At 52.7% G+C, this 57,671-nt stretch carries 55 protein-coding genes (1 of these 55 running past the window's edge); 24 read left to right on the top strand and 31 right to left on the bottom strand.

What is annotated here, in order from left to right; translation table 11 throughout:
* On the bottom strand, nt 1–609 hold the start of the coding sequence (locus tag NMC31_RS08675) for an ABC transporter substrate-binding protein (protein ID WP_253897752.1). 666 nt of this gene lie to the left of the window's left edge; the window shows 609 of its 1,275 coding nt (coding positions 1–609); the start codon lies at nt 607–609; its stop codon lies off the left edge, out of view.
* 219 nt (nt 610–828) lie between these two features.
* Between NMC31_RS08675 and NMC31_RS08670 the strand changes: the two genes are divergently transcribed.
* From NMC31_RS08670 to hslJ, 4 genes are all read left to right on the top strand, one after another.
* Nucleotides 829–1,884, top strand: coding sequence for a LacI family DNA-binding transcriptional regulator (locus NMC31_RS08670; protein ID WP_253897639.1), 1,056 nt, complete (start codon nt 829–831; stop codon nt 1,882–1,884).
* Between the two features lie 26 nt (nt 1,885–1,910).
* Complete coding sequence (locus NMC31_RS08665; RefSeq protein ID WP_253897638.1) at nt 1,911–3,299, top strand: phosphohexomutase domain-containing protein; 1,389 nt, start codon at nt 1,911–1,913, stop codon at nt 3,297–3,299.
* Nucleotides 3,296–4,366, top strand: a complete 1,071-nt coding sequence (locus NMC31_RS08660) for an ABC transporter ATP-binding protein (RefSeq protein WP_149464639.1) — start codon at nt 3,296–3,298, stop codon at nt 4,364–4,366. The genes NMC31_RS08665 and NMC31_RS08660 overlap by 4 nt, the downstream gene beginning before the upstream one ends.
* A 144-nt stretch (nt 4,367–4,510) precedes the next feature.
* Complete coding sequence (gene hslJ / locus NMC31_RS08655) at nt 4,511–4,951, top strand: heat shock protein HslJ (RefSeq protein ID WP_253897637.1); 441 nt, start codon at nt 4,511–4,513, stop codon at nt 4,949–4,951.
* Between the two features lie 5 nt (nt 4,952–4,956).
* Here hslJ and NMC31_RS08650 read toward each other — a convergent pair whose 3' ends face one another.
* On the bottom strand, nt 4,957–5,223 hold the full coding sequence (locus tag NMC31_RS08650) for a putative hemolysin (RefSeq protein WP_015964583.1): 267 nt from the start codon (nt 5,221–5,223) through the stop codon (nt 4,957–4,959).
* A 326-nt stretch (nt 5,224–5,549) separates the two neighbouring features.
* Here NMC31_RS08650 and nifJ point away from each other — a divergent pair, with 326 nt between their 5' ends.
* From nifJ to NMC31_RS08635, 3 genes are all read left to right on the top strand, one after another.
* Entirely contained in the window at nt 5,550–9,077 is a 3,528-nt protein-coding gene (nifJ, locus tag NMC31_RS08645) for a pyruvate:ferredoxin (flavodoxin) oxidoreductase (RefSeq protein WP_253897636.1), read from the top strand.
* A 341-nt stretch (nt 9,078–9,418) separates the two neighbouring features.
* Nucleotides 9,419–10,585, top strand: coding sequence for a porin OmpC (gene ompC / locus NMC31_RS08640; RefSeq protein WP_253897635.1), 1,167 nt, complete (start codon nt 9,419–9,421; stop codon nt 10,583–10,585).
* A gap of 120 nt (nt 10,586–10,705) precedes the next feature.
* Complete coding sequence (locus tag NMC31_RS08635; RefSeq protein WP_253897634.1) at nt 10,706–10,876, top strand: hypothetical protein; 171 nt, start codon at nt 10,706–10,708, stop codon at nt 10,874–10,876.
* 49 nt (nt 10,877–10,925) lie between these two features.
* Here NMC31_RS08635 and NMC31_RS08630 read toward each other — a convergent pair whose 3' ends face one another.
* From NMC31_RS08630 to NMC31_RS08615, 4 genes are all read right to left on the bottom strand, one after another.
* A complete protein-coding gene (locus tag NMC31_RS08630; protein WP_253897633.1) occupies nt 10,926–11,210 on the bottom strand; it encodes a heavy-metal-associated domain-containing protein in 285 nt (94 codons plus the stop codon).
* Nucleotides 11,210–11,566 (bottom strand): hypothetical protein, encoded by a 357-nt coding sequence (locus NMC31_RS08625; protein ID WP_253897632.1) that lies wholly within the window; start codon nt 11,564–11,566, stop codon nt 11,210–11,212. The genes NMC31_RS08630 and NMC31_RS08625 overlap by 1 nt, the downstream gene beginning before the upstream one ends.
* Nucleotides 11,544–12,689, bottom strand: coding sequence for a transglutaminase-like domain-containing protein (locus tag NMC31_RS08620; protein WP_253897631.1), 1,146 nt, complete (start codon nt 12,687–12,689; stop codon nt 11,544–11,546). Before NMC31_RS08620 ends, NMC31_RS08625 begins: the two co-directional genes overlap by 23 nt.
* 182 nt (nt 12,690–12,871) lie before the next feature.
* Nucleotides 12,872–13,150: a YdgH/BhsA/McbA family protein gene (locus NMC31_RS08615; RefSeq protein WP_015964590.1), complete on the bottom strand. Its 279-nt coding sequence runs from the start codon at nt 13,148–13,150 to the stop codon at nt 12,872–12,874.
* A gap of 398 nt (nt 13,151–13,548) precedes the next feature.
* Here NMC31_RS08615 and NMC31_RS08610 point away from each other — a divergent pair, with 398 nt between their 5' ends.
* Nucleotides 13,549–13,965 carry a DUF1398 family protein gene (locus tag NMC31_RS08610; RefSeq protein ID WP_253897630.1) on the top strand — a complete coding sequence of 139 codons (417 nt, stop codon included), beginning with the start codon at nt 13,549–13,551 and terminating at the stop codon, nt 13,963–13,965.
* A gap of 237 nt (nt 13,966–14,202) precedes the next feature.
* Nucleotides 14,203–15,138, top strand: a complete 936-nt coding sequence (gene ttcA / locus NMC31_RS08600; RefSeq protein ID WP_149464631.1) for a tRNA 2-thiocytidine(32) synthetase TtcA — start codon at nt 14,203–14,205, stop codon at nt 15,136–15,138.
* Nucleotides 15,139–15,183: 45 nt separating this feature from the next.
* Here the strand turns inward: ttcA and dbpA are convergent, their stop codons facing one another.
* The 3 genes from dbpA to zntB form a co-directional block, all read right to left on the bottom strand.
* Complete coding sequence (gene dbpA, locus NMC31_RS08595; protein ID WP_253897629.1) at nt 15,184–16,557, bottom strand: ATP-dependent RNA helicase DbpA; 1,374 nt, start codon at nt 16,555–16,557, stop codon at nt 15,184–15,186.
* Between the two features lie 28 nt (nt 16,558–16,585).
* Nucleotides 16,586–16,777 (bottom strand): proline-rich small protein YnaL, encoded by a 192-nt coding sequence (ynaL, locus tag NMC31_RS08590; protein ID WP_149464655.1) that lies wholly within the window; start codon nt 16,775–16,777, stop codon nt 16,586–16,588.
* A gap of 278 nt (nt 16,778–17,055) precedes the next feature.
* On the bottom strand, nt 17,056–18,039 hold the full coding sequence (gene zntB / locus NMC31_RS08585) for a zinc transporter ZntB (protein WP_149464629.1): 984 nt from the start codon (nt 18,037–18,039) through the stop codon (nt 17,056–17,058).
* Between the two features lie 433 nt (nt 18,040–18,472).
* Here zntB and NMC31_RS08580 point away from each other — a divergent pair, with 433 nt between their 5' ends.
* The gene (locus tag NMC31_RS08580; protein WP_149464654.1) at nt 18,473–20,608 is read left to right on the top strand and encodes a bifunctional diguanylate cyclase/phosphodiesterase; all 2,136 of its coding nucleotides are present in this window, start codon (nt 18,473–18,475) and stop codon (nt 20,606–20,608) included.
* Nucleotides 20,609–20,652: 44 nt separating this feature from the next.
* On the opposite strand, the gene NMC31_RS08575 is transcribed toward NMC31_RS08580, so the two are convergent.
* Nucleotides 20,653–22,269, bottom strand: coding sequence for a peptide ABC transporter substrate-binding protein (locus NMC31_RS08575; protein ID WP_253897628.1), 1,617 nt, complete (start codon nt 22,267–22,269; stop codon nt 20,653–20,655).
* Between the two features lie 177 nt (nt 22,270–22,446).
* Here NMC31_RS08575 and mpaA point away from each other — a divergent pair, with 177 nt between their 5' ends.
* The gene (gene mpaA, locus NMC31_RS08570; protein WP_253897627.1) at nt 22,447–23,166 is read left to right on the top strand and encodes a murein tripeptide amidase MpaA; all 720 of its coding nucleotides are present in this window, start codon (nt 22,447–22,449) and stop codon (nt 23,164–23,166) included.
* Here mpaA and ycjG read toward each other — a convergent pair.
* Complete coding sequence (gene ycjG / locus NMC31_RS08565) at nt 23,157–24,122, bottom strand: L-Ala-D/L-Glu epimerase (protein ID WP_253897626.1); 966 nt, start codon at nt 24,120–24,122, stop codon at nt 23,157–23,159. The genes mpaA and ycjG overlap by 10 nt on opposite strands.
* 99 nt (nt 24,123–24,221) lie before the next feature.
* On the opposite strand from ycjG, the gene tpx reads away from it, so the two are divergent.
* Entirely contained in the window at nt 24,222–24,728 is a 507-nt protein-coding gene (gene tpx / locus NMC31_RS08560; RefSeq protein WP_015964609.1) for a thiol peroxidase, read from the top strand.
* 53 nt (nt 24,729–24,781) lie between these two features.
* On the opposite strand, the gene tyrR is transcribed toward tpx, so the two are convergent.
* From tyrR to NMC31_RS08545, 3 genes are all read right to left on the bottom strand, one after another.
* On the bottom strand, nt 24,782–26,323 hold the full coding sequence (tyrR, locus tag NMC31_RS08555; RefSeq protein WP_149464625.1) for a transcriptional regulator TyrR: 1,542 nt from the start codon (nt 26,321–26,323) through the stop codon (nt 24,782–24,784).
* 177 nt (nt 26,324–26,500) lie between these two features.
* Nucleotides 26,501–27,553 carry a YcjF family protein gene (locus NMC31_RS08550; RefSeq protein ID WP_253897625.1) on the bottom strand — a complete coding sequence of 351 codons (1,053 nt, stop codon included), beginning with the start codon at nt 27,551–27,553 and terminating at the stop codon, nt 26,501–26,503.
* Entirely contained in the window at nt 27,550–28,947 is a 1,398-nt protein-coding gene (locus NMC31_RS08545) for a YcjX family GTP-binding protein (RefSeq protein ID WP_253897624.1), read from the bottom strand. The genes NMC31_RS08550 and NMC31_RS08545 overlap by 4 nt, the downstream gene beginning before the upstream one ends.
* Nucleotides 28,948–29,099: 152 nt before the next feature.
* Between NMC31_RS08545 and NMC31_RS08540 the strand changes: the two genes are divergently transcribed.
* Nucleotides 29,100–30,098 carry a LacI family DNA-binding transcriptional regulator gene (locus NMC31_RS08540; protein WP_253897623.1) on the top strand — a complete coding sequence of 333 codons (999 nt, stop codon included), beginning with the start codon at nt 29,100–29,102 and terminating at the stop codon, nt 30,096–30,098.
* 55 nt (nt 30,099–30,153) lie between these two features.
* Here the strand turns inward: NMC31_RS08540 and ompG are convergent, their stop codons facing one another.
* The 15 genes from ompG to pspA form a co-directional block, all read right to left on the bottom strand.
* Nucleotides 30,154–31,059 carry a monomeric porin OmpG gene (gene ompG, locus NMC31_RS08535; RefSeq protein WP_000735245.1) on the bottom strand — a complete coding sequence of 302 codons (906 nt, stop codon included), beginning with the start codon at nt 31,057–31,059 and terminating at the stop codon, nt 30,154–30,156.
* A gap of 44 nt (nt 31,060–31,103) precedes the next feature.
* A complete protein-coding gene (locus NMC31_RS08530; protein ID WP_000057969.1) occupies nt 31,104–32,186 on the bottom strand; it encodes an ABC transporter ATP-binding protein in 1,083 nt (360 codons plus the stop codon).
* Nucleotides 32,187–32,199: 13 nt separating this feature from the next.
* The gene (pgmB, locus tag NMC31_RS08525; RefSeq protein ID WP_253897622.1) at nt 32,200–32,859 is read right to left on the bottom strand and encodes a beta-phosphoglucomutase; all 660 of its coding nucleotides are present in this window, start codon (nt 32,857–32,859) and stop codon (nt 32,200–32,202) included.
* Nucleotides 32,856–35,123 (bottom strand): glycoside hydrolase family 65 protein, encoded by a 2,268-nt coding sequence (locus NMC31_RS08520; RefSeq protein ID WP_253897621.1) that lies wholly within the window; start codon nt 35,121–35,123, stop codon nt 32,856–32,858. Before NMC31_RS08520 ends, pgmB begins: the two co-directional genes overlap by 4 nt.
* The gene (gene ycjS / locus NMC31_RS08515; protein ID WP_253897620.1) at nt 35,120–36,175 is read right to left on the bottom strand and encodes a D-glucoside 3-dehydrogenase; all 1,056 of its coding nucleotides are present in this window, start codon (nt 36,173–36,175) and stop codon (nt 35,120–35,122) included. The genes NMC31_RS08520 and ycjS overlap by 4 nt, the downstream gene beginning before the upstream one ends.
* Nucleotides 36,176–36,184: 9 nt before the next feature.
* Nucleotides 36,185–36,973 (bottom strand): 3-dehydro-D-guloside 4-epimerase, encoded by a 789-nt coding sequence (gene ycjR, locus NMC31_RS08510; RefSeq protein WP_253897619.1) that lies wholly within the window; start codon nt 36,971–36,973, stop codon nt 36,185–36,187.
* Nucleotides 36,974–36,989: 16 nt separating this feature from the next.
* Nucleotides 36,990–38,042 carry a D-guloside 3-dehydrogenase gene (ycjQ, locus tag NMC31_RS08505; RefSeq protein WP_181202506.1) on the bottom strand — a complete coding sequence of 351 codons (1,053 nt, stop codon included), beginning with the start codon at nt 38,040–38,042 and terminating at the stop codon, nt 36,990–36,992.
* Between the two features lie 30 nt (nt 38,043–38,072).
* A complete protein-coding gene (locus tag NMC31_RS08500) occupies nt 38,073–38,915 on the bottom strand; it encodes a carbohydrate ABC transporter permease (protein WP_000224670.1) in 843 nt (280 codons plus the stop codon).
* Nucleotides 38,902–39,783, bottom strand: coding sequence for a carbohydrate ABC transporter permease (locus tag NMC31_RS08495; protein WP_001080777.1), 882 nt, complete (start codon nt 39,781–39,783; stop codon nt 38,902–38,904). Before NMC31_RS08495 ends, NMC31_RS08500 begins: the two co-directional genes overlap by 14 nt.
* 20 nt (nt 39,784–39,803) lie before the next feature.
* On the bottom strand, nt 39,804–41,096 hold the full coding sequence (locus tag NMC31_RS08490) for an ABC transporter substrate-binding protein (protein ID WP_000597475.1): 1,293 nt from the start codon (nt 41,094–41,096) through the stop codon (nt 39,804–39,806).
* Nucleotides 41,097–41,109: 13 nt separating this feature from the next.
* On the bottom strand, nt 41,110–42,786 hold the full coding sequence (locus tag NMC31_RS08485) for a sugar phosphorylase (RefSeq protein ID WP_253897618.1): 1,677 nt from the start codon (nt 42,784–42,786) through the stop codon (nt 41,110–41,112).
* A gap of 188 nt (nt 42,787–42,974) precedes the next feature.
* Nucleotides 42,975–43,205 carry a phage shock protein PspD gene (gene pspD, locus NMC31_RS08480; RefSeq protein WP_253897617.1) on the bottom strand — a complete coding sequence of 77 codons (231 nt, stop codon included), beginning with the start codon at nt 43,203–43,205 and terminating at the stop codon, nt 42,975–42,977.
* Nucleotides 43,206–43,217: 12 nt separating this feature from the next.
* Nucleotides 43,218–43,577 (bottom strand): envelope stress response membrane protein PspC, encoded by a 360-nt coding sequence (gene pspC / locus NMC31_RS08475; protein WP_253897751.1) that lies wholly within the window; start codon nt 43,575–43,577, stop codon nt 43,218–43,220.
* A complete protein-coding gene (pspB, locus tag NMC31_RS08470; protein ID WP_253897616.1) occupies nt 43,574–43,798 on the bottom strand; it encodes an envelope stress response membrane protein PspB in 225 nt (74 codons plus the stop codon). Before pspB ends, pspC begins: the two co-directional genes overlap by 4 nt.
* 51 nt (nt 43,799–43,849) lie before the next feature.
* The gene (gene pspA / locus NMC31_RS08465; protein ID WP_015964616.1) at nt 43,850–44,518 is read right to left on the bottom strand and encodes a phage shock protein PspA; all 669 of its coding nucleotides are present in this window, start codon (nt 44,516–44,518) and stop codon (nt 43,850–43,852) included.
* Nucleotides 44,519–44,669: 151 nt separating this feature from the next.
* Between pspA and pspF the strand changes: the two genes are divergently transcribed.
* A complete protein-coding gene (pspF, locus tag NMC31_RS08460; protein ID WP_253897615.1) occupies nt 44,670–45,659 on the top strand; it encodes a phage shock protein operon transcriptional activator in 990 nt (329 codons plus the stop codon).
* Here pspF and NMC31_RS08455 read toward each other — a convergent pair.
* Nucleotides 45,613–46,317 carry a metallophosphoesterase gene (locus tag NMC31_RS08455; protein ID WP_253897614.1) on the bottom strand — a complete coding sequence of 235 codons (705 nt, stop codon included), beginning with the start codon at nt 46,315–46,317 and terminating at the stop codon, nt 45,613–45,615. The two genes, pspF and NMC31_RS08455, sit on opposite strands and share 47 nt — an antisense overlap.
* 517 nt (nt 46,318–46,834) lie before the next feature.
* On the opposite strand from NMC31_RS08455, the gene sapA reads away from it, so the two are divergent.
* The 8 genes from sapA (at nt 46,835) to NMC31_RS08415 (ending at nt 56,439) form a co-directional block, all read left to right on the top strand.
* Nucleotides 46,835–48,484 (top strand): ABC transporter substrate-binding protein SapA, encoded by a 1,650-nt coding sequence (gene sapA, locus NMC31_RS08450; RefSeq protein ID WP_253897613.1) that lies wholly within the window; start codon nt 46,835–46,837, stop codon nt 48,482–48,484.
* Entirely contained in the window at nt 48,481–49,446 is a 966-nt protein-coding gene (gene sapB, locus NMC31_RS08445; protein WP_253897612.1) for a putrescine export ABC transporter permease SapB, read from the top strand. The genes sapA and sapB overlap by 4 nt, the downstream gene beginning before the upstream one ends.
* Nucleotides 49,433–50,323, top strand: a complete 891-nt coding sequence (sapC, locus tag NMC31_RS08440; RefSeq protein WP_149464617.1) for a putrescine export ABC transporter permease SapC — start codon at nt 49,433–49,435, stop codon at nt 50,321–50,323. The genes sapB and sapC overlap by 14 nt, the downstream gene beginning before the upstream one ends.
* The gene (sapD, locus tag NMC31_RS08435) at nt 50,323–51,315 is read left to right on the top strand and encodes a putrescine export ABC transporter ATP-binding protein SapD (RefSeq protein ID WP_253897611.1); all 993 of its coding nucleotides are present in this window, start codon (nt 50,323–50,325) and stop codon (nt 51,313–51,315) included. Before sapC ends, sapD begins: the two co-directional genes overlap by 1 nt.
* A 1-nt stretch (nt 51,316) precedes the next feature.
* The gene (sapF, locus tag NMC31_RS08430) at nt 51,317–52,123 is read left to right on the top strand and encodes a putrescine export ABC transporter ATP-binding protein SapF (RefSeq protein WP_253897610.1); all 807 of its coding nucleotides are present in this window, start codon (nt 51,317–51,319) and stop codon (nt 52,121–52,123) included.
* A 159-nt stretch (nt 52,124–52,282) separates the two neighbouring features.
* Complete coding sequence (gene fabI / locus NMC31_RS08425) at nt 52,283–53,071, top strand: enoyl-ACP reductase FabI (RefSeq protein ID WP_149464616.1); 789 nt, start codon at nt 52,283–52,285, stop codon at nt 53,069–53,071.
* Nucleotides 53,072–53,265: 194 nt separating this feature from the next.
* Nucleotides 53,266–54,423, top strand: coding sequence for a CMD domain-containing protein (locus tag NMC31_RS08420; protein WP_253897609.1), 1,158 nt, complete (start codon nt 53,266–53,268; stop codon nt 54,421–54,423).
* Nucleotides 54,424–54,504: 81 nt separating this feature from the next.
* A complete protein-coding gene (locus NMC31_RS08415; RefSeq protein ID WP_253897608.1) occupies nt 54,505–56,439 on the top strand; it encodes an exoribonuclease II in 1,935 nt (644 codons plus the stop codon).
* Here NMC31_RS08415 and NMC31_RS08410 read toward each other — a convergent pair.
* On the bottom strand, nt 56,436–56,597 hold the full coding sequence (locus NMC31_RS08410) for a hypothetical protein (protein WP_188016898.1): 162 nt from the start codon (nt 56,595–56,597) through the stop codon (nt 56,436–56,438). The two genes, NMC31_RS08415 and NMC31_RS08410, sit on opposite strands and share 4 nt — an antisense overlap.
* On the opposite strand from NMC31_RS08410, the gene NMC31_RS08405 reads away from it, so the two are divergent.
* Both NMC31_RS08405 and yciT read left to right on the top strand, forming a co-directional pair.
* On the top strand, nt 56,577–56,759 hold the full coding sequence (locus NMC31_RS08405; protein ID WP_015964632.1) for a YciZ family protein: 183 nt from the start codon (nt 56,577–56,579) through the stop codon (nt 56,757–56,759). The genes NMC31_RS08410 and NMC31_RS08405 overlap by 21 nt on opposite strands.
* A gap of 64 nt (nt 56,760–56,823) precedes the next feature.
* The gene (yciT, locus tag NMC31_RS08400) at nt 56,824–57,573 is read left to right on the top strand and encodes a DNA-binding transcriptional regulator YciT (RefSeq protein WP_253897607.1); all 750 of its coding nucleotides are present in this window, start codon (nt 56,824–56,826) and stop codon (nt 57,571–57,573) included.
* Nucleotides 57,574–57,671 lie beyond the last annotated feature (98 nt).

Here is a 57,671-nt window from a genome sequence, read left to right as displayed (position 1 = left end):
ATCGAACCAGCGCTCCCACCAGTTTTTCCCGGCGGTGAGCTGGATGGTGTAGCCGTTGTTATCCTGCGCGCGTTTTTCCGCCAGTTGGTAGAGTTCATCGTAGCGCGTAGGCACATGGTCAAAACCGTATTGCTTGAGCAAATCACCGCGCCACCACCAAACGATGGGGTTAACATAAATCGGCAACACGGTCTGTTTGCCGTTTAGTTTCCACGCAGGAATAATATTTGTCATTTGACGATTTTTAATCAGCTCATCGTAACCCGGCATTTTCGACAGGTCTTCAGTTTGGCCAATTTCATCGAGCTGGCTCGCGAAACCGATAAAGATATTGCTGGATAAATCAGGTTCCGTTCCGGATGCCAGCGCATTCATTATGGCTTCTTCGGAACTATTTGCCGCAGGAATAGTGGTGAATTCGACGGGGGTATGTGACGGATCTTTATTCCACTCTTTTACCATCGTATTCCAGAAAGCTTCTTCATTCTCATTCGGCGCCACCCACATTTTAATTGGCGTTTTCGCCGTTTCATCCGCCGGTTTTTCATCTGGGCCACAACCAGACAGTGAAAGCATCAGTAATGCTGATGCCGTTAATTTAGCAATCATTGCGGTCTTCACTTTATCTCTCCTCTTCCATAGAAAGGACAATTAAATCATTGAAAGCTGCTTTTGAATGGAGCGTAAATTAGCACCCTGCTTTTTTGTTTAACGTTAAACACATCACAAAACTATTTTTGTTTAACGTTAAACTCAGCGCCAGTTGAATTTAAAAAACACAAAAACATTCACCAAGAGAATATATAAATAAAAAATATAGATTATCAGATGAAAATAAATCCACGTGATAAAAATAATACACCACGCATTACCATCAAATCATTGGCAATGGTATTAGGCGTCTCGCACACCACGGTTTCTAATGCATGGAATAATCCGGAAAAATTGTCGCCTGAATTACGCGAACACATTTTACGTTATGCCAATGAAATTGGTTTTCAGGGTCCGGACAAACTGGCACGCGCACTGCGTACCGGGAAAGCCAACACCATTGGCGTCATTTTTAATGACTCAATGAGCTATGTGTTTATCGATCCCCATGACATCGCGCTGATGCGTGGCATCGCTTCGCGCTGCGAGGCACAGGACGTCAATCTGGCGTTAATTCCTCTGCGTAAATCGCAGCAAACCGGAACCGCCTCGCTCACCGCACTGGTTGATGGCTACATCCTCAATGCCACCCACAACAGCGCAGATGTCATCCAGCAGATCCTGGTTCGCGGCCAACGCGTGGTCACGCTAGATTTCCAGTTTCCGGGTTACAGCAGCGTGTCTATCGACAACGCGGGGGCGATGCACGACGTCGCCCACTATCTGTTGGGCAAAGGACATCGTCGCTTTGGCATTATCGCCTTCGCATCACAGGCAAATGCCCTCGGAATGCGCTCCCTCAGGGAGCCCATCACGGGCGATAACACCCTGATGCTGACCCGCGTTAACGCCTGCCGCGACGCTTTTCTGGCCAATGACGTGAATGTTGATCGCTGCTGGCTATATGAAACTCGCCACGATGAAGATCACGGGGAAACCGCTGCACAGGCGCTCCTCACCGCTCACCCTGACATTACCGCTCTGATATGCCTTTCTGACCGCTTTGCCGTCGGCGCCCTTCGTTATTGCCATCGCGCCGGGCTGGCAGTGCCTCAACAAGTCGCCGTTACCGGGTTCGATAATCTGGCGGTCGACGTTGATGGCGTAGGGCTAACCACCATTGCGCAAAACGCAGAGCGCAAAGGGGAAATCGCTGTGGAATTACTTTTAAACACCGGGCCCGTTACCCATTATGAACTGCCAAGGCAGCTCGTCATCCGGGAATCGGCCTGAGAATTCAGTAAACCGAAGAGTAGATTATGGACGAACTAACTTGTTTTAAAGCCTATGACATTCGTGGCGAAGTGGGCGTCAATCTGACCCCGGAAATCGCTTTTCGCATTGGCCGCGCCTGGGCGGCGTGGCTGCATCCGCGCCGGGTCGTGGTCGGTGCCGATATCCGCCTGAGTTCTGAAACATTGAAAAACGCCCTGATCGATGGGCTGACCGCCAGTGGCGTCGATGTAATAGATATTGGCCTGAGCGGCACAGCAGAGATCTACTTCGCCACTCGCGAACTGCGCGCGGACGGCGGTATTCAGGTCACCGCCAGCCACAATCCAGCCAACTACAACGGTATGAAGCTGGTGCGCGAAGAAGCGCGGCCGGTCAGTAATGATAATGGATTGCTGGAAGTGAAAGCGTTGGCCGAAAAGAATCAGTTCCCCCCCACCGTCCATCGCGGCCAGGTAATTCACTACGATAATCGTCCGGCATGGGTCGCCTGCCTGCTGCGATTTATGCATCATGCGCCGATTCGCCCGTTACGCATTGTGGTGAATGCCGGGCATGGTACCGCTGGCCCGGCGCTGGATGCGCTGGACGCCGGGTTGAAATCACGGGGGATTAACGTCGAGTTTATCCGCATACATCACCAGCCGGATGGTACCTTCCCGGCGGGCATCCCTAACCCGATGCTGGCCGAAAATCGTCAGGCCACCCGTCAGGCGGTCATTGATCATCACGCCGATTTTGGCGTTGCCTGGGACGGCGATTTTGACCGCTGCTTCTTCTTCGACGAGCGCGGCGAATTTGTCGAAAGTTACTATCTCGTGGGCTTGTTCGCCGGGCATTTTCTCCGGCAGGTATCAGGAGAAACCATCCTCCTGGACCCGCGACTGACCTGGAACACGCTGGAGAGGGTCGCCCAGTCTGGCGGGAAACCGATAATCTGCAAAACCGGTCATGCGTTTATCAAAGCCCGGATGCGTGAGGAAGACGCGGTATACGGCGGCGAAATGAGCGGTCATCACTATTTCCGTGATTTTGGCTACTGCGACAGCGGCATGATCCCGCTAGTGCTGATGCTGCAAATTATCGGCCAGGATACGTGCACCCTATCCTCTTTAGTGACGCTGGCGCAGGCGCGTTTTCCGGTATCTGGCGAATTGAACATGACCGTTGCCGATCCCGCGCATGTGATGGCCTGCGTGGCGCAGCACTATCAGCATGAAAAAGCACAGCGCGACGACTGCGACGGACTGAGTCTCGATTTTACCGACTGGCGCTTTAATCTGCGCGCCTCCAACACCGAACCGCTGTTACGGTTGAATGTGGAAACCCGCGCCAGTGTTGCCCTGCTGGCGGATAAAACTGATGAACTCCTCACCCTGATTGCCGCGCATCGAAATGACAAGGAGACGCTATGACCGCGCTGAGCCTGAAAAATATTCACAAGGTTTATGATAAAAGCACCATTATTGAAAATCTGTCGCTGGAGATCGCGTCCGGGGAATTCATCGTGCTGGTGGGGCCGTCAGGATGCGGGAAATCAACCCTGCTGCGCATTATCGCCGGGCTGGAGTCGCCCGATGGCGGCACACTTAAAATGGGCGATCGCGATGTTACGGACGTCGCCGCTGGCAAGCGCAATCTGTCGATGGTATTCCAGTCATACGCACTTTACCCACATATGACGGTGAAAGAAAACCTGTCTTTTGGTTTGCGCAATCTGCGCACGCCGGCCGATGAAATCGATAAACGCATCACCCATGCGGCGACAATGCTTAAGCTTGATGAAATGCTCGAACGTTTACCGCAAAATTTGTCAGGCGGTCAGCGCCAGCGAGTGGCAATTGGCCGCTCCATTGTCCAGCAGCCTGAGCTCTTTCTGTTTGACGAACCGCTCTCCAACCTGGATGCCGCACTGCGTGTCGAGATGCGCCAGGAGATTCAGCAACTGCATAATACCCTGCAAAATACCATGATCTATGTAACGCACGATCAGGTTGAAGCAATGACCCTCGCAGACCGAATTGTGGTGTTATATAAGGGGAAAATTGAGCAGGTTGGTACGCCCCTGGAGCTCTACAATCATCCGGCAAACCTGTTTGTCGCGGAGTTTATCGGCACGCCTAAAATCAATATTCTGCCGGCCGTCTGGCGCGAAGGGGCATTGCATATAGCAGACACGATCACCTTCCCCCTTTCTCAGCCGCTAACAGGGGTTAGCGAAGGTGATAAAGTGTTTGTCGCGATTCGTCCGGAACACATCCAGTATCAGCAGGCGGGCGATTTCTCATTGACGGCACAAACGCGGCTTTGTGAACTTCAGGGGGATTCCACGCTGGTGTGGATGGACCTTAACGGACATTCACTTTGTCTGAAATCGTTCCAGCAGTTGAGCTTCACTCCGGGCACAACCCTCACGCTCAGCGTGCAGGAATCACACCTCCATCTTTTTGATGCGCTTGGGAAAAGAGTCGCCGACCGCTAAACTTTTTGTCTGCGGGCATAAGGTGATACGAATGCCCGCATAAGACTTTCACGAAGCACTTTCAGATAATCCCCACAGACTCTGTTGGTTGTAAAGTTACACTCCAGAAACATTGATTGGGTGAATAATCTCTCGGGGATACTAATGAACAGAAAGGTCTACCTGGTAGCAGCCGTTGCACTGCTGGCGGGATGTGTCTACAACAGCAAAGTCTCGACGGGCGCGGAACAACTTCAGCACCATCGCTTTGTACTGGAAAGCGTGGATGGCAAAGCGTTAACGAACAGTAAAACGCCACTGGAACTCAGCTTCGGCCAGCAAACGGGGATCATTCATCAGTTGCACGTTTCGGGCAATATGTGTAACCAGTTCAATGGTACGGGCCGTGTGTCTGACGGTGAGCTGAAAGTTAAAGAACTGGCGATGACGCGCAAGCTCTGCACCGACCCGCAGCTTAACGAACTGGATAAAACAATCAGCACTATGCTTTCACAAGGCGCACAGGTTGATTTGACCGAGTCGCAATTGACCCTGGCCACGGCGCAGCATACGCTGATTTATAAAAAGTCTGACCTGGTAAATTAACCGGGTTAGTAATTCCCACAGCTTCCGACGGCGAGGGATTGCTCGCTGCAACGTTTACCGTTAGGTAACGCACACATGCCGATACTGGAACCGTCGAGCTGTCTGGCTACAGAAAGTGAGCCGCCAATCATGGCGCAGTTAGCTTGCCCGGAATTGGACATGGCTGCTCTCATTCCTGGTGAAACGTGTGCGGCGGTAGCCTGCTGAACGGGCTCACTGCTGCACGCCGACAATAATAAGGCAGCACACCCCACGAAAAACGCTGCTCGCATGTGTCTCTCTCCGTAGCAAAATAATTAGCAAACCTATGCATCATAGGCATCAGAAGCCGGTCCGTCGAGAGAGGGAACGCGCATTTATGCGCTCCAGAAACATTTTCTGTCAATTTTTATGACCAGAATCATCTGATGCGGGTCACTACTCTGCATCAAGGACACAAAAGCAAAAATGATTAAGCCTGACGTTTGCTAGACTTTATAAGAAATCATCCCCAGTAACGTCGCGGATTTTTGCTGGCTTTACGACGTACAGAATGATGTTAATCAGGTTCGCGGATTTTTTCCCCGAGCGTCTTTTTGCGCAATGTAAGGTGTTCTCAATGATCACAGTTGATGGTAATGGCGCAGTAGCAAGCGTCGCGTTTCGCACCAGCGAAGTTATCGCGATTTACCCCATTACACCCAGTTCCACGATGGCTGAACAGGCTGACGCCTGGGCAGGCAACGGCCTGAAAAACGTGTGGGGCGATACGCCTCGCGTGGTCGAAATGCAGTCTGAAGCCGGGGCCATCGGCGCCGTGCACGGCGCATTGCAGACCGGCGCCCTCTCCACCTCTTTCACGTCATCGCAGGGATTACTGCTGATGATCCCAACTCTGTACAAACTGGCCGGTCAGTTAACGCCGTTTGTGCTGCACGTCGCCGCGCGTACTGTGGCCACACACGCGCTTTCAATTTTTGGCGATCACTCTGACGTGATGGCCGTCCGACAGACCGGTTGTGCCATGCTGTGCGCCGGTAGCGTACAGGAAGCGCAGGATTTTGCGCTGATTTCCCATGTCGCTACGCTGAAGAGCCGCATTCCATTTATTCATTTCTTCGATGGTTTTCGGACGTCGCATGAAATTAACAAGATTGTGCCGCTGGCTGATGACACCCTTCGTGCGTTGATGCCAGAGGAAGAGATTGCCGCGCACCGCGCCCGGGCGCTGAACCCGGAACATCCGGTTATCCGTGGCACCTCTGCCAATCCGGACACCTATTTCCAGTCTCGTGAAGCCACTAATCCGTGGTACAACGCTGTTTACGCGCATGTCGAGCAAACCATGCGCGACTTCGCTGATGCCACCGGTCGCGAATACAAACCGTTTGAATACTACGGCCATCCCCAGGCGGAACGTGTCATCGTCATTATGGGTTCCGCCATCGGCACCTGCGAAGAAGTTGTCGATGAACTGCTGACGCGCGGTGAGAAAGTGGGCGTACTCAAAGTACGACTGTATCGTCCTTTCTCAGCGCAACATCTGCTACAGGCGCTGCCGGAAAGCGCGCGTAGCGTGGCGGTGCTCGATCGTACAAAAGAACCCGGTGCACAGGCCGAACCGCTTTACCTCGACGTGATGACCGCACTGGCGGAAGCCTTTAATCAGGGCGAGCGCGAAACGCTGCCGCGCGTTATCGGTGGCCGCTACGGTCTCTCCTCGAAAGAGTTCGGGCCGGAATGTGTGCTCGCCATTTTCAGCGAACTCTCGCAGGCAAAACCAAAACCGCGCTTCACAGTCGGGATTTATGACGACGTCACTAACCTGTCGCTGCCGCTGCCGGAAAACAGCCTGCCGTCACGCGCGAAACTGGAAGCCCTCTTCTACGGGCTCGGCAGTGATGGCAGCGTATCTGCGACGAAAAATAATATTAAGATTATCGGTAACTCGACACCGTGGTTTGCGCAGGGTTATTTCGTTTATGACTCGAAAAAAGCCGGCGGTCTGACCGTGTCGCATTTGCGCGTTAGCGAGGAGCCAATTCGCTCAGCTTACCTGGTGGCTCAGGCCGATTTCGTCGGCTGCCACCAGCTACAGTTTATTGATAAGTATCAGATGGCGGAACGCCTCAAGCCTGGCGGTATTTTCCTGCTCAATACACCGTATCACGCGGATGAAGTATGGGCGCGCCTGCCGCAGGAAGTGCAGGCGGTGCTGAATCAGAAAAAAGCACGTTTCTATGTGATTAACGCCGCGAAAATCGCCCGTGAATGCGGTCTGGCAGCGCGTATTAACACGGTGATGCAGATGGCGTTCTTCCATCTGACACAAATCCTGCCTGGCGATAGCGCGCTAATGGAATTGCAGGGTGCGATTGCCAAAAGCTACAGCAGCAAAGGTCAGGATCTGGTTGAGCGTAACTGGCAGGCGTTGGCGCTGGCCCGCGAGTTGCTTTTTGAAGTACCGCTAGAGCCTGTGGTTGCCAGCAGCCCGAACCGCCCACCGGTCGTTTCCGACGCCGCGCCTGATTTTGTGAAAACCGTCACCGCCGCGATGCTGGCGGGCCTGGGCGATGCCCTGCCCGTCTCTGCGCTGCCGCCGGATGGTACCTGGCCTGTAGGCACCACCAAATGGGAAAAACGCAACATTGCCGAAGAGATCCCCATCTGGAAAGAGGAACTCTGTACCCAGTGCAACCACTGCGTGGCCGCCTGCCCTCACTCGGCTATTCGTGCCAAAGTCGTCTCTCCGGAAGCGATGGAAAACGCGCCATCCTCACTGCATTCGCTGGATGTGAAATCCCGCGATATGCGCGGTCAGAAATATGTTCTGCAGGTCGCGCCGGAAGATTGCACTGGCTGTAATTTGTGCGTCGAAGTTTGCCCGGCCAAAGACCGACAGAACCCGGAAATCAAAGCCATCAATATGATGTCGCGGCTGGAGCATGTGGAAGAAGAGAAAGTGAACTATGACTTCTTCCTTGACCTGCCAGAAATCGACCGCAGCAAACTGGAACGTATCGACATCCGAACTTCGCAGTTGATCACCCCGCTGTTCGAATACTCTGGTGCCTGTTCCGGCTGCGGTGAGACGCCGTACATCAAGTTACTGACCCAGCTTTACGGTGACCGTATGCTGATTGCCAACGCCACCGGGTGTTCTTCAATCTATGGCGGGAACCTGCCCTCTACGCCGTACACCACCGATATTAATGGTCGCGGCCCGGCATGGGCGAACTCACTTTTTGAAGATAACGCCGAATTCGGCCTTGGTTTCCGCCTGACGGTCGACCAGCATCGCCAGCGCGTGATGCGTCTGCTGGACGTCTTTGCAGAGCACATTCCGGCAGAACTGCATGAGGCGCTGCACGCCGATGCCACGCCGGAAGTTCGCCGGGAACAGGTCGCTCAGCTTCGCGCGGCACTGGCAAATGTTGACGGCGCGCAAGAGCTGCTGACGGACGCCGATGCGCTGGTCGAGAAATCGGTCTGGCTGATTGGCGGCGACGGTTGGGCCTATGATATTGGCTTTGGCGGTCTGGATCACGTGATGAGCTTGACCGAGAACGTCAACATTCTGGTGCTGGACACTCAGTGTTACTCCAACACCGGTGGTCAGGCCTCGAAAGCCACCCCGCTCGGCGCAGTCACGAAATTTGGCGAGCACGGGAAGCGCAAAGCGCGTAAAGACCTTGGCGTAAGCATGATGATGTACGGGCATGTCTACGTGGCGCAAATTTCGCTGGGCGCGCAGCTTAACCAGACGGTGAAAGCAATACAGGAAGCGGAGTCGTATCCGGGGCCGTCGTTGATTATTGCCTATAGCCCGTGTGAAGAGCACGGTTACGACCTGGCTCTGAGCCACGATCAGATGCGTCAGCTGACTGCATCCGGTTTCTGGCCGCTGTTCCGTTTCGACCCGCGTCGTGCCGATGAAGGCAAAATTCCGCTGATGCTGGACTCTCGCCCGCCGTCAGCGGCGCTGGATGAAACGCTGATGAACGAGCAGCGCTTCCGCCGTCTTAATACGCAGCAGCCGGAAGTGGCAGAACAGCTCTGGAAGGATGCGGCAGACGATCTGCAAAAACGTTATGACTTCCTGGCGATGCTGGCGGGTAAAGCAGAAAAACCGGCCGCCGGAGAATAAGTTTTTGCTCAATCAGTAAAAAAAAGCCCGAATAGTTATTCGGGCTTAAATTTTATAAAGACGAAAATAAAAACGGCACACGTCAATAAAACAGTGTGTGACAATAAAGGCATATAACGGCGGCATCTTACTGCGAAAATCCCGCTTTGTATAATTTATATTTTGTATATATCCACTGAATATATTCACCAAAACTATCACTGTTTCACAGGAATTATATTCTTGAGAATTTGCTTATTCCGTAACAATTGTTTTTTACCATCTCCTCTTTGACTCAATTAGCATGCGTGAGTTCCCCAACGGGAATCGAGTGTATAAAAACAAACTAAAGGAATAATTAAATGAAAAGAAAAGTACTGGCCCTTGTCATCCCTGCACTGCTTTGCGCAGGCGCCGCTCACGCAGCAGAAATTTATAACAAAGATGGCAACAAATTAGATCTCTACGGCAAAGTGGATGGTCTGCATTATTTCTCTGATGACACTAACAGCGATGGTGACATGAGCTATGTGCGTCTGGGTTTTAAAGGTGAAACACAGATTAACGACATGCTGATTGGCTACGGTCAGTGGGAATACAACGTTCAGGCGAACAATACCGAATCCAGTAGCGATCAGTCCTGGACACGTCTGGCGTTCGCGGGCCTTAAATTTGGGGAATACGGCTCCTTCGATTATGGCCGTAACTACGGTGTCCTGTACGACATTGAAGGCTGGACCGATATGCTGCCGGAATTCGGTGGTGACTCCTACACCAAAGCGGATAACTTTATGACAGGCCGTGCTAACGGCGTGGCAACCTATCGCAACAGCGACTTCTTTGGTCTGGTAGATGGCCTGAACTTTGCCCTGCAATATCAGGGCAATAACGAAGGCAGTAATTGTGATGAAAATGGATGCAGCCAGGAAGGTACGGGCAACAGCAATGGTCGCAACATCCGTAACGAGAACGGCGACGGCTGGGGTCTCGCATCAACCTATGACATCGGTATGGGCTTCACCGTTGGCGCCGCCTACGCCTCCTCTGACCGTACTAATGACCAGGTTAACGCGGGTATCCCGGCAAACAGTGCTTATGCAGGCGGCGATAAAGCCGACGCATGGACCGTAGGTATGAAGTACGATGCCAATAATATTTATCTGGCGACAATGTATTCTGAAACCCGCAACATGACGCCGTACGGCAGCTCCAGCAGCGACAATGGCGGCGGTATTGCAGACAAAACGCAGAACTTCGAAGTGACCGCACAGTACCAGTTCGACTTCGGCCTGCGCCCGGCCATTTCCTTCCTGATGTCTAAAGGGAAAGACCTGCAAACCACCAATGGTGTGGGTGATAAAGACCTGGTCAAATATGCGGATGTGGGTATGACCTACTTCTTCAACAAAAACATGTCCACCTACGTTGATTATAAAATCAACCTGCTGGACGAAGACGACGCATTCTACAACAACAACGGTATTTCTACCGATGACGTTGTCGGTGTCGGCCTGGTATATCAATTCTAATGGTATTCGCCCGCTGGCAACGGCGGGCATTTTATAAACCCGGAACACTTCAAACCATCCCATCCGTTTTTCTTCATCTTTTTGTGGGTTATATTTTTATCACACCACAGGAGGTGCACAATGAAAAACATTGAATCATATCTTCAGATTATGAAATTGCTCTGGCAGCGGGAGCCAAAAATTAAAAATTCCTTTTTAGTCTATTATTTAACCCCAGAACAACGTTATGAACGTTTAAAAGAGCTCATGGCGCCGATGAGCGGAAATAGAATACATTCAGGAAATAAATAAAATGAGCGCAATCGTGGCGAGCCCGTTTTTCCGACTCGCCATTCAGGTCTTATTGTACTTCAGAGACGTTGTTTATTTCGCCTTTAAAACCGGTCTTCGCAATTGCCGCGAGCAGTCGCTGATTATCAAAGTTGTCAGGAACAGTCACCAGCGCCTGACGCGTCTTCAATGACGCTTTGGCTTTAATCACGCCATCGGTGCTACGCAACGCCTGATTAATAGAAATCACGCACAGCGAGCAGTTCATTTCACCGACATCAATGGTCACCAGTTTGTCTCCCGCCCAGCTCAGGGGCGCGGCCAGCAGCAGCGCGATACACAGTCGCTTTTTCATTATTCCATCATCTCCCAAATCCACGGCAGCACGTACGGATACGTAAGCAGAGCCAGCACCAGCGGAACCGACAACCAGTACAGCCACACCAGTACCCGACGGCTCACCACGTTCACGCAGATGGGCTTCGGCGACAGATATAAACGCCAGAAACCACGTGCCATCAGGCCGAGCGACAGCAATAACATCGGGATCTGTAACCAGGTTGCGCCGGGAATACCGATAAGCCCAGCCGCAGAGATACCAAATACCAGATACAACAGCGGCCCGATGCAGCACAGCGTCGACGCTCCGGCGGCGATAACCGCCGCCAGAAGCGTAACCAGCCCGCCCTTAATGCTGTTCGACGCTGACATAGTCATAGCTGAAAAGTGCAGGATCGTAGAAGTTGAGCGGGTCGCCGTCTACTTCCGCATACGGGTAGCCAAGGTTGTTAATGTCACCCTGTTCAGACGCCGGGAACAGCGCGAAATCGCGTGCGTGGTTAAAGCCGACCCAGTTCATCTCCCAGTTGCCGAAGAGATAGTCGTTAACCGCTTTCACCGCCGGGTCACCGTTTTCTTTTTTCTCGGTGAGGCGCATTTTTGTCACATCCGCCGGGTCCGCAGGCACCCAACCAAAACCGGCCAGCCAGAACATTGCACGACAGTGCTGCCCCCCGCTCACTTTCGCTACGCCCTGAGCATCCGCGCTGCCAAAGGCTTTTTTGGAATAGTTATCGAGCTTGATGGTCGAGCCCAGACGAATACCAAACATCTCGCGCGCCGGAATACCGACAGCACGGCACAGCGCGACAAAAACGGAGTTGATATCGGTGCATTTTCCGCCGAGTTTATTGGTCTTCAGAATCTCACCCACGTCACCGGTACCGCAGCCAATCACCGCATCGTCACGATGCATATGGGTGCTGACCCAGTCATGAATCAGGCGAGCCTGTTTAATCGGGGCTTTTTCCTTTCCGATGATCTTAAGCGCCGTCTCTTTCACCAGACCATCAACCGGAATATGGGCCGTCGCCTGCAGGAACGGTTTAATTTCATCCGGAATCACGGCATCGCTTTCAGGCAACTGCCAGTCCGCCAGTTTATTTTCTTTAAGTACTTCCCAGTCGCGCGTTTCAATGGTCATTTCGACTTTAATATCCAACGCGCCTTTCGAATCAGGCCAGGTTACAAACAACGTTTTCGCGCCATAGCGGTTGTTGGCATTGAGCGTTGCTTTCTGATAGTTACCACTGAAGGAGAGATCGAGTAACTGTTGGAAGGCGGTATCTTCTGGCACCGGGATCCACAAATTCACCCGCCCTTCAGACCCTTTCGGCGCTTTCAGGCTATAGGTTTGCGTCATCACGAAGCGACGGGTTTTGCCTGAGGAGACAACGGCAGGTTGAGCAACCTGTTTACTTTCAGAGAAGACCGGGCTGACAAGACCCAGCGTGGAGAGTGCGGCTGCGCTTTTTAGAAAATTACGCCGTTCCATTACAATTCCTTCAGTCACGAGTAAAAGCTCGAACTTAACCCCGCACCTGCGGAGGTCGGCGTTATTATGCGGCGACACAGCCCACTCGACAACATCCACTTTCATGCATCTCGCATTAACCGCCTTAAAATACAAAAAAGACCCGCCGAAGCGAGCCTTATCAATGTTGAATGTTTAAGCTTTTACTTAAAGACTTCTGCAACAGCTTCAAAGTTTGGGCCATGCTCACGCGCCGCAATAATCACGTAATATTTGCCGCCTTTTTTATCGGCCAACTCGGACAGTTTTTTGTGCAGATCGGACGGCGAAGAAACCTGTCCATTAGTAGCCCCTACTGAAACGTTACCGATGTATTCCAGTTTAAAGTGATGGGCTTCATCCTTAGAAATCAGGTCTGCTGCAGAAGTACTAAATGCCACCATAGATAACGCAGCCATTGTCCCTAACAATACTTTTTTCATCGCATACTCTCCTGTTAACGTTTTGTCTTAGTCTGTAACAGTATAAGCCATTTTTGAGATATTCAATGAAAAGAAGAAACATTTAATCGGTATAATCAAAATGCGTCAAACATTTACCTGCAAGGATAACCCTATACATTTACCCACATAACAGGCTGCTCACTTTCTGTAAGGTAAAAGCCAAAATGCCTGAGTATCAATAATGTCGCGATTATTCGCTCCATGCTTTGCGCCCCAAACCAGGACAGCAATACTCAGTAACAATTGAAACACTGTTCCTTTTTATCCAGCCATATAAAATAACCCGCAGTGACTATTAGAATATGAATAACACTAACCTTTGAGCATTAGCATATCAATTATAATCATTAGAACTAAACACAATGTATGAGGGAAAAATGGAATTACATGATGAATTTAATGGATTTTTCGAAAGAGTCAGACATAACCTGGACTTTATTTCTCTGACATCGGATTTACGCCGTAACAACATCTCTCATTACATCTATTTTGTTGCAACGGGGAATATTAAACTTATTACCTGTACTGATTCGTATATCTCGCTAAAAAATCATCGCCGCCTGGTGAAGGTAAGTAGTTGTTCCTGCGGCGAATTAACCCGTGAAGCAGCCAGACGGATTTTCTCAGGGGAATCTACCTATGAGCAATTCTATAATGAACTGGCATATGCAGGCGTGTTCAAATGGGTTGTGGACCTGCACAGCCTGACCCGTAGCTATTGGTCAAAAGACAATCACCTGTTACATAGCGAGAACATTTTATCGCCCGTCCCTCAGCGTCATGCTGTCGCATAATACGGATTAACTCTCTCCTCAAAGCCATCTTTTTAAGCCCGGGCCTGGTTCGCAGGTTGATTCACAGTCTCATTAGCTGTCGTCGTCGGGCAACGCCACTGCAAAACATGCTGGCATTCGTCGCCGTAATCCGTACCATACACGCCACACTGTCGTAAGCTAACCCAGGCTAGCCTATGCTTAGCGGACGTTTCCGCGTATGCATCGCGCCCCTTTCGATTTTTGAGTAATCATTAAATGCAACAGAATCAAGATATCAGTAAGAAAGAGCAATACAACCTCAACAAATTGCAAAAGCGCCTGCGTCGTAACGTCGGTGAAGCCATTGCTGACTTCAACATGATTGAAGATGGCGACCGTATTATGGTTTGCCTCTCTGGCGGTAAAGACAGCTATACCATGCTGGAAATTCTGCGCAATCTGCAACAAAGCGCGCCGATTAGCTTCAGCCTGGTGGCAGTCAACCTCGACCAAAAACAGCCAGGATTTCCTGAGCACATCCTGCCAGAGTATCTGGAAAAATTGGGCGTCGAGTACAAGATTGTGGAAGAGAATACCTACGGTATCGTTAAAGAGAAGATCCCGGAAGGCAAAACCACCTGCTCGCTCTGCTCACGTCTGCGTCGCGGGATCCTTTACCGTACGGCGACTGAACTGGGTGCGACCAAAATCGCCCTCGGCCATCACCGTGACGATATTTTACAGACCCTGTTCCTGAACATGTTCTACGGCGGAAAAATGAAAGGGATGCCGCCGAAACTGATGAGCGACGATGGCAAACATATTGTTATTCGCCCGCTGGCCTACTGCCGCGAGAAAGACATTGAGCGTTTCTCTGAAGCCAAAGCCTTCCCGATAATCCCTTGTAACCTGTGCGGCTCGCAGCCAAACCTGCAGCGCCAGGTTATCGGCGACATGCTGCGCGACTGGGATAAGCGTTATCCGGGCCGTATCGAGACCATGTTCAGCGCCATGCAAAACGTGGTGCCGTCGCATCTGTGCGACACCGAACTGTTCGATTTCAAAGGAATTACGCACGGTTCTGAAGTGGTTAACGGCGGCGATCTGGCGTTTGACCGCGAAGAGATGCCGTTACAACCGGCGGGTTGGCAGCCTGAAGAAGACGATGCTCAGCTTGATGAGTTACGTCTGAATGTGGTTGAAGTGAAATAAACGCAAAGCGCCTGGTCACAGCCATTGCTGGCCAGGCGCATAAAATTACTTCAGCAGTCTGACGCGACACGCCTTCCCTTTAATCTTCCCTTTCTGCAACTGCTTCCATGCCTGATGAGCAACTTTCTCACGCACGGCAACATAAACATGCGCCGGATGCACATCAATCTTGCCGATATCCGCGCCCACTAAGCCCATATCGCCGGTTAATGCGCCCAGCACATCTCCCGCGCGCATTTTTGCCTTTTTGCCGCCGTCGATGCACAGGGTCGCCATTTCCGGCATCAGCGGCGCAATGCGACTCTGAGACGGTTCTGGCATCCAGTTCAGTTTCAGTTGCAGCATTTCAGACAGAATATTTGCGCGCTGCGCTTCTTCAGGGGCGCAGAAGCTAATCGCCAGGCCACTGTTCCCCGCACGCGCCGTACGACCAATACGGTGTACGTGCACTTCAGGATCCCATGCCAGCTCGTAGTTCACCACCAGCGCCAGGGATTTAATATCCAGACCACGTGCAGCGACATCGGTTGCTACCAGAACGCGTGCGCTGCCGTTAGCAAAACGCACCAGCGTTTGGTCACGGTCGCGCTGCTCAAGGTCGCCATGCAGCGCCAGCGTGCTTTGACCTACGGCATTGAGCTCTTCAAATACCGCCTGACAATCTTTTTTGGTATTACAGAACACAACGCATGATGCAGGCTGATGTTGAGTAAGCAGTTTTTGTAGCAGGGCAATTTTACCCTGACGGGGAACATCGAAAAATTGCTGTTCGATTGCGGGCAGCGCATCCACGCTGTCGATTTCAATGGTGACGGGGTCACGCTGAACGCGGCCACTGATGGCAGCGATAGCCTCCGGCCAGGTGGCGGAAAACAGCAGCGTCTGGCGGCTGACTGGCGCGAATCGAATCACTTCATCAATGGCGTCGCTGAAGCCCATATCCAGCATGCGGTCAGCTTCATCCATTACCAGCGTTTGCAGATTCTCCAGTGAAACCGTGCCCTTTTGCAGGTGATCCAGTAAACGGCCCGGCGTGGCGACAATAATGTGCGGCGCGTGCTGGAGGGAATCGCGCTGCGCGCCAAACGGCTGACCGCCGCACAGGGTCAGCACTTTAATATTCGGCAGGTAGCGCGCCAGACGACGGATCTCACTGGCCACCTGATCGGCTAACTCGCGCGTTGGGCACAGTACCAGCGACTGCGTCTGGAAACGCCCGGCGTCGATATGTTGCAACAGACCCAACCCGAATGCCGCCGTCTTCCCACTCCCGGTTTTCGCCTGTACGCGGACATCTTTCCCGGCAAGCACCGCAGGCAGCGCGGCTTCCTGAACAGGTGTCATGGAGAGATAGCCCAGATCATTAAGGTTGTCGATCTGGGCGGTGGGCAGTGCATTCAGTGTTGAAAAAGCGGTCACAATATTTTCTCGCGGTAAAAAGCTATCGTCAGCAGGCGCGTATCCTCGCAGATCTGCGCGTCTGATGCGACAATTTAATCGGTTCTTCGTCCGGTGGAGGGTCCGGCATGGGCTGCGGACGCGGGATGGGATCTCGCCCCGGAGGCGGCTCTACCGGAATGGGATCGGTCGGAATCGAATGAATGTGAAGGTGGGCGTTGAGTCGTAAAACCTGGTACATCATCTTCCCCTCTGAAAATCAGGTTGGTTCTTTAAGGGTAGATGCCGCAGGCATTCAGGTAAAAAAAAAGCCGACTATTCAAGCCGGCGTCGTACGAATCAATTGTGCTATGCAGTAATTCAAAAAAAGGAAGTAAGACAATATGGAGCGCAACGCCCATCGCTTGACGTTGCATTCACCTGCGAGAGAGATATTGCCCTGATTGGGGGTAGCGTTTATTGACCTCGCTCAATTTAATTGCCGTTTTTATGTTCAATTACTGTTAAAAAGGTTAATTTTTACAGCCATTTACTGCGATGTAACCACCAAGTAACACCACCGACGAGTACCAGTAGCATGATACAAAAGGAGTAGAAGCCTAAGTGCCATTCGCCACCGGGTATTCCGCCAAGGTTGACACCGAATAAACCGGTTAAAAAGGTTGTGGGTAAAAAAACCATCGCCATCAACGACATGGTATAAGTTCGACGAGAGAGGGATTCCTGCATCACCTGCGCAATTTCATCAGTCATGACGGCCGTTCGTGCGATACAGGCATCAATTTCGTCCAGCCCGCGCCCCAGGCGATCGGCGATATCCTGCATACGGCGGCGATGATCGTCCGTCATCCACGGCAGACGTTCGCTTGCCAGTCTGGCGTAAACATCGCGCTGGGGAGCCATGTAGCGACGCATCACAATGAGTTGTTTACGCAGCAGCGCTAAAAAACCGCGCGGAGGAATTTGTTGCTCCAACAGGTTGTCTTCCAGATCGATGATTTTATCGTGCAGTTGTTCGATAAATTCGCTCGCGTGATCGGTCAGTGCATCGCAGACATCCACCAGCCAGCCACCGCAATCTGTCGGCCCGCTACCTTCTTCGAGATCGCTTATCACATCATCCAGCGCCAGCACTTTGCGTTGACGCGTGGAGACGATGAGCCGCTCATCCATATAAAGACGCATCGCCACCAGTTGATCGGGGCGCTCATCGGTGCTGCCGTTGATACAGCGCAGCGTAATCAACGTGCCCTCACCCATCCGACTCACGCGCGGGCGCAGGCTTTCACCGGACAGTGCATCACGCACGGTATTTGGCAGCAGCGGCGTCGACGCCAGCCATTGCGCGCTGTCCGGATTGGTGTAATTAAGATGCAGCCAGCATGGATTTTCTTTGGTGATCACATCGCTCGCTTCAAGCGGCTTTACCCCACCCTTACCATCAAGTATCCACGCGAACACAGCATCCGGTACGTTAAGGTCCGATCCCTTTATGGCTTCCACTTTACCTCCACTGACAACTCACTATTCAGCTAGTCTAGCCATCTGCTCCGTATACGCAATCACTCCGACGTCCATCCCGCTGAAATTGCTCATAAAAGCAGCACATCTGCGCAATAAAGCATTTTAATGTAAAAGCATTATTGCCAATGCTTAAAATATTGCTATACGCAAGAATATATTCTTTCACAATCCAGTTTACTTCACATATTGAATAAAATTTAAAACCACGCAATAAATTAAACAACACTGCGAATGTGGATATTTTAAAATAAATTATCCGCGCCCTTTTAGTTTAACGCGATTCAGCAATACTTATTTCAGTTAAATACCGTCAATCCGTTAAAAAACCGTGATCTATCATGTTATTTCTGTAGCTTATTTCAGATTATTCCTGATAGATTAATTCCAAAATCTAAGAAATGTGGATGACATGATGCTACATGTTTCGTGGGACCCGGTTCTGGTTGGCATTTCATTTTTGGTGGCGTTCATCGCATCTTTCGTTGCCCTTGATAGCGCTGGGAAAATTGCCGCATCTAATAAAAACGCGGCCATGTTCTGGCGCGTATCAGGTGGCGCAACGTTGGGGATTGGCATCTGGTCAATGCATTTCATCGGTATGCTGGCGATGAAAATGCCGATGGAGATGAGCTATCACCTGGAATTAACCCTGATCTCGCTGCTGGCAGCCATTCTTGCAGCCACGCTGGCGATTAACATCGCCGTAGCCGGGCCCACATTATCGCCAAAACGGCTGGCGCTCGCGACTGTGTTACTCAGTAGCGGCGTCGTGACGATGCACTACGTCGGCATGGCAGCACTGATGATGCATGATGGCATTGTCTGGAATATCCCCCGGATTATCATCTCCGTGGTGATTGCGGTTATTGCTTCCTGCGTGGGCCTATGGCTGGCCTTTAGCTTACGTTTGAACAGCAAGCGCGTGCTACTCTGTCGTATCGCCGCAGCAATAGCCATGGGCATCGCCATCGCTGCGATGCACTACACCGGGATGAGCGCGGCCACGTTTTCAAGCCATGCCCATATGATGATCAACCACGCCCATCAGGTTGGTGAAGAAGGGCTTTCGGTCTGGGTTTCTGCCATCACGCTACTGCTATTGGGGACGATGCTGGTCATTTCGATGGTGGATTCGCAAATGCGCACTACCCGCCTGACCGAGAACCTGCAACGACTCAATAAGCAGCTCGAACAGCAGGCACGCTATGACGGGCTGACAGGATTAGCGAATCGTAGCCAGATAGACATGCGGCTTCTTGCCTGTCTGCAACAGGCGCGACTCACCGGCGCTGAGTTTGGCTTAGTGCTGATGGATCTCGACCGCTTCAAGCTGATTAACGATGCCTGGGGGCACCACGTAGGCGACAACCTGCTGGTTTCCGTTGCCAATCGGCTGAGTAGTTTCCTGCCGCCTAAAATGACCCTGGCCCGCATTGGCGGCGACGAGTTTATTCTGCTGGCGCCTCATAGCACCGAATCTGAACTGGCGGAACTGTGTAATCGCATGGTCGAGAGCATTCGCCGGCCTTTTTATCACTCCGGCCAGATCCTGCAAATCTCTCTGAGCGCGGGCATCAGTATGTATCCTGCCGATGGTGATTCTCCGCAGGAACTCAAACTGTGCGCGGACACCGCGATGTACCATGTCAAACGCAATGGGCGCAACGGCTGGGCGGTCTATGGTGATGCGATGCTCGATAACTCATGGCAAGGGGTGCATCTGTTACAGGACCTTACACAGGCGCTGGAGCGTAACCAGTTTGAGCTGTGGTATCAGCCCAAATATCACGTTCAGGAAAATCGCATTTACGGTTTTGAGGCGTTGCTGCGCTGGCGTCATCCCAAAAAAGGGATTTTACTGCCGAGTGTGTTTTTACCCACCTTGCAAAATACCGGTTTAATTCTTCCTGTGGGCAACTGGGCAATCGACCAGGCCTGCAAGCAACTGCGTCAGTGGAGCAAAGAGGGTCATGATGACTGGACGCTTTCCATTAATATTTCGGCTAACCAGTTCGAACAGCAGAATATCTACGAATTACTGTGCAATACGCTTTCACGATATCATCTTTCACCGCTTCGGCTAACCATTGAATTAACCGAAACGACAGCCATGCGCGGTCTCGATCGCAACTTACAGATATTCCATGACTTCAACCGCATTGGTTTGACCGTATCTATCGATAACTTTGGAACCGGCTATTCCAATATGTTGCTGTTACAAAACCTGCCCGCCCGCGAGCTAAAAATAGATCGCAGCTTTATGAAAGATATTCGTGATGACAGTAAAAATGTAAAAATTGTCTCATCGATAATTCATATCGCACATTCAATGAACATGAATGTCGTGGCGGAGGGTATTGAAACGGAGGAACAACAGCGTTTGCTGACCCAACTGGGGTGTGATGCCTTGCAGGGTTCACTCTTCTCTGAGCCGGTACCCCCTCAGGATATTGACGCCACATTAAACCGAATGCCGTTTAATATCACGACCACGAGCAGCGTTGCGCCGCCTGTTCCCATTCGAAGAAATATGATGAAACATGCGTAAAAAGCCCCTGACGCACAGTGGTGTGTCAGGGGATGATCGTAGGCTTAGTGCTTCACAATATACATTGTACGTGTATACGCCACGTCTTCCGGGTTCTCGATGGGGTAACCCTTCAGCCACGGTTTAATTAAGCGGCCATTGGTATACTGATAAATCGGCGCAATAGGGGCTTTCTCAGCGAGAATTTTCTCTGCTTCGTTGTAATCCGCATTCCGCGCTTTTTCAGTGTTCTCAAGCGTAGCCTGATTCACCACTTTGTCATACGCCGGGTTACTGAAGCGTGAAATATTCCCGGTATTGTTCGACGTCAGTAGCGACAGGAAGGTTGACGGTTCGTTATAGTCCCCCACCCAGGATGCGCGGATCACATCGAAATTGCCGGTGTTACGGCTGTCGATATAGGTTTTCCACTCCTGATTTTGCAGTTTCACATCCACACCCAGGTTTTTCTTCCACATGGATGCCACCGCAATCGCAATCTTCTGGTGGTTTTCCGAGGTGTTATACAGCAACGTCAGATTCAACGGGCGATTCGGGCCATATCCCGCAGCCTGAAGCAGCGTTTTCGCCTGCGCATTCAGTTCTTCCTGACTGCTTTGCTCCATTTGGGTAGGCTCGGCTTTAAATCCGGCGGTGACATCTGGGGTAAAGTGCCACGCCGGTTTTTCGCCGGTACCCAGTACCTTCTCCGCAATAATGCGACGGTCAATGGTCATGCTCAGCGCTAAACGGACGCGCGCATCCGCGGTCGGCCCTTTCTGGGTATTGAAGGCATAATAGTAAGTCCCGAGCTGGGCCGGGGTATAGACCTGCCCCGGAATATCCTTCAGTAGTTTCTTATACAGATTTTTCGGGAAGGACTCGGTAATATCGATATCTCCGGCCAGATAACGTTTCGTGGCCGATGACTCCTGATTGATCGGTAAGAAGGTAACCTTCTTGATAACCGTCTTCGCGTTATCCCAGTAGTGAACGTTAGGCGTCGCCACCAGCTTTTCATTCACTACACGGTCGGTGAGCACATACGCGCCATTGCCAATCAGCTTGCCCGGACGCGTCCAGTTTTTATCGCTTTCAACATTGGCTTTTTGCACCGGATAGAGCGAGAAATTGGCTGTCAGATTCACAAACCATGGCAGCGGTTTATCCAGTTGGATACGCAAGGTGTGCGCATCGACTGCCGTGACGCCGAGCGTTTCTGGCTTCGCTTTACCATCAATAATCGCCTGGGCGTTATTAATGCCAGCCAGTGCCGCAAACCAGGCAAACGGTGACGTCGTTTTGGGATCAACCAAACGCTGCCAGCTGTAGACAAAATCTTCGGCGGTAACCGGCGTACCATCTGACCATTTGGCGTCATTACGTAACGTAAACGTCCAAATTTTGTGGTCATTACTCTGCCAACGCGTCGCGACGCCGGGAACAATGTTCCCTTTTTCATCCTGGTTAACCAGCCCTTCGAAGAGGTCACGGATCACCTGGATTTCCGGCAGACCTACCGCTTTTGCCGGGTCCAGAGAAGCGGGTTCATCTTTAATATGGCGAACCAGCTCCTGCTTCGCTGCCAGCGCCGTCCCGGCAGGAACCTCTGCCGCCAGGGCAACAGAACTCAGACTACCGAGCCACAACGCACAGCACGACAACGTGAAAGGATACTTCATGACATCCCCTTAATGAGCCAACTTGATGAAAATATTATTTGTTTCAGGCGTCTTAAATGCAAACGGCTTATCACATAAAATTGATATAACGAATGTTTTTCTGACACGGAAACCATTTGATTCACGGTGAATTTTGCACAACACTGCTTATATCAACACTCATCATCAGGATTCTCTATGTCCGCCACTCGTCCTCGCGCCCAGCGGGGCGCTTTTCCGCCCGGCACGCAACACTATGGTCGTTCACTTTTGGGCGCACCACTTATCTGGTTTCCCGCACCGCTCGCCGATCATACCAGCGGGTTAATCATTGCCGGGACGCATGGCGACGAAAATTCCTCCATCGTCACCCTCTCCTGCGCGTTGCGAACGCTTTCACCCGAGTTACGGCGGCATCATGTGGTGTTAACGGTGAATCCGGATGGCTGTCAGTTGGGATTACGCGCTAATGCCAACGGCGTGGATTTAAATCGTAATTTCCCGTCGGCAAACTGGAAAGCCGGTGAGACCGTGTATCGCTGGAACAGTTCGGCAGATAGCCGTGACGTCGTGCTGCTGACGGGTGATAACCCAGGTTCTGAACCGGAAAGCGAGGCGCTTTGCCAGCTGATTCATCAGATTCACCCCGCCTGGGTCGTCTCTTTTCACGATCCGCTGGCCTGTATTGAGGACCCGCATCACACTGAGCTGGGCCGCTGGCTGGCTGAATCCTTCGCGCTGCCGCTGGTCGGCAGCGTCGGGTATGAAACCCCGGGCTCATTTGGCAGTTGGTGTAACGATATTGGCCTGCACTGCATCACCGCCGAGTTTCCGCCCATCTCCTCGGATGAAGCGAGCGAGAAATACCTCGGCGCGATGACAGCGTTACTCCGCTGGCGTTCCGCGGCTCACAGATGAAGCTGGCCGGTGGTAAAATGTAACGCGGGTTCTGCATCTACCGCCAGCCAGGTTGGGCCATCGAGATCCGCGAAGGTGACCTGTGGCGTTAGCGACAACGCGGCGTTAATGGCGCGCGAGGTGCAGAGCATGCAACCCAGCATCAGAGAAAAACCCTGCGCACGCGCCTCCTGTGCCAACGCCAGCGCTTCGGTTAAGCCGCCGGTTTTATCGAGCTTGATATTGACCATATCATATCGTCCCCGAAGCGCGGGCAAGCTCGCACGCGTATGACAGCTTTCGTCAGCACAGATAGGCAGCGGATGAATAAAGTTTTCCAGCGCGCTGTCATCTGTCGCAGGCAGCGGCTGCTCAAGCATCGCAACGTTGAGATCGGCCAACAACTGACAGCGCGCCGCCAGACCTTCACCGTGCCACGACTCATTAGCATCAACTATCAATGTTGCATCCGGCGCAGCGGCGCGGATAGCCACCATGCGTTCGGCAATCAGGCGATCGTCGAGTTTCACTTTCAACAGGCGCGCACCGCCTTCAAAAAGCGCTTTAGCGCTGGCCGCCATCTGCTCCGGCGTACCAATCACCACGGTTTGCGCCGTGGTGACAGTTTTTGCCAGTGTCTGATGGAGCATGGCGGGGACCGTCGCTTTCGCAAGGCCAGCCTCAAGCTCCCACAACGCACAATCCACCGCGTTGCGTGCCGCCCCTGCAGGAAGTAATTCAGCAAGCGCTTCACGGGTCAGGCCCTTTTCCAGCTGTTCGCCAATCGAAACAATTTGCGCCATTACCGAGGCGATACTTTCGCCATAGCGTGGATAAGGCGTACATTCGCCGACGCCTTTAATGCCGTCCTGCTCCAGCTCAACCACGACCACTTTCGCCTCGCTGCGGCTACCGCGGGCAATGACAAACGGTGTATGTAACGGCCACGCCTCTTCAAAAACTCTTACATTTCTCATCCCCTGCTCCTTTTAAGCCCGTAAATAGGGTTTGCCGTGTTAACACCTGATGACATACACTAGTTTCGACGTTAATTATATGTAAACAGGAAGATTATCATGTCACAAACTGTACATTTCCAGGGCAATCCCGTTTCTGTTCAAGGCGCTATTCCGCAGGCAGGCGACAAAGCTCAGCCTTTCACGCTGACCGCGAAAGACCTCTCTGACGTCGCACTCAGCCAGTATGCGGGCAAACGCAAAGTGCTGAATATTTTCCCGAGCATCGATACCGGCGTTTGCGCGGCATCCGTTCGCAAATTCAATCAGCTGGCCTCCGAGCTGAACAACACCGTTGTGCTGTGCGTCTCTGCTGACCTGCCGTTCGCCCAGTCTCGCTTCTGCGGCGCAGAAGGCCTGAGCAACGTGGTTACCCTGTCCACCCTGCGTGCGCCAGAATTCCTGCAAACCTACGGCGTGGGTATCGCTGACGGCGCCCTGAAAGGCCTGGCGGCACGTGCGGTTGTGGTGATTGATGAAAACGACAACGTGGTTTACAGCCAACTGGTTGACGAAATCACCAACGAACCAGACTACGATGCGGCGCTGGCTGCGCTGAAAGCGTAAGCTGCAAACGCGTTACGCATGAAAAAATAGCCTCCGACTGGAGGCTATTTTATTTACTCTTCACTTTTCTTATTGCTTAAACCGTATTCCCGCAGTTTATTCGCAATCGCCGTATGTGATACGCCAAGACGTTTCGCCAGCTTACGCGTACTCGGGAAGCTGCGATAAAGCTGCGTCAGCACCGAACGCTCAAAGCGGCGAGTAATCTCATCTAACGAACCTTCCATTGCCTCTTCGCCTACCGCCGCGGTAGTAACGTCATAATCCGGCAGCAGCACATCATTTGGACGCAATTCGTAACCTTCCAGCTGCGTTAACGCGCGATAGACCGCGTTTTTCAGCTGGCGAACGTTGCCCGGCCAACCGTAACGGGTTAACACATTACTGAGATCGGCAGAAAGTTTCGGACGAGAGATCCCCTGCTCATCGGCAAAGCGCGCCACGAACAGCTCGGTCAGCGGCATCACGTCTTGTGGACGGTCGCGCAGCGGCGGCAGATTCAACGTCAGGACGTTCAAACGATAGTAGAGATCTTCACGGAATAACCCTTTCTGCACCAGCTCCACCAGGTTTTTCTGCGTGGCGCAAATCACGCGCACATCAACGTGCACTTCATGATCTTCCCCGACGCGGCGGAAAGTACCGTCGTTCAGGAAACGTAGCAGCTTGGTTTGCATGCGCGGCGACATCTCGCCAATTTCGTCCAGCAGTACCGAACCGCCATTCGCCTGCTCAAAGAATCCTTTCTTGCCTTCCGGCGCGTGACCAAAAAGCTCGCTCTCAACCGCATCTTCCGGAATCGACGCGCAGTTTAGCGCCAGATACGGTTTTGCCGCGCGTGGGCTCGCCAGATGGCAGGCATGCGCCAGCAGATCTTTACCGGTACCTGTTTCACCGACGATCAGCAGCGGCGCGGTCAACAGCGCCAGTTTGCGCGCCTGATCGACCACATGTCGCATTTTCGGGCTCACGGCGACGATCTGGCTGAATGCGCTTACATCTTGTGGCGTCTGCGTCTGTAACTGACGGCCCATACGAACGGTCGATCGCAGCATCACAACGGCACCGGCAAGAATACGTTGCTCATGCTCGCCACTCATGTATACCGGGGTGATTTCCAGTAAAAAGTTTTGCCCGTTAATCACCACGTGTTCCGCCTGTGTTTCCACCGGCTCGCTCTCCAGCCAGCGCTGGAAGTTGAAGCCACTGATGAGCTGGCTGGCGTTGTGGTTGCGCATTTTGTCGGCGCTCATGCCAAACAGCTGGCAGCTTGCCGGGTTAGTGCGTTCGATTTTACTGCGGGTATCGAGCGAGAGCACCGGCTCGGGCATCGCTTCGAGTAGCGCGCTTAATGCCAGGTGCTCACGTTCTGAGGGCATCCACGGCACGGTGCGCACGTCAGTCACACCCGCAATGCGGCGGATCTCCGCCATTAAGGTGCTAAAGCTGGTGAACTCCAGCTCGGCAAAATTGAGGTAGATTCGGCCAATAGGGTCAATGTCGATTCCGCGCAAATCAATGCCGCGCAGTACCAACAAATCGAGTAATTCACGTGTCAGACCGAGGCGGTCCTCACAAAAGACTTCAAGACGCATGGGAATTTTCACCCTTATAAGCCAAAGACTCGTGAATAATAAGACACTTATCGTTCGGCGGGAAGCAGGCTGTCAACAATTATTGACAGTATGGCGGAAAAAACGCCATTGCGCCGTAAAGATTAACGTTCAGAGAGGAAATCTGTACAGGCCGACGCGTCGTCGGCCTGGAAAAGGTTACTTCGCGCCGCTCTTTTGAACGACGCCTTTAAGTTGACCAATTAACTCACGACGGAAATCGCCGAGCTTGGGTTTATCGTTGTCAATCCACGGCAGTGGACGACACAGTTCCATCGCCTTAATGCCCAGGCGTGCAGTCAGCAACCCGGCGCCAATCCCCTGCGCGGCACGGGCGGAAAGCCGCGCCGCCAGATCCTGCGACATCCAGTCCATACCGATTTCGCGCACCAGTTCACTGGCCCCGGCAAAAGCGATATTGAGCAGCACCAGTTTGAAAAGGCGCAGACGGCTGTAATAGCCCAGTTCAATGCCGTAAAGCGTGGCGATACGATTAATTAAACGCAAATTGCGCCAGGCGATGAACGCCATATCCACCAGCGCCAGCGGGCTGACGGCAATCATCATGGCAGATTCCGCCGCTGAGCGGCTGATTTCCCGCCGCGCCTGTGCATCCAGCGCCGGTTGCACCAGATGCGCGTAAAGGCTCACCACTTCACGATCGTTTTGTGTTTCGTGGATAGCCGCATACCAGCGTTGAAGTGCCGGATGCGCCTGGTCGATTCCCGCCTGTTGCGCCAGTTTTTCACAAAACGCGCGCGCCTTGCCGACACCGTGACTCTGCATCAGTTCTTTGGCTTCATCCCGCTCCTGCGCACGCTGGCGTAAACGCCATAAGCGCCGCCATTCTGTTGCCACCGACCCCACACCCGCGCCGACAATCAGCGCCCCGGCAGCGCAACCGCCTAGCGCCACCCAGTCCTGCGTTTGCCAGGCATTCATCGTCCACTGTACGCCCTGCGCCACCACGCTAATACCAAAGATAGTCAGCCCGGCAGTCACCATCTTGCGCCACAAACTGCGCTTAGGGCGCAGCACTGATTCTACAACCGCTTCCGCCTGGCCTTCTTCCGGCAGGGTTTCATCAAGCACCGCAGGTGCAAACTTGTCTGCCACATCATCAGCGAAGGTTTGTGACTGCCGGAATTGTTCGCTTTTTTCCGCTTCCAGCGGGCCGTCGAAATCGATGCGCGGTTTTAACGGTTCGTTCATCGCAATTTATCTCCAATCAAAAATTCCAGCGCCGCATCAAGACGAATATGCGGAAGCGGCTGGTCAACATCCATTACCTGCGGACGAAACGCTTCAAACTGAAAACCCTGCTTATCCCAGAACGCTTGTCCCGGTAAACGCGCGGGGACTTCCCCCGGATAAACCGTGAGCGGCTGACCATCGCTGAGTCGGTGACCGCGTAGCGCCGGGATCTTCTCTCCGTTCACCTCAATCAGCCCGCTTTGCGTCGCCTGAACCGACGCCAGCCCCAGGCAATCCATCGTGATGCCTTCAAAGGCCGCGTTTTGCCAGGCATCCTGGATCAGTTGCTGGAGCAACGACACCATGTTGCTGTGCTGATCGACGGTAACGTGATCCGCTTTAGTGGCGGCAAACAGCAGCTTGTCAATAACGGGCGCGAACAGCCGACGGAACAGCGTGCGCTGACCGTAGTGAAAACTGTGCATTAACTGCGTTAAGGCAAGACGCATATCATTGAAGGCCTGTGGCCCGCTGTTAAGGGGCTGCAGGCAGTCGACTAACACAATCTGACGGTCAAAGCGTAGAAAATGCTCTTTATAGAAGCCTTTCACCACTTTTTCGCAATAGTAGTTAAAACGTTCGCGCAGCATACCCGCATTGGTATGTTTATCGGCCTGTGCCAATTTTGCCTCGCCGACGCCATCGACATCCGGCCACGGGAAGAACTGCAACGCAGGCGCACCCGCCATATCACCCGGCAACACAAAGCGCCCCGGCTGAATAAAGTGCAGTCCTTCCTGTTTACAGGTATGGAGGTAATCGGTCCACGCCTGAGCAATCGCCGCCAGACGATTTTCATCGGCAGGTGCCAGCGGGTCGAGCCCTTCGCACAGCTTACGCCAATGCGCAGACCACTCGCCGCGTTGCCCCTGTAACAAGCCGGTCATCTGTCGCGACCAGCTCAGGTAATCCTGGGCCAGCATTGGCAAATCCAGTAGCCATTCGCCGGGGTAATCGACAATTTCCAGATACAGCGTCGACGTGTCTTTAAAGTGGCGTAAAAGCGATTCATTGGAGCGAAAACGTAACGCCAGGCGAATTTCACTGACGCCACGCGTAGGCGTAGGCCAGGTCGGCGGTTGCCCATACAGCTGCGCCAGCCCTTCATCGTAGGTAAAGCGCGGAATGCCCATATCACGTTGCGGCACGCGCTTGACACCGATCAGACGCTCTTCCCGTACTGCGCTCAGCAACGGCAAACGCGCCCCGGCATGCAGGCTTAATAGCTGGTTCACCATCGCGGTGATAAACGCGGTTTTGCCGCTGCGGCTAAGTCCGGTTACAGCGAGGCGCAGGTGTCTGTCGACACCCCGATTCACCAGCGCGTTGAATTCATTTTTTAGTCGCTTCATTGCTGTCCTGTGCTGCTCTGAAGACCAGAAAAATCGTGTTTAAGAATATGAATGTGGGGGCCATGCCCTTGATTATCAACTGCCCGTGTTGTCATCTTGAGGCGAACTCCATAAGATGTGCAGCATTCACGTTCGGACGGAGTTCCTGACCTATGTCCCCTACTATTTATGATATTGCCAGGGTTGCCGGCGTATCAAAATCCACCGTATCACGCGTGCTGAATAAGCAAACCAATATCTCCCCGGAAGCGCGCGAAAAAGTGTTACGGGCCATTGAAGAATTACAGTATCAGCCAAACAAGCTGGCCCGCGCGCTGACCTCTTCGGGCTTTGATGCCATTATGGTGATTTCTACCCGCTCGACCAAAACTACGGCGGGTAACCCGTTTTTCTCCGAAGTTTTGCATGCCATTACCGCCAAAGCGGAAGATGAGGGTTTCGACGTGATATTGCAGACGTCGCACAACCCGGCTGAAGACTTACAAAAATGTGAAAGCAAAATTAAGCAGAAAATGATTAAAGGCATTATTATGCTAAGTTCGCCAGCAGATGAGTCTTTTTTCGCCCAACTCGATAAATACGATATTCCGGTGGTAGTAATTGGCAAAGTTGAAGGTGAATATGCCCATGTTTATTCTGTCGACACCGATAATTTTGGCGACAGTATTGCGCTGACCGATGCGCTAATTGAAAATGGACATAAAAATATTGCCTGCCTGCATGCTCCGCTTGATGTTCATGTTTCGGTTGATCGCGTCAATGGCTATAAGCAAAGTCTGTCTGAGCATAATATTGCAGTGCGCGATGAATGGATTGTTGATGGCGGTTACACCCATGAAACAGCATTAAAAGCCGCACGGCAATTATTAAGTCAGTCACCGTTGCCTGAGGCGGTGTTTGCCACTGACAGCCTGAAATTAATGAGCATTTATCGTGCGGCGGCAGAGAAAAATCTGGCCATTCCGCAGCAGTTAGCGGTAGTGGGTTATAGCAATGAAACGTTGTCGTTTATTTTAACGCCTGCACCGGGCGGTATCGATGTTCCGACGCAGGAGTTAGGTCAACAAAGCTGTGAGTTATTATTCCGCTTAATTGCCGGAAAACCGTCATCGCAAAATGTTACCGTTGCCACACATATGACGTTGAAATAAGTATCGAATGTAGGCCGGATAAGGCGCGCGCCGCATCCGGCAATTTAGCACATTATCAGAACGCGTAATTCACACCGACACCTGCATAATGGAATTTATCGCTGTCGCCTTCATCGTGATCCTGCCACTCAAACGCGTATTCCAGCGAAACGGAAAGACCATTCTGGAAATCATAACCGTAAAACAAACCAAGACGGTTAAAATCATGGCCTTCACGTTCGATATCATCCTGCCAGTCCCAGTTACTCCAGCGATCCAACCCAATGCGCGTATACGGTGTTACCGAGTGATTGCCGAGCGTCAGCGGTAAATAGGCGCGAATTTCTTGCGTGGAGAATTCACCGTTATTGCGGCTGTCGTCCATATTGAAGCCGCGCTCGAGATAATAGTTCACCCGCAAGGCAACCGTTTCGTTGAAGGTATATTGCAGACCCGTTTCCGTTTCGACACGGGTATCAGCATAACCGGTCGTATTCAGATCGTTGGCAAATTTATACATCGACAGCCAACCGTTGAAACGTAAATCGTCAGTCAGTTTCACATCCCAGTCTGGCGCGATTTTCCAGCGCTGCATATTTGCCGTGTCTTTACCCGGTTCATCAACGTAGTGATAACCATAGTTACGGAAACCACCGGTCAGGCCGAAACTGAAATCATCGCTTTCGAGAAACTGATAATGCACTTCCAGTTCCGGGCGATCAAACCAGGTTCCACGTTTACCTGCGCTATAATCTACCGGCCCTTCCTGGTAATAAGCCAGCGATATTCTCCACGGCCCGTTGGCAGCATTAAAATAGACGGAAGGCTCTGCCAGCCCGTCCATATCTTCGCCATAACCCTCGACGTTTTCTATTTCGTACATCGCGCCGATATTAAAGTGCCAGTCGTTTTTTTCCTCAGCCTGTGCGCAGGCCATTCCCGCACACATCACCAGTGCGGTACAGGGTAATAACTTTTTCATTATTGTTCCTTGTATTATCCTGGGGGAATGCCTTCCCCCTGTATTTAGCGAATTGCTATTTCCGTTTCTGCATCAAAGAAATGACATTTGGTCATATCAAAATGAATAGTGACGTTTTCTCCTGCATGATAATCATTTAACGCACCGGCACGGACCACCAGCTCGTGCCCCCCAACCGTGGTGTAGAGCATAAATTCCGCACCGGTTAATTCCGCCACGCTAATTTTGGCGGAAATGTTATTTTCCTCTTGCGCATCCGGATGAATATCCTCCGGGCGTATTCCCATCACGATGGGCTTATGCAAACTTTCCTGCGTTTTCAGAACCGCTAATTTATCTTCGGGAATGGTTAATTTAAGCGTTTCCGTAACGAATTTATCGCCATCGATCGTGCCGCGAATAAAATTCATTGCTGGTGACCCAATAAATCCGGCAACAAACATATTCGCCGGTTGGTTATAGACCGTTTTCGGCGCACCGACCTGCTGAACAATCCCATCCTTCATAATGACAATCCGCGTCGCCATGGTCATCGCTTCGGTCTGATCGTGGGTCACGTAGATCATGGTGGTGTTCAGTTTCTGATGCAGTTTGCTGATTTCCGCGCGCATTTGTACGCGCAGCTTGGCATCCAGGTTAGAGAGCGGTTCATCCATTAAAAACACGCCCGCTTCGCGCACAATCGCCCGTCCAAGCGCCACACGCTGGCGTTGCCCGCCGGAAAGCGCACCCGGCTTGCGTTTCAGGTACTCACGCAGGCCAAGGATTTGCGCAGCCCAGTTAACCCGCTCATCTATCACCTCTTTGGCGATTTTTTGCATCTTCAGGCCAAACGCCATGTTGTCGTAGACCGTCATATGCGGATACAGCGCGTAGTTCTGGAAAACCATCGCGATATTGCGCGCTTTGGCCGGAACGTCATTCATTCGTTTGCCGTCGATCAATAGATCGCCGCCGCTGATCTCCTCAAGCCCGGCAATCATACGCAGCGTCGTCGATTTACCGCAGCCCGACGGACCGACAAACACGATGAACTCTTTATCGGCAATCTCCAGGTTGAAGTCCTTCACCACATGCACCTGGTTATCGTAGATTTTTTGAATATGTTGTAACGAAAGCTGTGCCATGTTGATTCCTTTGCTATACGTTTTGCCAGAAGGCCGATAACCGCGGCCAGGTCAGAGATTCCGTTGAGGGCAGCAACAGTTGCGCCCCGGTTAAGCCCGTGCCGATCCCCACCGAGCGCATACCGCTGGCGTTAATGGCGTCAATGCCCGCCTGCGCATCTTCAATGCCAATGCAGGCCTGTGGAGGCACGCCCAGCCCGGCACAGGCGGCGAGAAAGATTTCCGGATCCGGTTTCGAGTGTTTAAGTTGGGAAGCGTCCGCGCAGAAGGTGAAAAACTCGCGCAGCTCCAGCGCCGCTAAAATTGTTGGGGCATTCAGAGAGACGGAGGCCAGCCCTACCGGGATGCCTTGCGCCCGAAGATCTGCCAGCAAAGGCCGAATTCCCGGCAGAACAGCGTTAACCGTCAGTTCGCGCAGTGAGTGGACGTAGAGCAGATTTTTGCGATACGCCAGTTGCGCCCGCTCTTGCACGTTAAAGTCGCCCTCTTTGCCCCCGTGTTGCAGAATGCGCCGCAGGGACTCATCGCGGCTGATCCCTTTTAACGTCTCGTTAAATTGCGCATCGATGCTGATGCCGATTTCAGCGGCAATCTGCTGCCACGCCTGGAAGTGCAGATGTGCGGTGTCGGTGATCACGCCATCCAGATCGAAAATTACCCCTTGTAGTTTCATTCATCCTCCTGATGTGTGGTAGCGGTCCCATTGAAGGGCAAAATAAAATCACCCAAACAGAAAACAGATTCTTCAGTCACGGAAATAAGCTGACCGTTCAACCGCAGTGCAACGGGCGCAGAAGTTCGAATCGCAATACGCTGCGCGTCGAGAGTGACCTGTAATTCGCAGCCCTGCCAGAACAGAGGGAAAGACAACTGTTGCCACTGCTCAGGTAACGCCGGATTGAGATGTAATTCGCCGTCGCGCACGCTGACTCCGGCAAAACCCTGAATCGCGCCCAGCCAGATAGCGCCAGTTGCGGCAGCGTGGATACCGTCATCACAGCTATGCGGATCAGCACCGAGATCGATTTCACTCCCCTCGCGCCAGAACGTGTAACTCTGCGCAAGCAAGCCACAACGCGCGGCAACAATGCCGTGGATCGCTTTACTCAATGACGAGTCGTGAATGGTGCGCGGTTCATAAAATTGCAGATTGGCGAGACAAGAGGCCGCTGAAAATTGTTCCGGTAGCATGTAATTGAGCATCACCACATCGGCCTGCTTGAGGATCTGCATCTCGTTCACTTCTGCGCGTGAATAATCCAGCAGAATGGTTTGTTTGCCTGCCGCCGCTTTGTATTTCGCCAGATCTATCGCCGGTTTCGCCATAAACGAATCATCCTGCGGCAAAACGCCGTCGGGCTGAATTTCTGGCATCCACAGCTCTTTGAGGAACATGTCGGCACGATGAATAAACGCGTCGTCGCTACAGCCAAACTGGCGAGCAATATTCAGCGCCTGTTGGACGTTGTAGCAGGCCATATAACTGGTGTATGCGTTATTATTAACGTGTTCGGTATATTCGTCTGGCCCAATAACATCATGAATTTCCAGACGGTCGTTAACCCTTACCGCACGGCTAATCCAGAACTTTGCGGTCTCCAGCAGTAGCGCCATGCCTTCGTGAGCGATGAAGCTTTCATCTCCCGTTACCTGCCAGTATTGAATAACCGCCCAGGCGATATCGGCAACCAGATGATGTTCTGCCTGCGCTGAGGCCACTTTTTGCCGCAGCCCGGTACGAATGTTAATGGCGGCAAATTCCGGCGTTTCTTCTTCGCCGCTACGTGCGCTCTCCCACGGAAACAGCGCGCCCTGCCAGCCATTGCGTCGCGCTTTCTCCTGCGCCCCCGGTAAGTTGTGCCAGCGATAGCGCAGTAAACTTCGGGCAATCGTCGGTTCGCTAAACAGATGGAACGGCAGCAGGAACACTTCCGTATCCCAGAAAACGTGGCCTTTGTAGCCTTCGCCGGTTAAGGCTTTCGCCGCAATGCTGCTACGCTCGTCATGGGCGGGCGTCATAATACGCAAATGATAAAGCGCATAGTCTAACGCCCGCTGATCGTGCGCATCGCAACTGTTTACCGTGATACGACGTTTCTGCCACCATTGCTGCCAGTTTTCTGTCGATGCTGCAAGAAGTTGGTCATAACTCTGTTGTGTACACATTTCGAGCTGGCGAAGCGACGCACTGCCCCACTCGTCTAAAGCGGCTTGTCGGTCATCTCGCCAGTCAATCCACACCCGCTTTTGTAGGGTCAGTGTTTCACCTGTGCGAAGTTGCGCGCTGGTATGTTGCAGCAAACGGCGCTCTTTTGCGGTATAGCACTGCTGAACGTCACCACTCGCCTGACAGTGGCAACTGATTGCCACATCACTGCGCCCATCCTGGGTGGTGTAGATCCCCTGCATCAAATGCTGACCAAACACCCGGACCTGGGTTTCATCCAGATGCTGGCGACCGTGGTTGGTTTGCGTGGCGTTAATGCCTGTTGAGATCAGCACTGATGCCTCGGCGTCCAGCGGGGTAATACTGATTTCCAGCGCGATCAACGGCAGTTGATCTGTCGAAACAAAGCGACGGCTTTCAAGGGTGAACCCTGCGCCGTCGCTCGTGCGCCAGGTAACACTGCGGCGTAATTCTCCACTGGCAAAGTCAAGCTCACGCTGCCACGCTTCGCGGGATGACGAAAAAATCTCGCCGTTTAGGGTAATTTCCATTCCCACCACGTCTGGCAGATTCACCAGTTCGTTGATTTCTCCTTTCCCGGCTCGATGATAAAGCCCTGCCAGATACATGCCGCGCGTCTGCCGCGTGTAATCTTCTTCATGGCTGGCACGAAGCCCAAGATAGCCGTTCCCCTGCGCCATTAATGAGGCATATTTATTCAGGGTATGCTGGCTGAATTGGGGTTCCGTTAATGTTACTGGCCTGGTCATAATTCCACACGCATCCCTGTTTCTGCGGATTGATACAGCGCCGCCACTAGTTGCTGGATGATGTACCCTTGCTCGGCGTCGGCAATCATCACAGGCTTGCCCTGTACGTGATTGATAAAGGCTTCCATGCTGCGCAAATGACGGTTGTCGTCGGCCAGTTCCCGTTGCATCAGCGTCATTAATTCACCGTTGTTATCGGTGTAGATATGCGCCGGAAACAGCGTGGCTCCCGCTTTATCGCCGCAAAAGCTGACGTTCATCATCGACTGTTCGCGGATGTTGAGTGCAAATGATGTCTCCAGCAAAAGAATGCCGCCGTTATGAAATTCAATGGTGCCAAACAGCGAATCTTCGACGCTGTAGGTTGCCGGGTCCCACTCACCAAATTGACCACAGCTCTTTTGAGTACCTATTTTCTGAAAGCTGTGCGCCGTGACGCTTTTCACCGCCGGAAAGCTCAGCACATACATCGCGGCATCCAGCATATGAATGCCAATGTCGATCAGCGGGCCGCCACCCTGCAGTTCTTTATTGGTAAAGACACCCCAGCCGGGAACGCCGCAGCGACGCAGGGCGCGGGCGGTCGTGACGTAAATCTCACCCAAAACGCCGTTGGTCACCTGTTCACGCAATTGTTGCGTATCAAGGGCAAAACGATGGTGAAAGTCGTAGGCCAGCACCTTGCCCCGTTTGCGCGCGGTATCACACATCTCCCGCGCCTGTTCTGGTGTCATGGCGGGCGGTTTCTCGCACATCACATGGCAGCCTGCCTCCAGCGCCATCAGGGTATGCTCGTAATGAAAACGGTTAGGTGAACAGACGCTTACCACGTCAGGTTTTACCGCCAGCAGCATGGCCTGCGGATCGTCCCACACGGATGCGTTCCCGTATTTCTCTGCCAACGCCTGCGCCTGGGAAAGGCGGCTGTCACAGACAGCCACCAGTTCCAGATCGTTGCGGGTGCAGTAGTACGAAGCATGAACCTTATCCGCCACCTGGCCCGCGCCTATTATCGCGACCCGCAGCGGAGAGCTTGTCATTGCACTTTTCACAAAGACCTCTTAGCAGGTGCGCAACCAGGCCAAAGAATCACGGTACGCCTGAGCAGGATCTTCTGCCCGAATGCGCCCTTCATACACCACATAGCCCTGATAGTTATCGGCGCGCAGCTGTTCAAACAGCGCGTGGAAATCGAGGGTGCCGCTGCCCGGCTGATAGCGATGGTTATCGGCAATATGCACATGACCAAGCAGGTCACGGTTGTCATGCAGCGCCTGCGCCAGGTTATCCTCTTCGATGTTCATGTGATAGAAATCGCCGATAATCTGCACATGTTTAAGGTTGTTTTCGACGATGTAACGACGAGCATCGGCGAGCGTGTTGATCATGTGGTCCTGATAGCGGTTTAGCGGTTCGAGATACACCACCGTTCCGGTACGCGCGGCTACCTTCTCCAGGAAACGCAGGGAATCGCTCACCATTTGACGATCGCCGTCCAGGCTGCGCGGCGAGGTCATCGGCGGTAAGCGAAAGGTAAACATGCCCCACGCTGCTGGAACGACAATACCTTTGCCGCCCACTTCCGCCAGCGCCTCAAGAATGCGCTCGATCTGCGTTAAACCATTAAGACGACGCTCTTCGATAAAGTCGCCAATCCAGCCGTCATAGCCGCCGCAGGCAGTGGTCACCGGTAAACCGGTTTCTTTGATCGCTGCTTTGACTTCTTCGAGATTGTTGACCAGCAGTTTGCCGTCAATCTCAAAACCATCAAAACCCATCTCTTTGATATAACGAAATTTCTCCAGAATATTTTCCGGAAAGAAGGCCTGATTCTGTGTGCCGATTTTCATTTTTCCGTCCTTAGAATTAAAAAGTTACGCCCATTTTGATGCTCTGTTCCGGATGCTGGTCGACATACTGCATGTAGCTTTCCGGGCTGTTAGCAAAGGTCACCACCGGGTCGATTAAATCTTCACAATTGAGATAACCGTTCATCAGCAGTTCCCAGCAGGTTTCTTCAATACGCTTGCGGCTCCAGCGCGGATAATCCGGGTTCGGTTCACTGCACGCACGAGAGAAGACAATTTTGGCGTTGTTGAAATGCGCTTCGCGTCCGAGGTTAAAACCTTCGGCAAATGGTTTGGCAAATGCGACATACGAGATGGTGCCGCCATAAGCCAGGCCGCGCAGTGCCGATTGCAGCGCGTCGGCGTAGCCGCTGGTTTCGATAATCACATCGGCACCCTGCTTGCCGGTCAGCGTTTTAATCTCTTTGCCTACATCCGTGCCAATGGGGTTAAGGCAGAAATCCGCCCCGTGGCGACGGGCAATATCACAGCGATGAGCGATAGGATCGACACCAATCACCACCGACGCGCCAGCGCGTTTTGCCAGTTGAATGGCAATTTGACCAATCGCGCCAAGCCCGACTACCACCACAAAATCGCCCACGCGCACGTTGGCATCGCGCACGCCGCTCATGGCAAACTGCGCTGGGTCGTAACAGACGGCGTTTTTCCACGAGCTACCTTGCGGCATTTTGCGCAGTTTGTAGTTATTCACCGCGTTAATGATGACCGTTTCGGAAAGCGGGCCGTAGCCGCATACGCTGTCGCCCACCGCGTAGTCGGTAACCTCGCTGCCGCACTCGATAATGTCGCCAACCACCATGTTGCCAAGCTGGAACTTGCCAAACTCAATGCCGCGCGGCGCATCTGCCGGACGCGGGGTGAACATCTGCCATTCGCCATTAAAGTCTTCATCGATAAATGGGCTGGCGGCGCGAAAATCGACCACTTCCGTCCCGTGTTTCGGCGCGCCGAACCGCACGCGGATCTTCACTTCATTGGCTGAAATCGCCCTGTCTTCATACTCCACCAGCGCAGCAACGCGCGGTGCTGTGGCTACTAACTTTTTCATGTAAAACTCCTTGTCAAGAAACTGGCCGCTTTAGCCCTTCACGCCACCGGCGGTCAAACCACTCTTAATAAAACGTTCCGAAAGTGCATACATAATCACCACCGGCAATGCGGTCACCAGCGAGGCCGCCATCATTCGGCCCCAGATGTAATCAGGGGTACTGAACAGCGCGTTCAGGCCTACCGGTAAAGTGAAATTGCTGGCGCTGGAGAGGAAAATCGAGGCAAACAGATAGTCGTTCCACGCCACCATAAAGCAGTAGACGAACACGGATATCAGCCCGGACATCGCCAGCGGTACCGTGATGCGGAAGATGATTTGCAGCCGGTTGAGGCCATCCATCATCGCCGCTTCTTCGATTTCATCGGGGATGGTGTCGAAGTAGCTTTTCAGCATAAACACAGCGGTAGGCAGGGTTTGCGTCACCATGGTGATGATCAGCGCCATCTCGGTGTCGTAAACGCCAAGCGCGGTGATGATTTTGAACAGCGGCACCACCAGCAAAATGCCGGAGAACATGTACACCGTGTAAAAGCTGGCGTTGATGGTCATTCGCCCTTTAAAGCGCAGGCGGGAAAGCGCGTAAGCCCCGAGAATGCCGAGAAATACTGCTATCACGGATGAAACTACCGACACCACCAGGCTGTTACGGAAATAATCGACAAACGGGAAAATCACCGGGTTAAAAATGTCGACGTAATGCTCCAGCGTCCACTGCTGTGGCAGCAGCGTAGGATGCAGCGAGATCGCCTCTTTCGCGCTTTTGAACGAGGTCATCAGCATCACAAAAAACGGAAACAGCGTGATGATGAGAAACAGCGCCAGCCCGCAGTAAAAACCGATGCGACTGAGTGTGCGTTTATTTGTTGCCATTGAGGTTCACCCGTTTTCTGGTCAGCAGAATGACAGCGAAAATAATGATGAAGAGCACCACTGAGATCGCCGCCGCTTTCCCTAAGTCATTAAAGGCAAAGGCGGTTTTGTAGAGATAGACGCCGAGAATATCGACCTTGGTCGTCAGCAAATAAACGTCAGCGAACATGTAGAACATCCAGATGGTACGCAGAGTCACCACCGTCGCCAGGACCGGCATAATCGCGGGCAGCGTGACGATGCGAAACCGTTGCCAGGCATTCGCGCCGTCCATCTCTGCCGCTTCGTACAGCGATTTATCAATGGTCTGCAAAATCGCCAGAAACGAGATAAAGGCATACGGGAAGTAGCGCCAGATGGCGAACAGCACCACCAGCACAAAACTACTGCCCGGGTTATCGAACCACAGCGGCGCCTGCTCATAGAGATGCAGAAGATCGACGCCGAGGTAGTTCACAATGCCGTAGCCGTTGTTGAACATGTATTTCCAGGCGAACACCAGCGAAATGGACGGCGTTACGTAGGAGAGGATTACCAACGAACGCGCGGTTTTGCGCAGGCGAAACTCGCGGTTGAAAAACATCGCCACCGCCAGGCCGAGCACGGTGCTACCTGCCACCACCAGCGCGGTATACCAGACCGTCATCCACAGCGAGTGCCAGAAGCCGGGATCGGAGAGAATACGCACATAGTTGCTCACCCCAACAAACGTTGCCTCGATGTTGGGATTGAGCGGCAGACGTAAAAAACTGATTTCGATATTCGACACCATTGGCCACGCCACCAGACCGCCCAGCAGTAATAAGCTGGGCGCGAGAAGCAGCAGCGCAAAGGGCATATCGGAACGACCTGAAAAAAGCCTGTTCATTGCGGATTCCTGTCCTGGGATTAGTGCTGTTCGATCAGTTCATCCAGCTTTTTCTGGCTCGCTTGCAGCGTGGTTGAGAGATCGGCTTTCCCCACGGTGACGTTATGCACCATTGAACTCACCACACCAGACCCCGTCACATCGCCCATGCGGGTAAAGTTTTTGTCCCCTACCGCACCAAAGACCTGAATGTTTGGCAGTTCGCTAATCAACTGATTCGGCAAGTCTCCCAGCGCCTTAATCACGTCGTTATCTTTCCAGGTGGCAGTCGTCACAACCGCTTTGTTCACCGGCAGCGCCGCGCCTGGCGACATCATCACCCAGTCGGCAATGTTGTCCGCCTGCTCCATAAAGGTGACAAATTTTTCTGCCGCTTCCGTCTCTTCGCTCTTTTGCCCGGCGGTAATGGTCAGCGAGGTCAACATGCCGTAGACCGCCGAGTTTTTCTCGGTTGGCACCACGAAACCGACATTTTTCGGGTCACCTTCTTTAATCACAGCCGGAAGGATATAGGTGGAGTAAATCGCCATCGGCGCGGTGCCGTTCATAAAGGCGTCTTTCACTTCCATAATGTCGTTAGAACCCGGCATGGTGTTGGCAGCAAGGTCGCGGTAATAGGTCAGCGCCTGCATCATCTCCGGCGTATCAAGGGTGATTTTGCCTTCGGCGTTAAAAACGTTGGCCTGATTGGATAACGCAAACTGAGAGAACGATTGTTCCGTCAGTACGCTTTCTGCCGTCGGCAGTGCAATACCGTATTTTTTATTCGCCGGATCGTTCAGTTTCTGTGCGACATCCAGCAACTGTTGCCAGTTTTTCGGCTCATCCAGCCCGGCTTTTGCCAGCACATCTTTGCGATACCAGATACCGCCAATCCATGCGCTGACAGGAACACCGGTCCAGGCGCTACCATCTTCGGTGCGCACAATCCGCAGAACGCCGTCATAAAACGCGCCTTCACCGACATTACTGATGACCGTAGCAACCGCTTTGCGATCGATAAGCTGTTCTTTGTCCATCACTTTCGCGTAGTCATGGCTGGTTTCGATCACTTCCGGCAGCGAGCCGCTACGGGAAAGGGTGATGACTTTGGTGTTATAGGCATCTTCTTCCACCGGCACTTGTTTAACAGTGATGCCTGGGTTTTCTTTTTCAAAACGCGCAATTAACTGACTAATTACCGCCTGGCGTTCCTGTTCCACCGAAGAATGCATAAACTCGATGGAGACATTCGTTTTATTTTCTTCTTTACAGCCTGAAATCAGGGCGCAGGAAACCAGTGCTGATAACAGCACGATTTTTGATTTAATCATGAGATGTTCCTTTTTATTTAATCCACATAACCTGCCAGGGGCGCAGCGTTATTTCATTACCCACTATATCAACTTCACTAATCAGATCCTGACCGTGCAGGTCAGTAATATTTATATGCTGAATATTTTCACTGACATTAAACAACCCCGTCAGATAATCACCGGTTGCAGTGCTTCTTCGAATACGCATTACAGATGAATTAACCGTATCAATGGTAAAACTATTATCCGGATGAAATTCTTTATGACGGCGACGAAGCGTAATTAAATGCGACAATTGATGATATACTGCGTGCCTGAGTGTCGTTTCATCGTTCAGTTCACTGGCTATCTCTTCACTACGATATTTTTTACGGTTAATCGCACGGTTATATCCCAGTTTTTCGACACCAGCGTAATCATTACGCGAACCCAGAATACTTTGAATATAGACAGCAGGCACACCGGGAAAGGTTAACAATATGGCATGAGCAAGAATAAACCGGGCACAGCGTTCTTCGTCACTGCAATCGCGATGGCTCAATGCGTCCATGTAGGTCACATTCATTTCATACGGACTGCGCGTACCATCGGGATTATTTTTCCAGTTTACTAATGCCCCTTCCTGCTGTAACGCCTCGACTAGCGCTAATATCTCGCTTTCAGGCAACAAGCCTCGCAGTGGGTTAAGCCCAATACCATCATGAGACGCGAGGAAGTTAAACCAGGTGGTTTTGCTGGAAGGCAACGTCAGACTTTGCGCCCACTGGCACAGCGCCTCGACGTTCTGTTTTTGCACCGCATGTAACACCAGCGGCGGCAGTGAGAACTGGTACACCATATGCGCTTCGTCATCGCCGTTGCCAAAGTAAGCAATGTTGTCTTTATGCGGGACATTGGTCTCAGTAATGATGACCGTCCCCGGCGCGACGCTGTCAGTAATGGCGCGTAACAGTTTGATAATTTGATGTGTTTTATCCAGGTGGATGCAACACGTTCCCGGCTCTTTCCACATAAAGCCAACGGCGTCCAGACGGACATACTCTGCGCCTTTTTCCAGGTAACACAACAGCACATCTACCATCGCCAGTAATACATCTGGGCTGCGATAATTGAGGTCAATTTGATCGTCGCTAAAGGTCGTCCATAAATGGCGCGTTGAATTATCGTGCATTTTAAACGGCGTTAATAAGGGTAACGCGCGTGGGCGAGTGACGGCGCTAAGATCGGTTTGCGGGTCAACAGCAATGAAAAAGTCTTCAAAGCCTGGCTTTTGTTGTAAATAGTTTTTAAACCATTCACTTTTAGCCGACATGTGGTTGCAGACAAAATCAAACATCAAATGACTGCATTCACCGAGCTGCTGAATATCCTGCCACTCCCCTGCTTCACTGGCGACCTGATGATAATCAATTACCGAAAATCCATCATCAGATGACCATGGGTAAAATGGCAACAAATGGACATGAGAGAAAATATCCCCCAGCCATTTACGATAAAAGTAATTGAAGGTTGGAAGCGGTTTTTTACCCTCACTACTAAATTTATCGGCGTACGTAATCAGGACGACATCGCTTTCATCCCAGTGAGACTTATTTGTTTTAATAAATTCTCTGGCGTTATCAATACGCTTTCCGAGCTTTTCAAGGTAAGTCTGCGGAAATGACTCTCCATAGATGTTTAAAAGTAGATTTTTGATTGTTTGGTCCATTTTCCTCTTTCCATGGTAGCGGTCCCACGAATGAGAAGACTACTCTGCGAAAAATAGACTGTCAATAAACCAGGTGTCGTAAAAAGAGGGTTAAAAGGAGATTGAGCAGCCCAAAAATCGTATTTGTGAGCTGCCGCAAATTAATGGCAGGAGTATGAATTGAATGTTATTTTTTAGCGTAAATACGGTTAACGTTTCTGTCCGGCGTAACGCTTAGACAGTTTCGCCGCCGCGCGGCTGAGTAAAGGCTCCAGCGCCACGGCCAGAAGCATCTTCAACGGACGTCGGGCGACAGATTTCACCGCCCAGCCAGCAACCCCTGCCGGGCCGTAACGTAACGCGGTCAGAAGCACCAGTTTACCTGCGATTTTTAAACCGGGTTTTACCTGTTGCCCGGCACGTTGCCAGCGAGTATTCATGTGTATCCTCAATTACAGTTGACGAAAACGGCTACGCAGTGAAAAAGTATCGGACGTGACGTAGCGTTCCATCTCACGCAGGCGCTGTTCGCCTGCCGCAAGCTGTGCATCCACCGCATCCAACAATTCACTGCTGGTAGGGCTATTCGCCTCGCCCATCGCACCTTCGGGGATCGGATCAAGCGCGAAAGTCAGAATGAGGTAGGCGACAACCACAAAGAAAAACAGGCCAAATAACATCGCCAGCACGGTGATAATTCGCACCAGCTTTACCGGGACATCCAGGTAGTGGGCAATACCTGCGCAAACCCCTTTCACCATGCCCTGCGGGGGGATACGCCACAGTTTTTTATTAAAATCTAAGGCCATTATTTATCCCTCCAGTTCGGGTGCTCAGCGTCCAGAATGGCTTCAAGTGCCTGGATACGTTCGCGCATACGCTGGGCATCATCGGTGAGGCGTAACAGACGTTGCTGTTCATTTTGCGTTAATCCACTGCTGCGTGAGCGGTTGCTATAATGCAGCCAAATCCATACCGGCAGAACAAACAACATAAACAGTGTCAGCGGAATGGCAAGAAAAAGCGCGCTCATAGGTACTCCTTACAATGATGAGCAGCGGCACGCCGCGTGCCGCCTGAATAATTATTGATTGTCCTGTTTCATTTTGGCTTTCAACTGCGCCAGCTGTTCGCTGATTTCATCATCGGCTTTCAGCTCGGCAAATTGCTGATCCAGCGACGGTTGTTTACCGAAACGGTGGCTCTCAGCTTCCGCTTCCATATGGTCGATGCGGCGTTCAAAGGATTCAAAACGCGCCATCGCCTGATCGAGTTTACCGCTGTCTAACTGACGACGCACATCGCGGGACGAATTTGCCGCCTGATGACGCAATGCCAGCGCCTGTTGACGAGCGCGCGTTTCGCTCAGTTTATTTTCCAGCTCGCCAATCTCTTTCTTCATGCGCGCCAGAGTTTCATCCACCAGAGTAATTTCATGTTCCAGGGTGGTGATTAAATCAGTCAGCTTCTGCTTTTCGATCAATGCCGCACGCGCCAGATCTTCTTTCTCTTTACGCAGTGCCAGTTCGGCTTTTTCCTGCCATTCGGCCTGCTGTGCAAAGGCTTTCTCAACGCGACGCGTCAGATCTTTCTTCTCTGCCAGCGCACGCGCCGATGTAGAGCGCACTTCCACCAGCGTGTCTTCCATTTCCTGAATCATCAGACGTACCAGCTTTTGCGGGTCTTCCGCTTTCTCCAGCAGGGAGTTGATGTTGGCGTTCACGATGTCGGCAAAACGAGAAAAGATACCCATAATATAGTCCTCATAATTTCTGTTTTAGGCATTAGCCTGCTGTATGGATAATACAATTCGCGTGCCAACTTTGTATCTTATTGATTCTACTTAAGGTGATTGAAATTCACCCGCTTTAGACGTAGAGTGAATTAGCGAATTACACTAACAAGTGGTGAATTTCATCATGGCAGAATACAAAGACAATCTTCTCGGCGAAGCCAACCGCTTTCTGGAAGTACTGGAGCAGGTTTCACGCCTCGCGCCACTGGATAAACCGGTGTTAATCATCGGTGAACGCGGTACGGGGAAAGAGCTGATTGCTAACCGTCTGCATTATCTCTCCTCCTGCTGGCAAGGGCCGTTTATCTCGCTTAACTGCGCGGCGCTAAATGAAAATCTGCTTGATTCGGAGTTATTCGGCCACGAAGCAGGCGCATTTACCGGCGCGCAAAAGCGCCACCCGGGGCGTTTTGAACGCGCTGACGGCGGCACACTGTTTCTTGATGAGCTGGCGACCGCGCCGATGCTGGTGCAGGAAAAACTGCTGCGCGTGATTGAATATGGCGAGCTGGAGCGCGTCGGCGGCAGCCAGCCGTTGCAGGTTAATGTGCGTCTGGTGTGCGCCACCAACGCCGATTTACCGCAGATGGTGGAAGACGGTACGTTCCGCGCCGACCTGCTTGACCGGTTAGCTTTTGATGTGGTGCAACTGCCGCCGCTACGTGAACGTCAAAGCGATATCATGTTAATGGCGAATCATTTCGCTATTCAGATGTGTCGTGAGCTCGGAATGCCGCTGTTTCCAGGTTTCACCGAGCACGCACGCGAAACATTGATGGGCTATCGCTGGCCAGGGAATATTCGCGAACTGAAAAACGTTGTAGAGCGCTCGGTCTATCGCCATGGCAGCAGCGACATCCCGCTGGACGACATTATTATCGATCCGTTTCAACGGCAAAGTGAGCCAAAAGCCGTAGAAAAAAGCAGCCAGAACGCGCCTGAATTACCGCTCGATTTACGCCAGTTTCAGTTGGATCAGGAAAAAGATCTGCTGCAAAAGAGTTTGCAGCAGGCGCGGTTTAATCAGAAGCAGGCGGCGGAATTGCTTGGGCTCACCTATCACCAGTTACGGGCGTTACTGAAGAAGCACCAGCTTTAACGCGATGCTGAAGCTGAATCAGCGTCAGGTTGCCGCAAAACACGGCGCCCGTATCGATGTAGAGCTGATTGGCTGATTTAAAGGGTTTACGTACAGGCGTGTGGCCGAAGAAAAACTGATCGGCCCCACCAATCAAACTCATGGAACCGCGCTGGGCGCGGTTGATGCGCCGGCGGTTCCACACCACCTGAAAAGGGTTAACCGGTTTGTTGAAGGCATAATGATCGTCCGGGTAGTCCGCATGACAGATAACCATTTTTTTATCCCCGGTCACCACTTCGATAATCAACGGTAATTCGGCAATACGATACAGCAGCGTTTTCACGCGATGTTGCTCGTTTACATTCAGGTCAAAATACCATCCGCCACCGTTGGCCACCCACAGATTTGCATGACCGCTCCCCTCCAGCGCGTCCAGCATCATCTCCTCATGATTGCCGCGCACCGCCCGGAACCAGGGCTGATTCAGCAACATCAGGCATTCTAGATCTTCACTTCCCCTATCAATTAAATCTCCCACCGAAATCAGCAGATCCTGCATCGGCTGAAACGCAACGCGGTCAAGATGGTGCATCAATAACCCGTAGCAACCGTGGAGATCGCCCACCACCCAGATATTGCGCCAGAGGTCGCCATGAATACGTTGATAGAGGCTCATTATTACCTCCTATCGTCGTCGATAAGTTGAGAAAAGGGGTTAGGTAAAGTTTAGGTCAAGGGATGCCTGAAGTGGACTGACTGCTTAAGCAAAAACTGATTACGTATACATGCGGTTGTGATCGTATACTTACTTATCTTTATCAAATGAAACCTCATAATGCGCGCTAAAACCTTTCGCTATAGCTTCACGATTTTTTGCTGTGTAACGATCCTGTACCTGCTTTTCATCTTCAATCGCGTCTATATCGGCGTGTTTTTACACGAATGCGTGTGGGTGGTGCTGCTTTTGTCAGGGGTAATGTCCTGGTTTAATCGACCGAGAAAACGGATAAAAAAACAGCAACTGTAACGTCAATGAATTGCATAGCCATAGGCTTTTATGTTCCGTAATATCCCCCATTGGGCGAATTCCCCCTGTAATCTGACGGCTTTTTCAGCAGTTGTTTTCAGACATTTGTACCTGAGTGCCTGAAGTGCGATACACTTTGCAGATCACTCTAAAATACAAAAGAATTATGCGCCTGAATTTGTCATCACTCATGGCGGCAGTGGGGTTAGTTTGTGGCCAGGCGATTGCCGCGCCGCCCGCTTCCCTGCCCGCCAATGCCGACATTCGCGATAGCGGCTTTGTCTACTGTGTCAGTGGGCAGGTCAACACGTTTAACCCGCAAAAAGCAGGCAGCGGTCTTATCGTCGACACGCTGGCGGCTCAGCTTTATGATCGCCTGCTGGATGTCGACCCGTATACTTATCGTCTGGTTCCGGAACTGGCGGAACGCTGGGAGGTGCTGGATAACGGCGCAACCTACCGCTTCCACCTGCGCAACGACGTGCAGTTCCAGACCACTCGCTGGTTTAAACCGTCCAGAAACCTCAATGCAGACGATGTCGTCTTCACCTTCGAGCGTATTTTTGACCGTAATCACCCCTGGCATAACGTCAATGGCGGCAACTTCCCGTATTTCGACAGTTTGCAATTCGCCGATACCGTTCAGAGCGTACGTAAACTCGACAGCCACACGGTAGAATTTCGTCTTAATCGCCCGGATGCCTCCTTCTTATGGCACCTGGCAACCCACTACGCTTCCGTCATGTCCTCGGAATATGCCAATCAACTGGCGAAGCAAGATCGCGAAGAGCTACTCGATCGCCAGCCAGTAGGTACAGGGCCATTCCTGCTCGATGAGTATCGCACCGGGCAATACATTCGGTTACAACGTCACGAAAATTTCTGGCGTGGTAAGCCTTTGATGCCGCAGGTTGTTGTTGACTTAGGCTCCGGCGGAACCGGTCGCTTATCGAAATTGCTGACCGGTGAATGTGACGTACTGGCCTGGCCTGCTGCCAGTCAGTTGACCATTCTGCGTGACGACCCACGTCTGCGCCTGACGCTACGTCCGGGGATGAACATCGCTTATCTGGCGTTTAATACTGATAAACCGCCGCTGAATAATCCGGAAATTCGCCACGCGCTGGCCCTGTCAATTAATAACCAGCGCCTGATGCAGTCGATTTATTATGGTACGGCGGAAACTGCGGCCTCAATTTTGCCTCGTGCCTCCTGGGCTTACGATAATGAGGCTAAAATTACCGAATACAATCCGGAAAAATCACGTCAGTTGCTGAAGTCGCTGGGTGCGGAAAACCTGACGCTTCAGTTATGGGTGCCGACCAGTTCCCAGGCATGGAACCCCAGCCCGCTGAAAACCGCCGAACTGATTCAGGCCGATATGGCACAGGTTGGTGTGAAGGTAGTGATTGTGCCAGTTGAAGGCCGTTTCCAGGAGGCGCGCCTGATGGATATGAACCATGATCTAACGTTATCCGGTTGGGCGACAGACAGTAACGATCCGGACAGTTTCTTCCGCCCGTTGTTAAGCTGTGCGGCCATATCCTCGCAAACCAATTTTGCCCACTGGTGTAACCGCGAGTTCGATGACGTGCTGCGCAAAGCGCTGGCTTCACAGCAACTGGCGTCGCGCATCGATGCCTACGATGAAGCCCAGCAGATCCTGGCGCGCGAATTGCCGGTCCTGCCGCTGGCCTCTTCATTGCGTTTACAGGCTTATCGCTATGATATTAAAGGCCTGGTGCTAAGTCCGTTCGGCAACGCTTCGTTTGCCGGCGTCTCACGTGAGAAAGAAGAAAAGGTGAAAAAGCCATGATCATTTTTACCCTTCGTCGTTTACTGCTTCTGCTGGTGACGCTCTTCTTTCTTGCACTGGTCGGCTTCAGCCTGAGCTATTTCACGCCGCATGCGCCTTTACAGGGTGCATCGTTCTGGAATGCGCTGGTGTTCTGGTTTAACGGCGTGCTGCACTGGGATTTCGGCGTTTCGAGCATCAACGGTCAACTGATTTCCGAACAGCTAAAAGAGGTTTTCCCGGCGACGATGGAGTTATGTATCCTCGCCTTCGGTTTTGCCCTGCTGGTCGGTATTCCAGTGGGAATGGTGGCCGGTATTACGCGCAATAAATGGCAGGACAAATTAATCAGTGCGCTGGCGCTGGTCGGTTTTTCTGTGCCCGTGTTCTGGCTCGCGCTGCTGTTCACCCTCTTCTTCTCGCTTACGCTCGGCTGGCTACCGGTTTCCGGGCGGTTTGATCTGCTCTATCAGGTTAAAAGCGTGACCGGATTTGCGCTGATTGACGCCTGGCTCTCTGATTCCCCCTGGCGTGAAGAGATGATTACCAGCGCGCTGCGTCATATGGTGCTGCCGGTTCTGACGCTGGCGGTGGCGCCCACAACCGAAGTGGTGCGCCTGATGCGTTTAAGCACCATGGCGGTATTCGATTCCAACTACGTGAAAGCCGCCGCCACACGCGGCGTTTCCCGGTTAACCATCCTGCGTCGCCACGTGCTGCATAACGCGCTGCCGCCGGTAATCCCGCGTTTAGGGCTGCAATTCTCCACCATGCTGACGCTGGAGATGATTACAGAAATGGTCTTTAGCTGGCCCGGACTGGGGCGCTGGATGATTAACGCCATTCGCCAGCAAGATTACGCCGCGATTTCTGCAGGCGTAATGGTAATTGGCGCTCTGGTGATTGTGGTAAACGTCATCTCTGATATTTTGGGTGCAATGGCTAACCCTCTGAAACATAAGGAATGGTATGCCTTACGATAGCGTCTACATTGAGAAGCGCCCGCCCGGTGCGCTGCGCACCGTGTGGCGTAAATTCTACGGCGACACCACCGCGATGATTGGCCTTTACGGCTGCGGCGGGCTGGTGCTGCTGTGCGTATTCGGAAGCTGGTTCGCGCCGTATGGTATCGATCAGCAGTTTCTCGGTTATCAACTGCTGCCGCCGTCGTGGTCGCGCTATGGTGAAGTCTCCTTCTTCCTTGGTACGGACGATCTCGGGCGCGATGTGCTGAGCCGCTTGCTGAGCGGTGCTGCACCGACCGTTGGCGGTGCCTTTGTGGTGACGCTGGCCGCCACGCTGTGCGGGCTGGTGCTCGGTGTTCTCGCCGGGTCAACGCGTGGCCTGCGTTCCGCCATGCTGAACCATATCCTTGATACACTGCTCTCTATTCCATCGTTACTGCTGGCGATTATCGTCGTCGCCTTCGCCGGCCCGCATCTGTCGCATGCCATGTTTGCCGTCTGGCTGGCATTGTTACCGCGCATGGTGCGTTCCATCTACAGCATGGTGCATGATGAGCTTGAGCGTGACTATGTGGTAGCCGCCCGTCTGGATGGCGCATCAACGCTGAATATTTTGTGGTTCGCGATCTTACCGAATATCGCCGCGGGGCTGGTGACGGAAATCACCCGCGCGCTGTCGATGGCGATTCTGGATATTGCCGCGCTCGGTTTCCTCGACCTTGGCGCACAGCTGCCGTCTCCGGAATGGGGTGCGATGCTGGGCGATGCGCTGGAGCTTATCTACGTTGCGCCATGGACGGTGATGCTGCCGGGTGCAGCGATCATGTTTAGCGTACTGCTGGTTAACCTGCTGGGCGACGGTATTCGTCGCGCCATTAACGCGGGGGTGGAATAATGCCGTTACTGGATATTCGTAATTTAACCATCGAGCTTAAAACCAACGAAGGCTGGGTGAAAGCCGTCGACCGCGTCAGTATGACGCTGGCTGAAGGCGAAATTCGCGGGCTGGTTGGCGAATCCGGCTCGGGGAAAAGCCTGATCGCGAAAGCGATTTGTGGCGTCAATAAAGATAACTGGCGTGTTACCGCAGACCGTATGCGTTTTGATGATATAGACCTGCTCCGCCTTTCCAACCGCGAGCGGCGCAAGCTGGTGGGCCATAATGTGTCGATGATTTTCCAGGAGCCGCAATCCTGTCTCGACCCGTCAGAACGCATCGGTAAGCAGCTCAAGCAGAATATCCCCGGCTGGACCTACAAAGGCCGCTGGTGGCAGCGTTTTGGCTGGCGTAAGCGTCGTGTCATCGAACTGCTGCACCGCGTCGGGATTAAAGATCATAAAGACGCCATGCGCAGCTTCCCGTACGAGCTGACGGAAGGTGAATGCCAGAAAGTGATGATTGCCACCGCCCTGGCGAATCAGCCGCGTTTGTTGATTGCCGATGAGCCGACGAACGCCATGGAGCCGACCACACAGGCGCAGATTTTCCGCCTGCTGACGCGCCTGAACCAGAACAACAACACCACGATTCTGTTGATTTCACATGATTTGCAGATGCTCACCAAATGGGCGGATAAAATCAACGTCATGTATTGCGGGCAAACGGTGGAAACGGCGCCCAGTGAAGATCTGGTGACCATTCCCCATCATCCCTACACCCAGGCGTTGATTCGCGCCATCCCTGACTTTGGAAGCCCGATGCCGCATAAAAGCCGCCTGAATACCATGCCGGGCGCGATCCCGTTGCTGGAACAGTTGCCGATTGGCTGCCGCCTGGGGCCGCGTTGCCCTTATGCCCAGCGGGAATGCATTGAAACGCCGCGTTTGATCGGTGCGAAAAACCATCTTTTCGCCTGTCATTTCCCGCTGAACATGGAGAGAGAGTGACGTGGTCGAAACATTACTTGAAGTACGCAATCTGAGTAAAACTTTCCGCTATCGCACTGGCTGGTTTCATCGTCAAACGCTTCAGGCGGTTAAACCGCTTAGCTTTACGCTACGCGAAAAACAGACGCTGGCTATTATTGGCGAAAACGGCTCGGGGAAATCGACGCTGGCGAAAATGCTTGCCGGAATGATTGAGCCCACCACCGGTGAGCTGCTGATTGATGATCATCCCCTGCACTATGGCGATTACTCGTTCCGTAGCCAGCGTATTCGTATGATTTTCCAGGACCCGTCAACGTCGCTGAACCCGCGTCAGCGAATCTCACAGATTCTCGATTTCCCGCTGCGACTGAACACCGAGCTTGAAGCGGAGGATCGCCGTGAGCGGATCATTGAAACGTTGCGTATGGTTGGGCTGCTGCCGGATCACGTCAGCTATTACCCACATATGCTGGCGCCAGGACAGAAACAGCGTCTGGGGCTGGCGCGCGCGTTGATTCTGCGTCCTAAAGTGATTGTCTGCGATGAAGCGCTGGCCTCGCTGGATATGTCGATGCGCTCACAGCTGGTAAACCTGATGCTGGAGTTGCAGGAGAAACAGGGTATTTCATATATCTATGTGACCCAGCATTTAGGCATGATGAAGCATATTAGCGACCAGGTGCTGGTGATGCACCAGGGCGAAGTGGTCGAGCGCGGCAGTACCGCCGATGTGCTGGCGTCGCCGCTGCACGATCTGACTAAGCGCTTGATCGCCGGGCATTTTGGCGAGGCATTAACGGCAGATGCGTGGCGAAAAGACAGATAATAGTCAGACGCCATTGGCAAAGTTTTCACGTCCAATCCGACAGAGATGAAGTGGTCGGATTAACTCTCCCGGCGACTCATGCTAGAATCGCCGCGATTTAACGACGGCTCGCCGTTTTCAGGCAGGTCGCCATAACAATGAATATAAGGATTAAAAGCTATGGGTTTTCTTTCCGGTAAGCGCATTCTGGTGACTGGCGTTGCCAGCAAACTGTCCATCGCATACGGTATTGCGCAAGCGATGCACCGTGAAGGGGCTGAACTGGCGTTCACCTATCAGAACGAGAAACTGAAAGGCCGCGTAGAAGAGTTTGCTGCACAACTGAACTCCAGCATCGTGCTGCCGTGTGACGTGGCTGAAGATGAAAGCATCGAATCCCTGTTCACTGAACTGGCGAAAGTATGGCCGAAATTTGACGGTTTCGTTCATTCTATCGGCTACGCGCCAGCGGACCAGTTAGATGGCGACTACGTTAACGCCGTCACCCGTGAAGGCTTCAAAATTGCGCACGACATCAGCGCATACAGCTTTGTTGCAATGGCGAAAGCCTGCCGCGGCATGCTGAACCCGGATTCAGCTCTGCTGACCCTGTCCTACCTGGGTGCAGAACGTGCTATTCCTAACTACAACGTGATGGGTCTGGCGAAAGCGTCTCTGGAAGCTAACGTTCGCTACATGGCTAACGCTATGGGTCCGGAAGGTATTCGTGTTAACGCCATCTCTGCGGGCCCGATCCGTACGCTGGCGGCTTCCGGTATCAAAGATTTCCGTAAAATGCTGGCGCACTGCGAAGCGGTTACCCCGATTCGTCGTACCGTTACCATTGAAGATGTGGGTAACTCTGCTGCATTCCTGTGCTCCAACCTCTCTGCCGGTATCTCCGGTGAAGTGGTTCACGTTGATGGCGGCTTCAGCATCGCTGCAATGAACGAACTGGAACTGAAATAAGTTCTTTACCCTTCCGCGTTGGCGGAAGGGTTTCCCCTCCCCCCGTTTTCCCTCTGTTATTCCAGTAAGTTATTAATTAGCACCGAACAATATTTTCTCCTCTCGCGCGCTTACGCCAGGATATTTATCCATAACGATCCGGTGTCGCCTCTCATTCTTGCATCGGTTCGCCACTTACCATTCAAGGAATGCCCATGGAGCAACGCCGCGCTTACGGTAAAAGCCACTGGTATCATGAGACCCAGTCCCGATCGCAACACAGTGATGTTCTGCCCCTTGTGCCTGAAGCCGCTCACGTTGAAGACCGTTTTTTATTGGGGCTACTGCTGCCGGAATCGTTACACCGCGACTGCACTCCCTGGCTTAACGTCTGTCGGGGTCTGGCAAATGAACTGTTCCCTGATGACGTCGCTGTCAGCCGCTTACGAACCTTCAGCGCCTACGACCGCCTGAGCAGCGCGCTGACGGTCGCACAGGTCTGCGGGGTACAACGGCTCTGTAATCACTATGCCGCCCGCCTGGCGCCGCTCCCGGGCCCAGATTCGTCACGCGAAAGCAACCATCGCCTTGCCCAAATTACCCAGTACGCCCGTCAGCTTGCCAGTTCTCCTTCCGTGATAACGCCCCTGGCGCGACAGCAACTCGACGATGTCGGGTTAACCCCCTATGACATCATTTTAATTAATCAGATTGTGGGTTTTGTCGGCTTCCAGGCGCGTGTAGTGGCTATTTTTCAGGCCCGACTGGGGCAACCCGTTCGCTGGATCCCCGGTATGCCAACACAGGAAGATGCCGCCGCTGAGGTGTTCGTGGCGACAGAAAGCGAATGGCTGAGCGATTTGCCCATCGTCGATGCACGTTATGCCAGCAAAGCGCAGGCACAATCACTGCTACGCTGGCAATCACAGCCGATGCTCTCTGCGTTAGCACCACTGTTAGCGCACGAGGAAACGATTCTGGATGGTCTTGGGCAGTTAATCGCTACGCTCCCCGCAAATCCACCCTTGCACGCTCTGGCGGCACTGGTCCCTGCCCGCATTAACGGCAGTGTGAGCTGCTTCAATCACTACAGCACGCAGTGGCAAGGCGCCAGAGGGCTTCCCGATGCCATTCGTAATGGCGATCGCGCCGTGCAGGCGTGGTGTCATCAATATCCGCGCGAACAGGCCGTGACCCAGGCTATTGGCCTGTTGACGCGCGCGCCGGACCGTTTTAGCCCCGCGCAATTTGCGTCGCTGACGGAAAACGGAGTCAGTACGGAAGAGAGCACGGCACTGCTCGCCTGGAGCGCACTATTTGGCTGGTTAAATCGACTGCGGATCGCGCTCAGAAGCGAGCGGCAACCTGCGTAAAAGGATGAAAGAGCGCTTGCCGCAACAGTGAGAATCGCGTAAAACTGTCAGCCGCTCTTTTGGCCAAGAAAATACATCATTATGCTTCAGGATAACCCGCTGCTCGCGCAGCTAAAACAGCAACTTCACTCCCAGACGCCGCGTGCGGAAGGGGTTGTCAAAGGCACGGAAAAAGGTTTCGGTTTCCTCGAGGTCGATGCGCAGAAAAGCTACTTTATTCCGCCGCCGCAGATGAAAAAAGTGATGCACGGCGATCGCATTATCGCTGTGATCCATTCTGAAAAAGAGAAAGAGAGCGCCGAACCGGAAGAACTGGTCGAGCCGTTCCTGAGCCGCTTTGTCGGGCGCGTGCACCGCAAAGATGACCGTCTCTCTATTGTTCCCGATCATCCGTTGATCAAAGATTCCATTCCGTGTCGCGCCGAGCGTGGCGTGGATCATGATTTTAAAGAAGGCGACTGGGCTGTTGCAGAAATGCGCCGCCACCCGCTGAAAGGCGATCGCACCTTCTACGCAGAACTGACCCAGTTCATCACCTTTGGCGACGATCATTTCGTGCCGTGGTGGGTTACCCTCGCCCGTCATAATCTGGAAAAAGAAGCGCCGGATGGCGTGGCAACAGAGATGCAGGATGAAGGACTGGAACGTCGCGACCTTACCGCCCTCGACTTTGTCACCATCGATAGCGCCAGCACCGAAGATATGGATGATGCGCTGTATGTGGAAGAAGCCGCCGACAGTAAGCTGAACTTAACCGTGGCGATTGCCGACCCAACCGCATGGATCGTCGCAGGCAGCAAGCTTGATAACATCGCCAAAATGCGCGCGTTTACCAACTATCTGACGGGCTTTAACATCCCGATGCTGCCGCGTGAACTTTCTGACGACCTCTGCTCGCTGCGCGCTAACGTGGTTCGCCCGGTGCTGGCCTGTCGCATGACGCTGGCCGCCGATGGCACCATTGAAGACAACATCGAATTCTTCGCGGCAACCATTGAATCGAAAGCCAAACTGGCCTACGACGATGTGTCCAACTGGCTGGAGAAAACTGGCGACTGGAAACCGGAAAGCGAGACTATCGCACGTCAAATCACGCTTCTGGAACGTGTGTGTCAGTTGCGCAGCGAATGGCGTAAAACCCACGCGCTGGTGTTTAAAGACCGTCCGGACTACCGCTTTGTGCTGGGTGAAAAAGGTGAAGTGCTGGATATCGTGGCTGAACCACGCCGCATTGCTAACCGTATCGTTGAAGAGTCAATGATTGCGGCTAACATCTGTGCGGCTCGCGTGCTGCGCGACAAGCTCGGTTTCGGTATTTATAACGTGCATACCGGTTTTGATCCGGCGAATACGGAAGCCCTGGCGGCGTTGCTGAAGACGCACGACGTCCATGTGGATCCGGAAGAAGTCCTGACCCTGAATGGCTTCTGTAAGCTGCGTCGTGAGCTGGATGCCCAGCCGTCAGGCTTCCTGGATAGCCGCATACGTCGCTTCCAGTCGTTCGCTGAAATCAGCATCGATCCAGGCCCACATTTCGGTCTGGGGCTTGAAGCCTACGCAACCTGGACTTCACCGATTCGTAAATATGGCGATATGATTAACCATCGCCTGCTGAAAGCAATCATCAAAGGCGAAAGCGCTCAGCGTCCGCAGGATGATGTTACGGTGCAAATGGCAGAGCGCCGTCGCCTGAACCGCATGGCGGAACGTGACGTCGCAGACTGGCTGTACGCGCGCTATCTGCACCCGCAGGCGGGCAAAGAAACGCGCTTCGCGGCAGAAATTATCGATATCAGCCGTGGCGGTATGCGCGTGCGTCTGGTCGACAATGGCGCCGTAGCCTTTATTCCAGCGCCGTTCCTGCACGCCGTGCGTGACGAAATGGTTTGCAGCCAGGAAAACGGTACCGTACAGATCAAAGGCGAAGTCGCTTACAAAGTGACTGATGTTATCGATGTGACCATCGCCGAAGTGCGCATGGAAACCCGCAGCATCATCGCCCGTCCGGCGGTTTAAGCCCGATAAAACAGCGGCTTCGTTAAACGAAGCCGCTTTTCACTTAATGTTGTATCGTCTGCCATTTTTTTCTCTTCTCTTTTGCCGCTATTTTTAGCATCATTGATTTCATTCAAATTTCTAAACAGGGTTACACCATGTCCAATCTTGATGCGCATCAGGTTGCTCAACGTATTGATACCGTTCTCGATATTCTGGTGGCAGGTGATTACCACTCTGCAATCAATAACCTGGAAATTCTTAAAGCTGAACTGCTGGCACAAATTGCCGATCAACAAAATACACAAACAGGTCAGCCTAAATCCCCGTGGGAAATCTGACACCGCTCACCTCGCGGAAATGCGCCTGCGCGTTTTCGCCCCGACTTTTGATACGTAATTAATTATGAATGCCCGACAACAATCCATCCTACAGATGGTTATCGATAAAGGCCGCATGAGCGTCGCCGAACTGGCTAAAATGACCGGCGTCTCCGAGGTCACCATCCGTCAGGATTTGAATCTGCTCGAGAAAGAGAGCTATCTGCGCCGTACCCATGGCTTTGCGGTTCCACTGGACAGCGAAGACGTAGAAACCCGCATGATGAATAATTTTGCGCTTAAGCGCGAGCTGGCAAGCTTTGCCGCATCACTGGTGCTTCCGGGCGAAACGGTGTTCATCGAAAACGGCAGCAGTAATGCCCTGCTGGCGCGTACGCTTGCCGAGCAACCGGATATCACGATTATCACCGTCAGTAGCTATATTGCTCACCTGCTTAAAGAGATGCCGGCAGAAGTTATCCTGCTTGGCGGTATCTACCAGAAGAAAAGCGAAAGCATGGTTGGCCCACTAACTCGCCAGTACATCCAGCAGGTCCATTTCAGCAAGGCGTTTATCGGTATCGACGGCTGGCAGGCTGCAACGGGCTTTACGGGCCGCGACATGATGCGTGCTGATGTGGTGAATGCAGTGCTGGAAAAAGAGTGTGAAGCGATTGCGTTGAGTGACAGCAGCAAGTTTGGCGTCACTCACGCATACCCGCTGGGGCCGATGACGAAGTTTAGCCGGGTGATCACCGATGACGGGCTGGCGGCAGAGCAGCAGGCTCAACTGGAGCGTTCCGGGCTGAAGGTGGATATTGTTAAGCGGCCATAGGCAATTGTGCGTCCCCCTCACCCCGGCCCTCTCCCATAGGAAGAGGGAGAAAAACGCACGAATATTTAAATAGTGCTCGGTCGGTTCCCTCTCCCTAT

The organism is Pseudocitrobacter vendiensis, assembly GCF_943590815.1.
Lineage (GTDB): Bacteria > Pseudomonadota > Gammaproteobacteria > Enterobacterales > Enterobacteriaceae > Pseudocitrobacter > Pseudocitrobacter vendiensis.
The sequence above is the reverse complement of the archived record's forward strand: the minus strand, read 5'-3'. Positions and strand labels throughout refer to the sequence as shown.

Bases quoted from the DNA above. Each gene is read 5' to 3' on its own strand.
- NMC31_RS08670 (WP_253897639.1), top strand. From the start codon at position 829: ATGAAAATAAATCCACGTGATAAAAATAATACACCACGCATTACCATC.
- NMC31_RS08665 (WP_253897638.1), top strand. From the start codon at position 1,911: ATGGACGAACTAACTTGTTTTAAAGCCTATGACATTCGTGGCGAAGTG.
- NMC31_RS08660 (WP_149464639.1), top strand. From the start codon at position 3,296: ATGACCGCGCTGAGCCTGAAAAATATTCACAAGGTTTATGATAAAAGC.
- hslJ (WP_253897637.1), top strand. From the start codon at position 4,511: ATGAACAGAAAGGTCTACCTGGTAGCAGCCGTTGCACTGCTGGCGGGA.
- NMC31_RS08650 (WP_015964583.1), bottom strand. From the start codon at position 5,223: ATGCGAGCAGCGTTTTTCGTGGGGTGTGCTGCCTTATTATTGTCGGCG.
- nifJ (WP_253897636.1), top strand. From the start codon at position 5,550: ATGATCACAGTTGATGGTAATGGCGCAGTAGCAAGCGTCGCGTTTCGC.
- ompC (WP_253897635.1), top strand. From the start codon at position 9,419: ATGAAAAGAAAAGTACTGGCCCTTGTCATCCCTGCACTGCTTTGCGCA.
- NMC31_RS08635 (WP_253897634.1), top strand. From the start codon at position 10,706: ATGAAAAACATTGAATCATATCTTCAGATTATGAAATTGCTCTGGCAG.
- NMC31_RS08630 (WP_253897633.1), bottom strand. From the start codon at position 11,210: ATGAAAAAGCGACTGTGTATCGCGCTGCTGCTGGCCGCGCCCCTGAGC.
- NMC31_RS08625 (WP_253897632.1), bottom strand. From the start codon at position 11,566: ATGTCAGCGTCGAACAGCATTAAGGGCGGGCTGGTTACGCTTCTGGCG.
- NMC31_RS08620 (WP_253897631.1), bottom strand. From the start codon at position 12,689: ATGGAACGGCGTAATTTTCTAAAAAGCGCAGCCGCACTCTCCACGCTG.
- NMC31_RS08615 (WP_015964590.1), bottom strand. From the start codon at position 13,150: ATGAAAAAAGTATTGTTAGGGACAATGGCTGCGTTATCTATGGTGGCA.
- NMC31_RS08610 (WP_253897630.1), top strand. From the start codon at position 13,549: ATGGAATTACATGATGAATTTAATGGATTTTTCGAAAGAGTCAGACAT.
- ttcA (WP_149464631.1), top strand. From the start codon at position 14,203: ATGCAACAGAATCAAGATATCAGTAAGAAAGAGCAATACAACCTCAAC.
- ynaL (WP_149464655.1), bottom strand. From the start codon at position 16,777: ATGTACCAGGTTTTACGACTCAACGCCCACCTTCACATTCATTCGATT.
- NMC31_RS08580 (WP_149464654.1), top strand. From the start codon at position 18,473: ATGCTACATGTTTCGTGGGACCCGGTTCTGGTTGGCATTTCATTTTTG.
- NMC31_RS08575 (WP_253897628.1), bottom strand. From the start codon at position 22,269: ATGAAGTATCCTTTCACGTTGTCGTGCTGTGCGTTGTGGCTCGGTAGT.
- mpaA (WP_253897627.1), top strand. From the start codon at position 22,447: ATGTCCGCCACTCGTCCTCGCGCCCAGCGGGGCGCTTTTCCGCCCGGC.
- ycjG (WP_253897626.1), bottom strand. From the start codon at position 24,122: ATGAGAAATGTAAGAGTTTTTGAAGAGGCGTGGCCGTTACATACACCG.
- tpx (WP_015964609.1), top strand. From the start codon at position 24,222: ATGTCACAAACTGTACATTTCCAGGGCAATCCCGTTTCTGTTCAAGGC.
- tyrR (WP_149464625.1), bottom strand. From the start codon at position 26,323: ATGCGTCTTGAAGTCTTTTGTGAGGACCGCCTCGGTCTGACACGTGAA.
- NMC31_RS08550 (WP_253897625.1), bottom strand. From the start codon at position 27,553: ATGAACGAACCGTTAAAACCGCGCATCGATTTCGACGGCCCGCTGGAA.
- NMC31_RS08545 (WP_253897624.1), bottom strand. From the start codon at position 28,947: ATGAAGCGACTAAAAAATGAATTCAACGCGCTGGTGAATCGGGGTGTC.
- NMC31_RS08540 (WP_253897623.1), top strand. From the start codon at position 29,100: ATGTCCCCTACTATTTATGATATTGCCAGGGTTGCCGGCGTATCAAAA.
- ompG (WP_000735245.1), bottom strand. From the start codon at position 31,059: ATGAAAAAGTTATTACCCTGTACCGCACTGGTGATGTGTGCGGGAATG.
- NMC31_RS08530 (WP_000057969.1), bottom strand. From the start codon at position 32,186: ATGGCACAGCTTTCGTTACAACATATTCAAAAAATCTACGATAACCAG.
- pgmB (WP_253897622.1), bottom strand. From the start codon at position 32,859: ATGAAACTACAAGGGGTAATTTTCGATCTGGATGGCGTGATCACCGAC.
- NMC31_RS08520 (WP_253897621.1), bottom strand. From the start codon at position 35,123: ATGACCAGGCCAGTAACATTAACGGAACCCCAATTCAGCCAGCATACC.
- ycjR (WP_253897619.1), bottom strand. From the start codon at position 36,973: ATGAAAATCGGCACACAGAATCAGGCCTTCTTTCCGGAAAATATTCTG.
- ycjQ (WP_181202506.1), bottom strand. From the start codon at position 38,042: ATGAAAAAGTTAGTAGCCACAGCACCGCGCGTTGCTGCGCTGGTGGAG.
- NMC31_RS08500 (WP_000224670.1), bottom strand. From the start codon at position 38,915: ATGGCAACAAATAAACGCACACTCAGTCGCATCGGTTTTTACTGCGGG.
- NMC31_RS08495 (WP_001080777.1), bottom strand. From the start codon at position 39,783: ATGAACAGGCTTTTTTCAGGTCGTTCCGATATGCCCTTTGCGCTGCTG.
- NMC31_RS08490 (WP_000597475.1), bottom strand. From the start codon at position 41,096: ATGATTAAATCAAAAATCGTGCTGTTATCAGCACTGGTTTCCTGCGCC.
- NMC31_RS08485 (WP_253897618.1), bottom strand. From the start codon at position 42,786: ATGGACCAAACAATCAAAAATCTACTTTTAAACATCTATGGAGAGTCA.
- pspD (WP_253897617.1), bottom strand. From the start codon at position 43,205: ATGAATACTCGCTGGCAACGTGCCGGGCAACAGGTAAAACCCGGTTTA.
- pspB (WP_253897616.1), bottom strand. From the start codon at position 43,798: ATGAGCGCGCTTTTTCTTGCCATTCCGCTGACACTGTTTATGTTGTTT.
- pspA (WP_015964616.1), bottom strand. From the start codon at position 44,518: ATGGGTATCTTTTCTCGTTTTGCCGACATCGTGAACGCCAACATCAAC.
- NMC31_RS08455 (WP_253897614.1), bottom strand. From the start codon at position 46,317: ATGAGCCTCTATCAACGTATTCATGGCGACCTCTGGCGCAATATCTGG.
- sapA (WP_253897613.1), top strand. From the start codon at position 46,835: ATGCGCCTGAATTTGTCATCACTCATGGCGGCAGTGGGGTTAGTTTGT.
- sapB (WP_253897612.1), top strand. From the start codon at position 48,481: ATGATCATTTTTACCCTTCGTCGTTTACTGCTTCTGCTGGTGACGCTC.
- sapC (WP_149464617.1), top strand. From the start codon at position 49,433: ATGCCTTACGATAGCGTCTACATTGAGAAGCGCCCGCCCGGTGCGCTG.
- sapD (WP_253897611.1), top strand. From the start codon at position 50,323: ATGCCGTTACTGGATATTCGTAATTTAACCATCGAGCTTAAAACCAAC.
- fabI (WP_149464616.1), top strand. From the start codon at position 52,283: ATGGGTTTTCTTTCCGGTAAGCGCATTCTGGTGACTGGCGTTGCCAGC.
- NMC31_RS08420 (WP_253897609.1), top strand. From the start codon at position 53,266: ATGGAGCAACGCCGCGCTTACGGTAAAAGCCACTGGTATCATGAGACC.
- NMC31_RS08415 (WP_253897608.1), top strand. From the start codon at position 54,505: ATGCTTCAGGATAACCCGCTGCTCGCGCAGCTAAAACAGCAACTTCAC.
- NMC31_RS08405 (WP_015964632.1), top strand. From the start codon at position 56,577: ATGTCCAATCTTGATGCGCATCAGGTTGCTCAACGTATTGATACCGTT.
- NMC31_RS08410 (WP_188016898.1), bottom strand. From the start codon at position 56,597: ATGCGCATCAAGATTGGACATGGTGTAACCCTGTTTAGAAATTTGAAT.
- yciT (WP_253897607.1), top strand. From the start codon at position 56,824: ATGAATGCCCGACAACAATCCATCCTACAGATGGTTATCGATAAAGGC.